Annotated in this window: 46 protein-coding genes and 1 tRNA gene (2 of these 47 running past the window's edge); 23 read left to right on the forward strand and 24 right to left on the reverse strand. The window is 39.0% G+C overall.

The genetic code is table 11. The annotated features are described in order from the left end of the window. A protein-coding gene (aceB, locus tag EQG61_RS04930) for a malate synthase A (RefSeq protein ID WP_129460799.1) crosses the window boundary here: on the reverse strand, positions 1-288 show its 5' portion. It extends 1,296 nt beyond the left edge of the window; 288 of the gene's 1,584 nt are visible here — the first part of the coding sequence; its start codon is at positions 286-288; its stop codon lies off the left edge, out of view. Between the two features lie 126 nt (positions 289-414). Here aceB and EQG61_RS04935 point away from each other — a divergent pair, with 126 nt between their 5' ends. After that, the gene (locus EQG61_RS04935) at positions 415-1,908 is read left to right on the forward strand and encodes a helix-turn-helix domain-containing protein (RefSeq protein WP_235829026.1); all 1,494 of its coding nucleotides are present in this window, start codon (positions 415-417) and stop codon (positions 1,906-1,908) included. Between the two features lie 47 nt (positions 1,909-1,955). Here EQG61_RS04935 and EQG61_RS04940 read toward each other — a convergent pair whose 3' ends face one another. From EQG61_RS04940 to EQG61_RS04955, 4 genes are all read right to left on the reverse strand, one after another. After that, complete coding sequence (locus EQG61_RS04940) at positions 1,956-2,375, reverse strand: nucleoside-diphosphate kinase (protein WP_129460800.1); 420 nt, start codon at positions 2,373-2,375, stop codon at positions 1,956-1,958. A 127-nt stretch (positions 2,376-2,502) separates the two neighbouring features. Beyond that, complete coding sequence (locus tag EQG61_RS04945) at positions 2,503-3,660, reverse strand: T9SS type A sorting domain-containing protein (protein WP_129460801.1); 1,158 nt, start codon at positions 3,658-3,660, stop codon at positions 2,503-2,505. Positions 3,661-3,755: 95 nt separating this feature from the next. Further along, the gene (bshC, locus tag EQG61_RS04950) at positions 3,756-5,351 is read right to left on the reverse strand and encodes a bacillithiol biosynthesis cysteine-adding enzyme BshC (protein WP_129460802.1); all 1,596 of its coding nucleotides are present in this window, start codon (positions 5,349-5,351) and stop codon (positions 3,756-3,758) included. 33 nt (positions 5,352-5,384) lie between these two features. Then, a complete protein-coding gene (locus EQG61_RS04955; protein ID WP_129460803.1) occupies positions 5,385-8,951 on the reverse strand; it encodes a T9SS type B sorting domain-containing protein in 3,567 nt (1,188 codons plus the stop codon). A gap of 71 nt (positions 8,952-9,022) precedes the next feature. Between EQG61_RS04955 and EQG61_RS04960 the strand changes: the two genes are divergently transcribed. From EQG61_RS04960 to EQG61_RS04985, 6 genes are all read left to right on the forward strand, one after another. Continuing rightward, on the forward strand, positions 9,023-11,200 hold the full coding sequence (locus tag EQG61_RS04960) for a B12-binding domain-containing radical SAM protein (protein ID WP_129461018.1): 2,178 nt from the start codon (positions 9,023-9,025) through the stop codon (positions 11,198-11,200). A gap of 83 nt (positions 11,201-11,283) precedes the next feature. Then, the gene (locus tag EQG61_RS04965; RefSeq protein WP_129460804.1) at positions 11,284-11,682 is read left to right on the forward strand and encodes an OB-fold protein; all 399 of its coding nucleotides are present in this window, start codon (positions 11,284-11,286) and stop codon (positions 11,680-11,682) included. A gap of 15 nt (positions 11,683-11,697) precedes the next feature. Continuing rightward, a complete protein-coding gene (locus tag EQG61_RS04970; RefSeq protein ID WP_129460805.1) occupies positions 11,698-12,561 on the forward strand; it encodes a DUF5777 family beta-barrel protein in 864 nt (287 codons plus the stop codon). Between the two features lie 13 nt (positions 12,562-12,574). After that, positions 12,575-12,919 (forward strand): hypothetical protein, encoded by a 345-nt coding sequence (locus EQG61_RS04975; protein WP_129460806.1) that lies wholly within the window; start codon positions 12,575-12,577, stop codon positions 12,917-12,919. 12 nt (positions 12,920-12,931) lie between these two features. Next, positions 12,932-13,465 (forward strand): YceI family protein, encoded by a 534-nt coding sequence (locus EQG61_RS04980; protein ID WP_129460807.1) that lies wholly within the window; start codon positions 12,932-12,934, stop codon positions 13,463-13,465. A gap of 11 nt (positions 13,466-13,476) precedes the next feature. Then, entirely contained in the window at positions 13,477-14,277 is an 801-nt protein-coding gene (locus tag EQG61_RS04985; protein WP_129460808.1) for a T9SS type A sorting domain-containing protein, read from the forward strand. 62 nt (positions 14,278-14,339) lie between these two features. On the opposite strand, the gene EQG61_RS04990 is transcribed toward EQG61_RS04985, so the two are convergent. Then, complete coding sequence (locus EQG61_RS04990) at positions 14,340-15,347, reverse strand: FAD:protein FMN transferase (RefSeq protein ID WP_129460809.1); 1,008 nt, start codon at positions 15,345-15,347, stop codon at positions 14,340-14,342. After that, on the reverse strand, positions 15,344-16,459 hold the full coding sequence (locus tag EQG61_RS04995; protein ID WP_129460810.1) for a tetratricopeptide repeat protein: 1,116 nt from the start codon (positions 16,457-16,459) through the stop codon (positions 15,344-15,346). The genes EQG61_RS04990 and EQG61_RS04995 overlap by 4 nt, the downstream gene beginning before the upstream one ends. A gap of 155 nt (positions 16,460-16,614) precedes the next feature. Between EQG61_RS04995 and EQG61_RS05000 the strand changes: the two genes are divergently transcribed. From EQG61_RS05000 to EQG61_RS05015, 4 genes are all read left to right on the forward strand, one after another. Then, complete coding sequence (locus tag EQG61_RS05000; protein ID WP_129460811.1) at positions 16,615-17,100, forward strand: acetyl-CoA carboxylase biotin carboxyl carrier protein subunit; 486 nt, start codon at positions 16,615-16,617, stop codon at positions 17,098-17,100. A gap of 8 nt (positions 17,101-17,108) precedes the next feature. Further along, positions 17,109-18,551 carry an acetyl-CoA carboxylase biotin carboxylase subunit gene (accC, locus tag EQG61_RS05005; protein ID WP_129461019.1) on the forward strand — a complete coding sequence of 481 codons (1,443 nt, stop codon included), beginning with the start codon at positions 17,109-17,111 and terminating at the stop codon, positions 18,549-18,551. Between the two features lie 10 nt (positions 18,552-18,561). Next, positions 18,562-20,103, forward strand: coding sequence for an acyl-CoA carboxylase subunit beta (locus EQG61_RS05010; protein ID WP_129460812.1), 1,542 nt, complete (start codon positions 18,562-18,564; stop codon positions 20,101-20,103). Between the two features lie 320 nt (positions 20,104-20,423). Then, complete coding sequence (locus EQG61_RS05015) at positions 20,424-22,964, forward strand: T9SS-dependent choice-of-anchor J family protein (RefSeq protein WP_164974890.1); 2,541 nt, start codon at positions 20,424-20,426, stop codon at positions 22,962-22,964. An 84-nt stretch (positions 22,965-23,048) separates the two neighbouring features. Here the strand turns inward: EQG61_RS05015 and EQG61_RS05020 are convergent, their stop codons facing one another. Further along, positions 23,049-23,735, reverse strand: a complete 687-nt coding sequence (locus EQG61_RS05020; RefSeq protein ID WP_129460814.1) for a response regulator transcription factor — start codon at positions 23,733-23,735, stop codon at positions 23,049-23,051. Next, positions 23,722-24,954 carry a sensor histidine kinase gene (locus EQG61_RS05025; RefSeq protein ID WP_317127770.1) on the reverse strand — a complete coding sequence of 411 codons (1,233 nt, stop codon included), beginning with the start codon at positions 24,952-24,954 and terminating at the stop codon, positions 23,722-23,724. The genes EQG61_RS05020 and EQG61_RS05025 overlap by 14 nt, the downstream gene beginning before the upstream one ends. Positions 24,955-25,169: 215 nt before the next feature. Here EQG61_RS05025 and EQG61_RS05030 point away from each other — a divergent pair, with 215 nt between their 5' ends. Then, the gene (locus EQG61_RS05030; RefSeq protein WP_129460816.1) at positions 25,170-25,583 is read left to right on the forward strand and encodes a DUF1573 domain-containing protein; all 414 of its coding nucleotides are present in this window, start codon (positions 25,170-25,172) and stop codon (positions 25,581-25,583) included. 65 nt (positions 25,584-25,648) lie between these two features. Here EQG61_RS05030 and EQG61_RS05035 read toward each other — a convergent pair whose 3' ends face one another. The 4 genes from EQG61_RS05035 to EQG61_RS05050 form a co-directional block, all read right to left on the reverse strand. Then, positions 25,649-26,131 (reverse strand): hypothetical protein, encoded by a 483-nt coding sequence (locus EQG61_RS05035; protein ID WP_129460817.1) that lies wholly within the window; start codon positions 26,129-26,131, stop codon positions 25,649-25,651. A gap of 36 nt (positions 26,132-26,167) precedes the next feature. After that, positions 26,168-27,469 (reverse strand): 30S ribosomal protein S12 methylthiotransferase RimO, encoded by a 1,302-nt coding sequence (gene rimO, locus EQG61_RS05040; RefSeq protein ID WP_129460818.1) that lies wholly within the window; start codon positions 27,467-27,469, stop codon positions 26,168-26,170. A 103-nt stretch (positions 27,470-27,572) separates the two neighbouring features. Then, on the reverse strand, positions 27,573-29,108 hold the full coding sequence (locus EQG61_RS05045) for an OmpP1/FadL family transporter (RefSeq protein WP_129460819.1): 1,536 nt from the start codon (positions 29,106-29,108) through the stop codon (positions 27,573-27,575). Positions 29,109-29,137: 29 nt separating this feature from the next. Then, positions 29,138-30,169 (reverse strand): hypothetical protein, encoded by a 1,032-nt coding sequence (locus EQG61_RS05050; RefSeq protein ID WP_129460820.1) that lies wholly within the window; start codon positions 30,167-30,169, stop codon positions 29,138-29,140. 101 nt (positions 30,170-30,270) lie between these two features. On the opposite strand from EQG61_RS05050, the gene proS reads away from it, so the two are divergent. From proS to rpsT, 3 genes are all read left to right on the forward strand, one after another. Further along, positions 30,271-31,749: a proline--tRNA ligase gene (gene proS / locus EQG61_RS05055; protein ID WP_129460821.1), complete on the forward strand. Its 1,479-nt coding sequence runs from the start codon at positions 30,271-30,273 to the stop codon at positions 31,747-31,749. Between the two features lie 77 nt (positions 31,750-31,826). After that, positions 31,827-31,898, forward strand: a tRNA-Glu gene (locus EQG61_RS05060). A gap of 158 nt (positions 31,899-32,056) precedes the next feature. After that, positions 32,057-32,308: a 30S ribosomal protein S20 gene (gene rpsT, locus EQG61_RS05065; RefSeq protein ID WP_129460822.1), complete on the forward strand. Its 252-nt coding sequence runs from the start codon at positions 32,057-32,059 to the stop codon at positions 32,306-32,308. A gap of 63 nt (positions 32,309-32,371) precedes the next feature. Here the strand turns inward: rpsT and EQG61_RS05070 are convergent, their stop codons facing one another. Beyond that, on the reverse strand, positions 32,372-32,776 hold the full coding sequence (locus EQG61_RS05070; RefSeq protein WP_129460823.1) for a response regulator: 405 nt from the start codon (positions 32,774-32,776) through the stop codon (positions 32,372-32,374). Between the two features lie 5 nt (positions 32,777-32,781). Continuing rightward, positions 32,782-34,482, reverse strand: a complete 1,701-nt coding sequence (locus EQG61_RS05075; protein ID WP_129460824.1) for a PAS domain-containing sensor histidine kinase — start codon at positions 34,480-34,482, stop codon at positions 32,782-32,784. Positions 34,483-34,621: 139 nt separating this feature from the next. Here EQG61_RS05075 and typA point away from each other — a divergent pair, with 139 nt between their 5' ends. Beyond that, positions 34,622-36,427 carry a translational GTPase TypA gene (typA, locus tag EQG61_RS05080; RefSeq protein WP_129460825.1) on the forward strand — a complete coding sequence of 602 codons (1,806 nt, stop codon included), beginning with the start codon at positions 34,622-34,624 and terminating at the stop codon, positions 36,425-36,427. 63 nt (positions 36,428-36,490) lie between these two features. On the opposite strand, the gene EQG61_RS05085 is transcribed toward typA, so the two are convergent. The 8 genes from EQG61_RS05085 to EQG61_RS05120 all read right to left on the reverse strand — a co-directional run bounded on the left by EQG61_RS05085 (position 36,491) and on the right by EQG61_RS05120 (position 49,045). Beyond that, positions 36,491-38,851, reverse strand: coding sequence for a T9SS type B sorting domain-containing protein (locus tag EQG61_RS05085; protein WP_129460826.1), 2,361 nt, complete (start codon positions 38,849-38,851; stop codon positions 36,491-36,493). A gap of 15 nt (positions 38,852-38,866) precedes the next feature. After that, positions 38,867-43,975, reverse strand: a complete 5,109-nt coding sequence (locus EQG61_RS05090) for a T9SS type B sorting domain-containing protein (protein WP_129460827.1) — start codon at positions 43,973-43,975, stop codon at positions 38,867-38,869. 76 nt (positions 43,976-44,051) lie between these two features. Then, positions 44,052-44,891, reverse strand: a complete 840-nt coding sequence (locus tag EQG61_RS05095; RefSeq protein WP_129460828.1) for an ABC transporter permease — start codon at positions 44,889-44,891, stop codon at positions 44,052-44,054. Positions 44,892-44,897: 6 nt separating this feature from the next. Next, the gene (locus EQG61_RS05100) at positions 44,898-45,794 is read right to left on the reverse strand and encodes an ABC transporter ATP-binding protein (RefSeq protein WP_129460829.1); all 897 of its coding nucleotides are present in this window, start codon (positions 45,792-45,794) and stop codon (positions 44,898-44,900) included. Between the two features lie 292 nt (positions 45,795-46,086). After that, on the reverse strand, positions 46,087-46,836 hold the full coding sequence (gene tpiA, locus EQG61_RS05105; protein WP_129460830.1) for a triose-phosphate isomerase: 750 nt from the start codon (positions 46,834-46,836) through the stop codon (positions 46,087-46,089). Then, positions 46,836-47,342, reverse strand: a complete 507-nt coding sequence (locus tag EQG61_RS05110; protein ID WP_129460831.1) for a TlpA family protein disulfide reductase — start codon at positions 47,340-47,342, stop codon at positions 46,836-46,838. Before EQG61_RS05110 ends, tpiA begins: the two co-directional genes overlap by 1 nt. Positions 47,343-47,346: 4 nt before the next feature. After that, a complete protein-coding gene (locus EQG61_RS05115; RefSeq protein WP_129460832.1) occupies positions 47,347-48,444 on the reverse strand; it encodes a MauE/DoxX family redox-associated membrane protein in 1,098 nt (365 codons plus the stop codon). A 58-nt stretch (positions 48,445-48,502) separates the two neighbouring features. Continuing rightward, positions 48,503-49,045, reverse strand: coding sequence for a DUF1599 domain-containing protein (locus EQG61_RS05120; RefSeq protein ID WP_129460833.1), 543 nt, complete (start codon positions 49,043-49,045; stop codon positions 48,503-48,505). Between the two features lie 106 nt (positions 49,046-49,151). Between EQG61_RS05120 and folP the strand changes: the two genes are divergently transcribed. The 4 genes from folP (at position 49,152) to EQG61_RS05140 (ending at position 54,364) form a co-directional block, all read left to right on the forward strand. Next, positions 49,152-49,979 (forward strand): dihydropteroate synthase, encoded by an 828-nt coding sequence (folP, locus tag EQG61_RS05125; protein WP_129460834.1) that lies wholly within the window; start codon positions 49,152-49,154, stop codon positions 49,977-49,979. Further along, on the forward strand, positions 49,972-50,601 hold the full coding sequence (locus EQG61_RS05130; protein ID WP_129460835.1) for a hypothetical protein: 630 nt from the start codon (positions 49,972-49,974) through the stop codon (positions 50,599-50,601). The genes folP and EQG61_RS05130 overlap by 8 nt, the downstream gene beginning before the upstream one ends. Positions 50,602-50,641: 40 nt before the next feature. Continuing rightward, complete coding sequence (locus EQG61_RS05135) at positions 50,642-53,368, forward strand: DEAD/DEAH box helicase family protein (RefSeq protein ID WP_129460836.1); 2,727 nt, start codon at positions 50,642-50,644, stop codon at positions 53,366-53,368. Between the two features lie 465 nt (positions 53,369-53,833). Beyond that, on the forward strand, positions 53,834-54,364 hold the full coding sequence (locus tag EQG61_RS05140; protein ID WP_129460837.1) for a DUF6705 family protein: 531 nt from the start codon (positions 53,834-53,836) through the stop codon (positions 54,362-54,364). A 3-nt stretch (positions 54,365-54,367) separates the two neighbouring features. Here the strand turns inward: EQG61_RS05140 and rlmH are convergent, their stop codons facing one another. After that, positions 54,368-54,841 carry a 23S rRNA (pseudouridine(1915)-N(3))-methyltransferase RlmH gene (gene rlmH / locus EQG61_RS05145; RefSeq protein ID WP_129460838.1) on the reverse strand — a complete coding sequence of 158 codons (474 nt, stop codon included), beginning with the start codon at positions 54,839-54,841 and terminating at the stop codon, positions 54,368-54,370. A 98-nt stretch (positions 54,842-54,939) separates the two neighbouring features. Between rlmH and EQG61_RS05150 the strand changes: the two genes are divergently transcribed. The 3 genes from EQG61_RS05150 to guaB form a co-directional block, all read left to right on the forward strand. Next, positions 54,940-55,962 carry a quinone-dependent dihydroorotate dehydrogenase gene (locus EQG61_RS05150; RefSeq protein WP_129461020.1) on the forward strand — a complete coding sequence of 341 codons (1,023 nt, stop codon included), beginning with the start codon at positions 54,940-54,942 and terminating at the stop codon, positions 55,960-55,962. Between the two features lie 41 nt (positions 55,963-56,003). Beyond that, a complete protein-coding gene (locus EQG61_RS05155) occupies positions 56,004-56,867 on the forward strand; it encodes a hydroxymethylglutaryl-CoA lyase (protein ID WP_129460839.1) in 864 nt (287 codons plus the stop codon). 148 nt (positions 56,868-57,015) lie between these two features. Then, positions 57,016-57,671: the beginning of an IMP dehydrogenase gene (guaB, locus tag EQG61_RS05160; protein WP_129460840.1), read on the forward strand. 817 nt of this gene lie beyond the right edge of the window; only the first 656 of its 1,473 coding nucleotides appear in the window; the start codon lies at positions 57,016-57,018; the stop codon falls past the right edge of the window.

Genomic DNA, 57,671 nt, shown 5'->3' on the forward strand with positions numbered 1-57,671 from the left:
TGCATCAACAGGTCCTGTAATTTCAACTCTTCGGTCTTGTAATTTTTCGGGAATCGGAGCTGCTGTCCACGTTCCTGTTCGAATAGCACTTGTTTCTATTGGGAATTTTGGTGTAGCACCTCGATCAAATTCCAATTGCTGTTGCTTTCTTTTTTCTAATAGCACTTTACGAGAAGTATTGAATTTTTGGTGGAGTTGTTCAAGAAAAGTAAGTGCCTCGGGGGTCAAAAGGGAAGCGTAGTGCTCGGCATCTTTTCGAATTGAAATAGTTGTAGTTACAGTTTCCATGGTAGCTGATTTTTAATTTACAGCAATATTATAAAATTAAAAAACACAAAACAAGCGAACGTTCGCAAAAATGTAAAAAAAATTATTTTTGTGATTTTCCGCAAAAAAATTAAATTTGAAAATTAAATGGAATCAGTAAGAATGATAGAAGAAGAATATATTCGTTTGATATTTGGGTTGAAGATGCGACAAATAAGGAATGAGAAAGATTTGTCATTATTTGGATTAGCTAAAAAAACAGGATTGTCAAAATCCTATCTCAATGAAATTGAAAAAGGGAAAAAGTATCCAAAACGGGATAAAATTCTCTTATTAGCCGAAGCATTGGATACCAATTATGATGATTTAGTATCATTAAAATTGGATAAAAACTTAGCTCCCATTGGTGAAATTTTACAATCCAAAATTTTAAAAGAGATTCCCTTGGATATTTTTGGTATCCGTGAAAGCGATTTGATTGATATTATAGCGGATGCTCCTTTGAAAGTCAATGCTTTCATAACCACTTTGTTTGAGATTGCCAAGAATTACAACCTCACACGTGAAAGTTTCTTTCTAGCCGCACTTCGTTCCTATCAGGAAGCTCATGATAATTACTTTGAAGTGTATGAACAGCAAGTGGAACAATTTGCAAAAGCCTATTCAATTGATCTAAATCAAAAATTAGAGGTGAATGATTTGGAAGAAATTTTGATTGAAGAGTATGGTTATACAATCAATAATGAAGAATTGACACAGCATCGGGAATTGGATAAATTGCGTTCTGTATTTGTACCAAGTTCAAAAACTTTATTGGTTTCTTCCGAGTCGGATACTTCACAGCGTATGTTCATTTATGCCAAAGAAATTGCATACAATTATTTACAAATCACGGATCGGCTATATACCTTTTCATGGATACAGTTTGAACGGTTTGATCAAGTGTTCAATAACTTTGTAGCCTCTTATTTTGCTGGGGCTTTATTGATTCCAAAGAAACGATTAGTACAATCCCTGAAGTCCTTTTTCAATCAACCCCATTTTCAAGCGGATGCATTTGAAGCCTTGGTGGCAAATTTTACGGATTCACCCGAGACTTTTTATCAACGCCTGACGAATATACTTCCACATGATTTTAATTTAAAAAACCTATTCTTTTTGCGTTTTCGGTATAAACCTGAACGAGGAGCGATACAGTTAACCAAAGAATTGCATATTACAAATTCCTTGGATCCCCATGGGAATGAACATAATGAACACTATTGCCGCAGATGGGTTTCTATACGCAATTTACAAGTATTGCCTGAGTCTGAACTTACCCAATTGTCTGATGCTCAAATTTCATCCTATACCCATACCGAAAATGAATATTTAGTATTGTCAACGGCTACAAAAGATCCATTTCGTAGTGGTTATTATCGAAGTATCGCTTTAGGGATAATGGTCTCTCCTTTGGCAGTACAAACCATCAAGTTTTTGAAATCCGAACACTTAGTAAGGCGTACAGTAGGAATCACATGTGAATCATGTTCTCTTCAAGCGTGTGAAGAACGGGTAGCACCCGCCTATAAAATTGAGCGTGATGAACGGTATGCTCGAACCGGTCAAGTAGTTCAATCTTTGTTTGAAAAGTATAAATAAAAAAAGCCGGTGCATATGTACCGGCTTTTTTTGATTGTTTTCTTAGTTTAGAATTGCTCTCTTCCTGCAAAGTGGAAAGCACCTTCAATCGCTGCATTTTCGTCAGAGTCAGAACCGTGAACGGCATTTTCTCCAATAGAAGTTGCATATTTTTTACGGATAGTACCTTCCGCTGCATCAGCTGGATTGGTAGCTCCGATTAATGTTCTGAAATCTTCCACTGCATTTTCTTTTTCTAAAATTGCAGCAACGATTGGACCGCGAGTCATGAATTCTACCAATTCTCCAAAGAAAGGTCTTTCTTTGTGAATCGCATAAAATTGTTGCGCGTCAGCAACGGTTAATTGTGTTAATTTCATGGATACGATTCTGAAACCACCTTCAGCAATCATATTTAAAATACCACCGATGTGTCCTTTTTCAACCGCATCCGGTTTAATCATTGTAAAAGTTCTATTCCCTGACATTGTGTAAAATATTATTTTTTCGGGTGCAAAAGTAGTGTTTTGATTCAGATTAGCGAAATCATTTTAGTATAAAATAAAAAATCCTCAACATTTTCATATTGAGGACTTCATAGGACTAACTCTTGAATTAATTTTTGATCAGCTTGATGGTTTGTATAACTGTTGCCGTGTGGATTCGAGCCAAGTAGATACCCGGACTCAAATCGTTATTTTGTAAAGTGTATGAAGTACTAATAGGTAAAACCGAATCCAAAATTTTCTCACTTACATCCAATAACTCAATTTTTTCCATAGTTGCATTTCCTTCAAATGTCCATGTGGTCGAAGATGGATTTGGGTATGCTGAAAATTTTACTTTTTCGAAAGAAGTTGCATTCAATAAATCCGTAAAGGTATAATTGCCTGTCAACGGTTCAAAGGTTACATAATAGGTGCTTGCAGTAGGGATATTAATATCGGGTCCGCCTTGCGTTCCTGTTCCACTTGGGAAACTTGTTCCTCCCCAATCAATACCCCAAGCGTTGTTCTTGCGGAATTTAACAGCTCCTGTAGTAAGATTTACTTGTACATTATAATTGAACCCATCATTAGTTAGTAAATCAGTGTCGGTTGTCCAACCATTTAAAGCCGAGCCTAAGATTCCAATTTGAGGGTAATCAAAATTGTATACTCCAGTTACACGATTGAAGGTTACATACCATTCACCGCCGTTGATTGGAATGGAAGGACCAGAAGCTACAGCTGTTCCCGATGGGAAAGCGGTACTTCCGTAAGTAAGATTGTTGTTTCCATTTTGACGGAAATAGGCATTCCCAGAAGTAAAAGTAAAATTAGCGAGACTGTAATTCACATCATCACTGGTAGTCATAGATACACCGGGTCCGCCGTAGCCCAATTGTGCATCGACTGCAGGTCCCCAAAGATCAATGGTTGCTCCCGTAGCCGCACCTGCAAAGGAATAAGCTCCTGACAAACGGTTAAACGTTACATTATAGGTCCCAGATATTGTCGGAATATCAGCTCCTCCTTGGGTTCCAGTACCGTTTGGAAAGGTAGTTGAACCCCAGTTGACTGCCCAGTCCAAATTTTGTCTAAATTTCACAAATCCAGTGGAAACGGCTAAATTTGAAATGGTATACACAATGTTATCAGTTGTAGCCAAGGTAATTTCTGGACCATTGGTTGGTGGCCAGCCATTAACACCCGTTCCTACAATAGAAATGGTTTGTGCATTTGAAAAATAAAATGTGATTAGGGCAATAATTGTGAGTAGTTTTTTTGTCATAGTTTGGTTGATTTCACACTAAAATAATGTAAATGACTGACTTACAAAACTAAAAAAACGATTTGCGACAACTAAAACGTTGTAGTGTTAATAAATTAATCGAAAATGAATACCGAAAAACAACTTTCCAACGGATTCAATTCTTGTAGTAATCGTTCCATCCACACGGGGCCAAATTCCATATAGAAAGTGCTAAAATTGGCACTTCTTTCTTGTAATCCTTGATTTGGAAATAATTCATTTTGTAAAGCAATGATGCGCTCTAATTGTTCGCTATGAACCCTTTTTTCAGCACGAATCATTCTTTTTTGTAAGTTTTCTAATCCTTTAATTTGTTTTTGTTCTTGTGCTTTGACTGCACCCACAAAGGATTTATCGGTTTGTAAAGCCAATTGGTATAACGATTCAAATTGGTCTTTTAAAAATTGTTTTTGGGATTCAAAATCGAAGTTCAGCGAACTTAAACGTTGGGTGCTACTGATTTGTAATTGTTCTTGAGTGTTGAATAATTCTTCATATGAAACGGCTAACTTTTGCCGTTTCTGCTCCTGTTTTTGAGTCACATTGACTACAGAATTGCGTAACATCAATAGCGGGAATGTTACTTTAAACTGTGAAAACATTGTTTTCAATTCCAACCAATAGGCAATTTCGCCTCCACCGCCAATGTAAGCTAAATTAGGTAGAATAATTTCTTGATACAATGGACGAAGAAGCACATTAGGGCTAATGCACTGCGGATTGTTTTGGATCATCGACTCAAATTCAGCGAGGCTAAATTGCAGTGCTGTATTTAGAATGGAAACGTTATTTTTTTCAACAACGATGCGTTCGCGAATTCCTTCTGCGAGATAAAACAAATTCGTTTCGCGCGGATTTACTTGAACCTTGTAGGGAGCAAATTCTTGAATTGTTTTTTGAACGGCAAGATTGGAAACTTGCTCCCTTATTTCTTGTAAAACAAAAGGAACAAAGGCTTTTTTTAAGGAGTGGGCATCTCCATCAATGATAACCAAACCGTGTTCATCAAACAAAGAATGAACCAAATGCCGTGTTGCTTCTGCTAATGTTCGACCTTTTTGATACGCTGCATTGAAAAGTTCGCGTAAAAAATCACCGCGTTCACCCGAAGGAATTTGCGCATAGAATGTTTCCCGAGTGGGTTCAAAAGTATCGTCAATTAGAAAACGACCAACGGCACCGGTTTGCGGAGTATTCCATGTGATTTTTGTGTTTTGAAAACGAAACGACTGAATCTCTTCAAAATCATGATCTTCCGTAGCCATCCAATATACTGGGACAAAATCATGTTCGGGATACGTTTTCTTTAATTCGTTACATAAATTGATTACAGAAACAATCTTGTAAATGAAATATACGGGACCTGTGAACAGGTTTAATTGATGTCCGGTTGTGACGGAGAAAGTCGTTGACGAATGTAAGGAATCAAGATTGACTTTTGTTTTCTCAGAAATTTCAAATCCACGGAACTGGTCTTTTAATTCAGCAACAAGAACAGATCGAAATTCTGAAGGGTAGTTAGCGGATTTCTCAACCAATTGAGCTTTGAAATTTTCCAAATTAGGATACCGATTATACCACGATTGCACCTTCGGATTTTGATCCAGGTAATCTTTAATTAAGGAAGAAAATTGGTGCAAACTGCGGTAATCGATACAGTCGGTGTCCATGCTAGAAATTTTAAGCAAAAATACAACTTAAAATTATCTTTTCAGGGTAAAATGTCCTTTGTGAATGATTCCGTCGGCCCGTTTCACTACAAACCAATAATCGTCAGAGGGACAGAGTGCACCATTATAAGTTCCGTCCCATGCATACCCATTTTTCATTTGGCGAATGAGCTTACCTTGACGGTCATAAATTTCTATAATCAATCCTTCTTCGTAAATGGAATAGTTGATGCTCCATCGGTCATTGTCGCCGTCGCCATTTGGGGTGAAAAATTTAGAATAATGCAACAATAGTGCATTGCCTTTTATGGTGCCACACCCTTTTTTATCCCGAATATGGATGGTGTAATACCCGGTTTCTAAATGATCGAATACATTACTATCTTGATAGTTACTACCATCTAAAGAATATTCATATTCGCCAATGCCATCGACAATAACTGTTATCACATTCTCTTCCAATGTCCAATCAACGGTGTCAATAGATGTAATGGTCGCTTTTTCAGATTCGGTTACCGTGAAATTCTTCGTTGAGGTACACACGAGTCCGTTATGATTTTCACCCACCGTTACCCAGTAATTTCCAGGTTGATTCACTAAAATGTAATTACCTGTTTGACCGGTTGACCACAAATAGGAATAATAGCCATAACCCGCATGAATAAAAGTCAAGGTGTTTTCACATACCGTATAATCATCTTGCATGGTAATGTAGGGGGAATCCAAGAAATTAAGGGTGATGGATACAATGGAATAACAAGTATATCCGTCAGTTACCCGAACAAAAACAATGTTGTTTGAATTCGACATCTGGTAGGAGGAAGGGTTAGGAATTGCAGGGCCATTGTTTTGGGCAGCAACGAGTGAAGCAAAATAGCTAAAACTATAGTTGGTGGCGTTGGTAATCAAGTTGGATTGGTATTGCGTCAAATCTATAATTTCACTCCCATCATTCAAATCATCACAATAATCGGTTGCATAATCATGGGCATCTGGATTGGGTATAAACATATTGTAAACATAAGCCGTACTTGTCAAACTATAACAAGAAGGTAAGCGCATTACCTTAATTGGATAAGACGTTCCACCATTGACAGGATAGAGTATATTAGATGTTCCCCAAGTCGCTCCTCCGTCAAAACTATACAAATCGCCTGTTGTTTTTATGGTTATAGTACCGTATTTATTACAACCCGGTTCATCGACGATATAATCGGGATAATTGGTTTCTAGATTATCGAGATACACATAAACATTTGGAGAGGTACACCCCAATGCATCTTTGATTTTGATAATATAACTATCCGCCACTAAATTGGTTAACGTATTTGAAGTTTGCCATGTTTGTCCACCATCGAAACTATAAGCTGTGGCTGGAGTTGTAATGGTGATACTTCCTAAATTCCCACAATAGGGATCGATTTTATCAAATGTAGGTGGGTCTAAAAATTCGCCATCCAATTCAACCGCATAGTAATTGGAAAAACACCCATTACTATCTTTTGTTCGGATATTGTATGTCCCAGAAGGTAAACCTGTCGCTGTTGGATTCGTAACCCAAGTTACCCCATCGTCAAAACTATAGAAATCGGCTACTGTGGTAATAGTAATGGTACCCGTATCGCCACAAAAATCAGGTTGATCCACAGTGAAATTGGGGAATGGGGCTTGAAATTGCGAAATTTGTACCCCTGAATTGTAAGAAGTACAACCCGCAACCGTTTGAATTTTTACTTCATAGTAACCCGGCAATAAACCACTAATTGTATTCGAAGTTCCCCATGTCACACCACCATCAAAACTATAAAGACTCGCAGGAGATGTAACTGTAATACTTCCTGTGGTAGCAGCACATCCCGGTTGAATAATCGTCAAATCGGGTAGTGGTGCCGTTGCAGAATTGGTGATGGTCACCATTGCATTGGATATACAACCGTTGGAATCCGTTACTTGAACTGAATACGTTCCAACAGCAGTCACCACAATGGATGAAGTAGTGGCACCTGTACTCCAAAGGTAGGATACGCCCGGACTAGCCGTCAAGGTTGTACTGCCGTAACAAACATTGAGAATACCTGATATGTAAGCAAATGGATTGCGAACGGTAAGTTTTAAGGTCGTTATTTTATAACAGTTGGCGTCTACTGTAACACGAACAAATACAGTGGCCGTATAACTTTCAAAAGCGTTCGGTGTCGCAATCGGATTCGTGTTGGCGGTAGCATCAGCGAGGGTGGTGAAAAAAGCAAACGTGACTCCGGGTGCAGAAGTTATTTGATTTTGTACCAATGTTAGATTAAAAAACTCTTTCCCGTCATCATTTCCATCACAAAGAGATAAATTTCCTGGAGAAACGGGCAATGGGCAGTTCGTACAATTTAAAAACCAAATGTCCCAACCCGCATTGGCATCATTGTCAGAAACTGAATTAAAACTGGTCCCCGAACAATTGGTTTGTGCCACTCCGAAGCTGATAGTGACCCCCACATTATAAGCCCCTGTGGTTATGTTGGGTAGATTGGCAGCCGCTAAACTAAAACAGAATTGTTGATTGGTTATATCTAATGTTGTTGGCGAAGAAGAAGAATACACCGTATTGTTATTTTCATCGCGAACTGTTAATTGTATGCTTGCAATTGTCGCTTGAATGCCCCCTGATGAAGGTAGCGAGAACGTTCCACAAACGTTTAACGGTAAGGTGGGACAAATCGCATTCAGCGGATTTAAAGTGACCAAACCTTGTAGAGATTCGTTGGAGTGTAAAAGACAAATGTCATCAATATAGGCATAGCCAAAGTGTGCCCCTAAACCACAGCGTGTAGCAATAAATTGTACGGTAAATGGTGTGTTATTCGGAATTGAAGAGATGTCTAAGAGTCCGGCCTGCCAATTGGGTGTATACAAAATCATACTGCCCGATTCCATGTAGGGGGCAATCGTAAAAATACAATTGTTTGGATCGCCAATTAAGCACATTTCACTGACCACTTGCCCTGAATTCAAAACAATTCTAACCTTGAAATAGGGCTGTTCATTGACATGGGCATCACCATCCACACTTTGCAATACCGCTTTATAATTGAATTTAAAAAAATCTTCGTTGTCGGTTTTAAAACGATGGGCTTCCATTAAGGTCGCCGTAGTGCTGCTCTCACGGTAATTTAATTTGACTGCAAATTGATCAAAAGCTTGAATATCGCCAATATAGGGGTCAATATAATTGGAAGGCACACTTGTAGCCATCACCGAAAAAGTGTTCGGATTGTAGTCGGCAATGCGCAAATTGGCCGGACTATCAACATTTAAACATTGAATGGGATTGATAAGGTCAGATTCTGTGTATTCAAAATTGCGTAAAACCGATGCTCCTCCAACTGTTTCAAACTCTTCAAAGTTTCCATTGGCACATAATTGTACAGCAGGTAAGGCATTCGGACTCACCACAGGAGTACTTTGAACCGATTTTTCTTGTTGGGATTTTCGCTTTAAAAAAGCTAGTTTTTCGGGATGAATGTTCTTGTTTTCGGTTTGATCAGAAGATTGCTGAGCAAATACAAAATGAGATACAATAAGGATTGTAAGCGTAATTATCTTTTTCATGGCTTAGATTTACGTGCAAATCTATGAAATAAGCCTTATTTTTGAAAAAAATAATCGTTAAAAAGCAAGCTTTGAAAGATATACTGCTTATCACGCCTCCATTTACTCAATTAAATACCCCTTATCCCGCCACGGCCTATTTAAAAGGGTTTTTGAATACGCGGAACATAACGAGTTTTCAAATGGATTTAGGACTCGAAGTGATCTTGGCTTTGTTTTCAAAAAAAGGGTTACAGCAAATGTTTGCAGTTGATGTTTCCCATTCCCTGTCTGAAAATGCTTTTCGCATACAACAGTTGCAAGAAGAATATATTCAAACAATCGACGTGGTCATTGCTTTTTTACAAGGCAAACAGCCCAATCTTGCCCGTCAAATTTGTGCAGGTCAGTTCCTGCCTGAAGCTTCTCGATTCAATCAACTCGATCATTTAGAGGAAGCCTTCGGTGCTATGGGATTGCAAGATAAAGCCAAGCATTTGGCTACATTATATTTAGAGGATATTTCCGATTATATCGTTGAATGTGTGGATGAAAATTTCGGATTTTCACGGTATGCAGAGCGATTGGGTCGGAGTGCCAACAGTTTTGACGAACTGCATGCGAGCTTGCAACAGTTCCCTACGTTTATTGATGATTTCACTTTAGCCCTCTTAGAAAAAAAGCTGCAGGAAATACAACCCAAGTTGGTCTGTTTTTCAGTTCCCTTTCCTGGAAATTTATACAGTGCTTTTCGTTGTGCACATTGGATTAAATCCAATTATCCCAACGTAAAAACAGCCATGGGAGGTGGGTTTCCCAATACCGAATTGCGGGAACTCAAAGACCCCAGAGTGTTTGATTATTTTGATTTTATTACGCTTGATGATGGGGAATTGCCAGTAGAATTGTTGCATACCAATTTAGAAGTACCCAAAGAGCAACAGGTTTGGAAACGAACCTACATGAAGGTGGACGGACAAGTGGTTTATAAAAACGATGCAATACAACCCGATTACAAACAAAATCAAGTTGGAACACCCGATTACTCTGATTTTTTACTGCAAGACTATATTTCGGTCATTGAAATGGCTAACCCCATGCATAGTTTATGGAGCGATGGACGATGGAACAAATTGACTATGGCCCACGGCTGTTACTGGGGAAAATGCACTTTTTGTGATATTTCACTCGACTACATCAAGGTGTATGAACCGGTCCACGCCAAAATAATTGTCGACCGAATGGAAACGTTAATTACCCAAACGGGTGAAAGCGGTTTTCATTTTGTAGACGAAGCGGCACCACCAGCCTTGATGCGGGAAGTGGCTTTGGAAATTATCCGAAGAAATTTAGTGGTGACTTGGTGGACGAATATTCGGTTTGAAAAGAGTTTCACATTAGACTTATGTCTCTTACTTAAAGCTTCGGGGTGTATTGCGGTTTCGGGAGGCTTGGAAGTTGCCTCAGATCGATTGTTGGACTTAATTCAAAAAGGAGTGACGGTGGCACAAGTCGCTCGTGTGACCCGAAATTTCACAGAAAGTGGCATTATGGTTCATGCGTATTTAATGTATGGGTATCCAACGCAAACGGTTCAAGAGACTGTAGATAGTCTGGAAATGGTGCGGCAGCTGTTCGAACTCGGTATTTTGCAATCCGGTTTTTGGCACCAATTTGCCATGACCGCCCACAGTCCGGTAGGGTTACATCCCGAAGATTATGGCGTAATTCCCGAAATACCAAAAATTGAATTTGCTCACAATGATATTCAATTTGTGGATCAAACAGGGATAGATCATGGCCAGTTTAGTTTTGGATTGCGCAAATCCTTATTGAATTATATGCACGGTATTGGGTTTGACTTTGATCTGCAGGAATGGTTTGATTTCAAGATACCTCGAACCAAAATACCCGCAAATTATATAGAAAAATGCTTGGAAAGTGAAATTGAACTGATCCCAAAACCCAATGCCAAAATAGTTTGGTTGGGCAATACACCCCATATTAACTATTATACCAAATCCAAAAAAGGGAATACATGGGCGATGGTTCAACTCGCATTTTTTCAAAAGATGGACACTGTCACAATTCATTTACCGGAAGAGGAAGGAAAATGGTTGATAAAAACTTTGGAAGAATTAAAACCAAATGCCCCACAAAAAACGTTTATTATTCTACAAAAGTCCTACGAATCTTCCTTTGAAAATTTTGAATTATTTTGGAATTCAAAATCAATTCAAATGCTTAAAAATCAATTGCTTGTGTTTTAAATTTCAAATTAAGCAAATTTTAAGAAAGAATTCGGTAGGGGAAACGTTTTATAAAATGTTTAACAGTTAAAATCACTTCGTCGATGAATACAACTAAAGTTTTAAAAATCCTCACAATCTTGGCCTTTCTGGTCGTAGCAGGGTATTTTGGAGGTCGTTATTACGCCTACAATATGGGCAAACGCGATGTTCAAAATGAAGAAGCAGCTTTTGTTTTGAAAGCCAAAGATATTGTTAAAGAATTCCAAACCAATGCCGATGCTGCCAATAAGAAGTACTTAGAGAAGGCTGTGGAATTTACAGGAAAAGTATCTTCCATTGATGGTCAAAATGTGATCATTGATGAAGTGGTAACCTGTAATTTTACAAAAGTTCCAGCAGAAGTAAAAGTAGGAACTGAATTAAAAATTAAAGGTCGCGTTATGGGATTTGACGATATGTTCGGCGAATTAAAAGTTGACCAAAGTAGTTTGAGTAAGTAATATCACAAGATCAATATGAAAATTAGTAAAGTAATTGTAAGCTTATCTGTTTTGTTTGCCTTCCAAATGGGACATGCACAAGACGATTTAATGAAAGAATTGGATGGAGACAATGCCAAAAAAGAAGTGGTTTCTGCCGCATTTAAAGGTGTTCAAATTGCCCAAATGCAATCCACTAAACTGCCTGCCAAGAAAGAATGGTATTTTGTAGTCTCACACCGTTTTGGCGATTTAAACAACGGGATTAACAACTTCTTTGGATTGGATGGTGCCCAAACAGAAATTGGTGGTATTTATGGTATTACCGATTGGTTGGCGATTCAAGCTTCTAGAAATTCAAACAATGAAAAAACCTATGAATTGGGTGTGAAATATCGTTTTGCTTCGCAACAAGTTGACGGATTTCCATTCACAATTGTAGGCTACAATACGGCAAATATTGATAGTTATAAAATTACGCAATTTTTTCCCAAAGCTAAATTCAATCACCGTATGGCCTTTGCGTCACAGTTGTTGATTTCCAGAAAATTTAACGAACGTTTTTCAGCCCAGTTGGCGCCCACATTTGTACACAGAAATTTGTATGATGGTTTAAGAGATCAAGAAAATGTGTATTTAATTGGGGCTGGTGCTCGTTTAAAATTATCAAAACGCATCAGTTTGACAGCCGATTATTCTGCCCGAGTTTCGTTACCGGATGAATTTAATTCGCCTTACCGAAACCCTTTTACTGTAGGTATGGATATTGATACGGGAGGCCATATTTTTCAATTGGTTTTCTCAAACACTCAAAATATGGATGATGTAAACTATTACACTCATGCTGGTGAAACTAAAAAAGGAATTTATTTCGGATTTAACCTATATCGCGTATTCTAATACCCCAATTACTATGAAAAATTTACACATCACATTTTTAATTTTAGCATCTGTCGTTGGTTTTTGGGCCTGTAGTTCAGATACCACACAAGATTTATCCGACTTAGTTACGGATCCAACTTATACTCGTGACATTCAACCTGTAATGAGTGCGGCTTGTACAAGTTGTCATTCTAATGGGGATCAGTTTCCCGATTTAGATAGCTACACAGCAGTAAAAGAAGCAGCTGAATTGGGCGAATTAGTTTGTCGCGTTCAAGGAGCTTGTAATGATATTATGCCACCCGATGGAGCTTTACCAACCAATACGGTGACAATGATTGGACTATGGAAAGACCATGGTTGCCCTGAAAATTAATACCCTATTAAAATGAAAAAGATTGGAATTGTAGTTTTGTTACTGACCTCAATGGTTGGTTTTTCACAGAAGATGATGACGCGTTCTGGTGAAATAAAGTTTGACGCTACAGTAGGTAGTTCGGTAGATGAAGTGAAAGCAACTAGCAATACCGTATCGTGTATTTTTGATAAAGCAACCGGTGATATTGCCGTTCAAGCGATGGTGAAGTCGTTCAAATTCAAGTCACCACTCATGGAAGAGCATTTCAATGAAAACTACATGGAAAGTGATAAATTACCCAAAACCACTTTTAAAGGAAAAGTTGTGGGATTTGAAGGCAAGTCAGGTAGTTTTGATGTAGAAGGGGACTTAACCATTCACGGTGTGACTCAAAAAGTGAAGACAAAAATGACGGTGACGGTAGCGGCAGGTAAAGTAAGTATCGCTGGTAATTTTACAGTGAAATTGAAAGATTATAACATCGATGTGCCTGCACTGGCAAAAAAGACATTAGCAGAAACTGCGAAACTTTCTGTGAACTTAGATTTAGCCCCCAAACCTTAATTTCTTAAACAATGAAAAAACTAATCATAACCTTATTGGTAGTTGTAGGTTTTGTAGCCAATGCGCAAACTGCAGGTAATTTAACTTTTACATTTACTTGCCCAAAACATACCACTGGAAACTACACCACCGACGGTCGTTATGTGATCGCTGTATGGATCGAAAGTTGTACGCCATGTGGAACAACAGCAGGAACGTCAACTTTCGTGAAAACTAAATTAAGACGTTGGGGCTCTGGTACGAATGACCATTTACCTACATGGGTCACAAAATCAGCTCAAAATCTAACCGATGCAACCACAGGTGCGACAACAACAACTTTTACCTCTCAAACTGTAACTTGGAACGGAACCAATACAGCGGGAACTGTTGTAGCCGATGGATCCTACCGTGTATGTGTTCAAGAAACATGGGGACATGGAACGGCCAATACACAAACGCGTTATTTTCCATTTACTAAAGGAACTACAGTAGATTCTCAAACGCCGGCTGCTGATACGAGTATGACGGGAATGACGCTAGTGTGGCAACCAACTTTAGCGAATGAAACTTTCGTGGCAGGTCCAGAAACGGTTGTATATCCAAATCCTTCAACAGGAATTTTTAATGTAGAAGTGGCCAATGACCAACCCATTAAGAAAGTACAAGTTTTGAATGTATTGGGAGAAGTTGTTTATACCAAAGAGATTTCAGGTGTATTGGAAAATAATGTTTTACCTATTAATCTTTCCGAAATGAGTGAAGGAATGTATATCGTAAATGTTTCTAACGATAATGGTACCGCTACTCATAAATTATATTTGAAAAAATAGTTCTCAGAGTTAGTTAGTTCTTTAGAACAAAAAAGCATCCTAAGTTGATTAGGATGCTTTTTTTATGGATGGACTTCAGTAAGAATTGCTTTTAATCCCGGTGTTTCATATACTCGAAACCGTCCTTGCTCATCGGAGTAAATTAAATAGGCCTCAATTTCACAGTGCTTTGCTAAATAGTCTTTTGCCTTATCCAATCCCATTACCAATAACCCTGTAGCAGTAGCATCAGAGGTAATGCATTCTTTGGAAAATACTGAAGCACTCAATAAATTGTTCTTCGTAGGATAACCCGTCTTCGGGTCAATATGATGGGCCAATTTTACCCCATTTTCAACCGTAAATTTTCGGTAGTTTCCTGAAGTGGCAATGGCTAAGTTCTCCAGTCGTACAATCGCTTTGTTGGGATTGGCTTCCGTTTTATTGTCGATCGGTTGTTCTATACCCACCGTCCAATATGAACCGTCCGGTTTTCGGCCGTGTGTGTAGACTTCGCCCCCAATTTCCACCAAATAGGAAGTAATCCCCATTTGTTCCAAATAGCGGGCAATAACATCTACGGAATAGCCTTGCGCAAAAGCATTAAAGTCCAATTTTACCCGCGGATCTTTTTTAATCACTTGATCCCCTTTCAATTTGATTTTTTCAAAACCCGTAAAAACCAAAATACTGTCAATCTTCTGTTGATCCAATTTTTGTTTCTTTCCCGGTCCAAAGCCCCAGCCGTTCACTAAGGAATAAACTGTAGGGTCAAACGCCCCCTTTGTTGCTTTCCAAATCGATTTTCCTTTGGCAAAACAAACTTTGAAATACCCATCCACAGCAGTCGCTTCATTGCGGTTTATTTTAGAAATAACCGACTTCGGATTATACGTGGAAACCGACAAATCAAAATCGCTTAAAATCGAATCAACCTGCCGCTGTAAAAAACGATCTTTAGCATCGAAATACGAAATGTGATAGGTTGTCCCTTGAGCAAAACCTTCAAAGTATACGGGTTCGTTTTGCTGACTCCATCCCCATTGGGAAAGGAATAAAAGTAGGGCTAAGGGAATATTTTTTCCTTTCATTTTTTCTTTTTTGGGGTCTGTAATTTTTTTAAAGCTTCTTGATAGATCGTGTTGTCGGGTTGAACAAGCAAAGCTTTTTGTAACCCTAACTTCGCTTTTTCAGGATAATCCTTTTTAAACAATTGGGCATAATTGTAATGAATATCAACCGCTTCAGGATGTTGTTTCATGTAGTTTTGATACATCGCTTCGGCTTCTTTTTTTAAATTCAAATGATATAATGCTAGTGCCAATGCATCGATTTGTGGCCAAGTTCCCGTTTCCTTTTGGAAATAGGATTCCAGGTGTTTTTTTGCGGCAGCATAGTCTTTGAGATAAACAGCGATTAGTCCCAAATTCGGATTCATAGGCTGTTGTTCCATTTTTTGGTGTAAGGCTTTCAATAGGGAAGGTGGGACCGTTTTTTTGAACGTACCCCAATAGCAAAATCCGTCTTGATAGGGATTGAGTGATAAGCATTTTTCAAAATACGCCAACGCTTTTTCGGGTTGACCGGTATGTGCATAATACCATCCCAAATACAATTGCGTTTTGGCATTGCCATCAAAATACGTTTCCGAAAGTGTTAAATAGTCCTCAGCTTTTTTATAGTTTTTGAGTTCCAATGCCAATAATCCTTTTTCAGCATAGGCTTCATCATGATTGGAACGTTCTTTTATCGCACGATTGAAATCAGCTTCGGCTTCTTTCAATTTTCCCATGCGTTTATAAATCACCCCACGAAAACAATACGCATCGGCATTGGAAGTTTCGCAACGAACGGTTTGGGTGTAATTGCGCAAAGCTTGTGGGTACCAGCCCAATTTGTCTTCTAAAAGCGCACTCAAGAAATACCCATCGGGTGCATCGGGTTCCAATTGAACCACTTTTTTGTAATCGTTGATGGCACCTCGGTAGTCATAATACATTTCTTCAGTAACCGCGCGATCCAACCAGGTCATCGCATCATCGGGATGTTTCACCAAAAAGCTGTCCAAAACTTTAATCGCATCCCGATAGCGGCCTTCGTGGTATACCTTCACATACCGTGCCTGCATTAACTCTTTTTCATATTGCGCGAAAGTTGTAAGTCCGATACAACAAACTACTACAACTAGGATTTTTGTTCTCATGGTATTCAATTCAGTTCTAAAACAAGTAAAAGGCGATTTTCCCTATCAACTATTAAATTTTTTTATAACTATAGTAATTTGCCAAATTAATTGATTTTTGTCATGGCTCAATCGATTTCGTTTCCCTAAATTTACATTCCTAAAAAACGAATTGTATGCAAAAAACGTATAAACTTTCGGTCAACTCCGGAGCTACCTTCGAAGTAAATGAAAGTGAGGTTCACCACCTCGATGCTGTGGCAACTGGAACAAATTCCTTCCATGTTTTGAAAGATAATCTTCCCTACAAAGCTGAAATTGTAGCCGCTGATTTTATCGCCAAAAAATACACGGTTAAAGTCAATAACAATACTTACGAAGTTGCTATTGCCGATGAATTGGACCAACTTATTACCAGTATGGGAATCCAGCGCGGACGACACAAAGTGGTCAATGCCATCAAAGCACCCATGCCCGGTTTGATTTTGGAAATCAACGTAGAAGTAGGGCAAGAAGTAGTTGAAAATGATCCCCTTTTGATTCTTGAAGCCATGAAAATGGAAAACAGTTTCGTATCCCCTCGCGACGGTAAAATCAAGTCGATTGCCGTGGTAAAAGGACAAGCGGTGGATAAGGGCCAACTTTTAATCGAATTTGAATAATGAAGAAAATCACCAAAATATTAGTCGCCAACCGCGGAGAAATTGCCATCCGTGTGATGAAAACGGCGAAAAAAATGGGAATTAAAACGGTAGCGGTTTTCTCAGAAGCTGACCGTAATGCCCTGCATGTAAAATTTGCCGACGAAGCGGTTTGTATCGGACCTGCACCTTCAGCCCAATCCTATTTAAAAGGAGACACTATATTGGAAGTCGCCAAATCACTCGGTGTCGATGCCATCCACCCTGGTTATGGTTTCTTGAGTGAAAATGCATCGTTCTCGGCACTTTGTGAGGAAAATGGAATTATTTTCATCGGACCCAAACCGAAAGCCATCGAAATGATGGGAAGTAAGTTGGCCGCCAAAGAAGCTGTGATGCATTATGATATTCCGATGGTGCCCGGTGTTGACCATGCCATCGTTGATGTTGAAGAAGCAAAAAAAACAGCCAAAGAAGTGGGCTTCCCGATATTAATCAAAGCCTCTGCCGGTGGTGGAGGAAAAGGGATGCGTGTGGTAGAACGCGAAGAAGATTTTGAAGCACAAATGGAACGTGCGATCAGTGAGGCGACTTCGGCTTTTGGTGATGGTTCGGTTTTCATTGAAAAATATGTTTCCAAACCTCGCCATATCGAAATCCAAGTGATGGCTGATAGCCATGGGAATGTGGTTTATGTATTCGAACGCGAATGTTCGGTGCAACGCCGCCACCAAAAAGTAGTGGAAGAAGCACCTTCTGCAATTCTAACTCCTGAAAAACGTAAAGAAATGGGGGAAGCGGCGGTGAAAGTGGCCAAAGCCTGTGATTACTTGGGGGCTGGAACCGTAGAGTTTTTGATGGACGAACATTTGAATTTCTATTTCCTAGAAATGAATACCCGTTTGCAAGTGGAACATCCGGTGACCGAATTGATTTCGGGATTGGATTTGGTCGAATTGCAAATTCGTGTCGCACGCGGAGAAGCGCTACCTATGAAACAAGACGATTTGCAAATTCACGGTCACGCCATGGAGTTGCGTGTCTATGCCGAAGATCCGATGAATGATTTCTTACCGAATGTGGGTAATCTGGAAGTCTATCGCTTACCGGAAGGTGAAGGAATTCGCGTGGATAACGGTATTGCTGAAGGAATGGATGTGCCAATTTATTACGATCCAATGTTGTCGAAGTTGGTGACGTATGGTAAAACACGTGAGGAATCCATTGAAAAAATGATTGAGGCTATCGATAATTATATAGTAAAAGGGGTAGCTACCACTTTACCGTTTGGAAAATTTGTGATGCAACACGAAGCATTCCGTTCGGGCGAATTTGATACCGGCTTTGTGAAAAAATATTACGATGCTGAAAAATTGAAAGCACAATTGGATACTGAAGCCGAAATTGCGGCCTATTTGGCCTTGCAAAATTATTTAAACGATAAAAAAATCTTACGCGTACCCAACGCTTAGTTACGAAATCATGGAAGATAAAATACAAGTATTGAATGAGAAAATCGCCTTGGCCAAATTGGGTGGAGGCGCTAATCGAATCGCGAAACAACACGAAAAGAAACGGTTAACGGCTCGTGAACGGGTAGAATATTTACTCGACGAAGGTTCGTTTGAAGAAATCGGAATGTTGGTGACCCACCGTACCACCGAGTTCGGTATGGACAAAGAAGTCTATTACGGTGATGGTGTGGTAACCGGTTATGGAACCATCAACGGCCGATTGGTATATGTGTTTGCCCAAGATTTTACCGTTTTCGGAGGATCACTTTCAGAAACCCATGCAGAGAAAATTTGTAAAGTCATGGATTTAGCGATGCGTAACGGTGCACCGATGATCGGTTTAAACGATTCGGGTGGGGCGCGTATCCAAGAAGGCGTTCGCTCTCTGGGTGGTTATGCTGATATTTTTCACCGTAATGTGCAAGCAAGTGGCGTGATTCCACAAATCTCTGCGATTATGGGACCTTGTGCCGGTGGAGCCGTATATTCTCCAGCGATTACCGATTTTACCATCATGGTGGAAAACAACAGTTATATGTTCGTTACAGGTCCGAATGTGGTAAAAACCGTAACCAATGAAGAAGTTTCTTCGGAAGAATTGGGGGGAGCAAGTACGCATTCTACCAAATCGGGTGTAGCGCATTTAACATCTCCCAACGGAATTGAATGTTTGGAAGATATCAAGCGCATGTTGAGTTATATGCCGCAAAACCACAAAGAAAAAACGCCAAAATTGCCGTATACCTTAGGTGAGGAGTTGCGCGAACAATTGGATACCATTGTGCCCGATAATGCCAACAAACCCTACGATATGCACGATGTGATCAACGGAATTATCGATGAGGATTCGTTTTTTGAGATTCATAAAGATTATGCCGAGAATATTGTGGTCGGATTTGCCCGATTGGCAGGTCGCAGTATTGGTATTGTGGCAAACAACCCCATGTACTTGGCCGGTTGTTTGGATGTGAAGAGTTCGATCAAAGCCGCACGTTTCACCCGTTTTTGCGACTGTTTCAATATTCCTTTGTTGGTGTTGGAAGACGTTCCCGGATTCTTGCCCGGTACCGATCAAGAGTGGAACGGAATTATCGTTCACGGTGCTAAATTATTGTATGCCTTGAGTGAAGCAACCGTTCCGAAAGTGACGGTGATTACGCGTAAAGCCTATGGTGGAGCCTATGACGTAATGAACTCAAAACACATTGGTGCCGATATGAATTTTGCGTGGCCGAGTGCAGAAATTGCAGTTATGGGTGCTAAAGGTGCTTCGGAAATTATCTTCAAAAAAGAAATTAGCGAAGCCGCAGATCCTGCTGCCAAACTTTTAGAAAAAGAGGCCGAATACGCGGAATTGTTTGCCAATCCGTATACGGCAGCACAGCGAGGTTTTGTGGATGAGGTAATCTTACCGCGTGACACGCGAAGAAAACTGATTAAAGCTTTTGCCATGTTGGAGAACAAAGAAGTTGCTGTACCCAACAGAAAACACGGAAATATCCCGTTATAAAAAAAAAGAAACCTGCTACTACAGCAGGTTTTTTTTTATGCAATGAAGCATGAAAAGGGTTTACGGTTGTAGTTCGCTAACATTTTACCCAACTTCTCCCACAATTTTGACAAACGTAATTATTTCCAACTACAATTAGCATTCTCTCAGAGTTGTAGCGAAATTTAACTACTAATTCATTTCATACAAATACTCATTTACAATATTTTACTTCTGATTAAATGTTTATTTTTAACAAAAATCAAACGACCATGAAAAAAAGCTACTTTATTATTTGCCTTATGTTCACGTTTATTGTGAGGGGACAATTTCCGAATCCCATGACTGAAACCTTTGAATCAGCAACGAATCCTTTGGTGACAACCAATCCTACATCATGGTCGTTGCCTACGGGAACCAATGGAAATCAGTGGGGGATATTGGATAACGGCGTTGGTACGACTTCGAGTTGGGGATTGATTACCCAAACAGGATTAGTAAATTCAGGTCTGAAAGCAGCTTACTGTACAACAGAGAACATAGGGGCAGGAAATACTTCGCAAGATTATTTGACGACGCCTATTTTTACAGTTCCCAATGGTGGTGCCATTAAATTTTTTGTGCGCACACAACAAGCAGGAGATCAAGGGTCAGAATTGACAATAAAAATTTGTACAGCTCCTACAACTGTTAACGTTGCATTGCCATCAAGTTATACAACAACATTGGGTTTTTTTTCAGAAGTAAATTTGCCCTCTGGTTTAATCTATGAAGAAAAAACAGTTGATTTGAGTGCTTTTGCAGGACAATCCATTAGTATTGCTTTTGAATGGAAAACAACCCAGCCAACAGCGGCAATTGCTGGCGATACTGTTTTTTTAGATGATGTTCGCATCACGAGTAATGCTTGTTTACCCCCTTCCAATCTATACATCACGAATGTGACATCGACCACACTTACGTTAAATTGGTCTGAGAATGGAAATTCACAAGCTTGGGAAGTTTATTTAGCCCCTTGCGGTTCACCTGCTCCTACAGCTACTACTGGAGGTATGATGGCTGTAGCAACCAATTTTTATGTTTCAAATTTAATTCCTTCAACCTGTTATGATTTTTATGTTCGCTCCTTATGTCCATTTGTTCCTGGAGGGACCGTATGGGTGCCTTTAAATACGGGAGTTATGACACAACCCAATGGAGCTTGTGGAACCAATATCTATGATAATGGTGGAAGTAACGGAAATTATCAAGACAATAGTAATTATGTAGTTACCATTTGTCCTTCTAATTTTGGGGATCAGATCGGGTTACTTTTTAGTCAGTTCAATACCGAAGCTGGAGTTGATGTGCTCACCATTTATGACGGCACCTCCACATCAGACCCAATTTTAGGTCAATATTCAGGGAGTACATTGCCTCCAACTACTTTTTCGACTTCTCAAAATGGTTGTATTACTTTACAGTTTCAGTCCAATGGATCAATCAACTATGAAGGATTTAAGGCCACAATTGTTTGTGCACAAGGGAAAAGTATACAGATGGAACCGTTTTTGGATGCCAATAATGATGGGATCAAAAATAATGGCGAATTGGATTTTCCCTTTTTGAACTATCAAATTAGTCAGAACGCAGGGACACCACAAACGATACAGTTTGGCGCCAATGCCAATGCTATCTATGATGCCAATAGTGCAAATACCTATACGATAAATGCTTCTGTAACCCCAAATTATAGTGCTTATTTTACCTATTCAGGATCAGGGTTTGCCAACGAACAGACTGCATCACCACCTACAGTATTACCCTTTCCGATTACCCAGACCCAACCGTATTCTGATGTGGCGGTCAATATTGTTCCGATTTCATTACCGCGTCCAGGATTTCAATTTATGGTCAATTTATCCGTTGTCAATAATGGATTTAATACCGCTTCGGGAACTGTGAACTTTGAAAAGGGAGCAGGTGTAGTGAGTCTTACTTCGAATTATCCAGGTGTTGTTATTACCCCTCAGGGACTAAGTTACACCTTTTCAGGATTAACTCCATTATCACAAATTGTTATACAAATAGTGATGACCATGGATGTATTACCCAATGTAAGTTTGGGTCAGCTGATTACCCATCAAGCATCGTTAACATTAAATCCGATAGATATTATTACGGCCAATAATACTACTTCTTTGAGTCAGACTATTGTTGGGGCGTATGACCCGAATTTTGTGGTAGAACGTCACGGGCCGCAAATTCTGTATAGTACTTTTGGACCTAATGATACCTTAGAATACACGATTCATTTTCAAAATGAGGGGAACTTTTATGCGGAGAATGTTCGCATAGATAATCTATTAGACAGTCAACTTAATGCAGGCAGTATTCAATTGTTGGAAGCGAGTCACCCGTGCCGTTTGGTGCGTGACGGTTCACAACTGAAATTTTATTTTGACGATATCTTTTTACAGCCAAAATCGGTGAGCGAGGTGGCGAGTCAGGGATATGTAACATTCAAAATCAAACCCAATCCGGGTTATCAAGTGGGTACTATCATTCCGAATAGTGCTGAAATCTATTTTGATTACAATCCACCGATTTACACCAATACTTTTCAAACGAAGTTTGTCAATAGCTTAGCCAATACTGCTTTTGATAGTACTGATTTTGTATTGTATCCCAATCCGACGCACGATAGCATTACTTTAAATTTCTCTTCCCAACTAGAAGGCGCTTCTGTTGAGGTTTATGATTATACTGGAAAACGAATGTATCGTAATCGTGTAGAGGGAACGCCAATTCAAATCACTTTGCAGGATTATGCCACAGGCATGTATTTTGTGCGGGTGTTCAATGCACAAGGCAGTACCGTGAAAAAAGTGGTGAAATGGTAGCGAGGTTCTAGTGTTAAGTAACTAGAATAAAAAAAGGAGATAGTCAAGGTTGTTCCGTGATTATCTCCTTTTTTACTTCAAAAATTATGAAGTACAGTTAAATTTAAATCCGATGCCGTGCAAGTTTTCAATGGTGATTCCGTCTTGATTGGCGAATATTTTGCGAAGTCGGGAAATGAATACATCCAAGCTTCGCCCCATAAAATAATCATCTTCACCCCAAAGCGCTTTCAAAATATCTTCCCGTTTAAGAACTTGATTTTTATGATCCAAGAAAAGTTTAAGTAAGTCGGATTCCCGTTGGGTTAACGAAATGGTTTCCGTCTCATTAAATACGCGATAATTGGCCGCATCGAATTGATAGTTGCCTATGGAGTAAAAGGGAGAGGGCGTTGCGATTTTCTTTTGCGAGCGTTTTAAGAAGATTTCAATTTTAAGCATCAATTCTTCAATACTAAAGGGCTTCACGAGATAATCATCTGCGCCAATTTTAAGTCCGCGAATACGATCTTCTTTCAAGGTTTTGGCTGAAAGAAAAAGGATGGGTACTTCTTGATCTTTCGCACGAATGGCTTCTGCCAATTCAAAACCATCCATTTTAGGCATCATAATATCCAAAATACACAAATCAAAATCACCTTTGGGAAAGGCATGAAGAGCACTTTCGCCATCGGGGAAATGATGCACATCATAATAGCTTTCTAAGTGATCTTTGGTGAGAAACGCGATGGTTTCATCGTCTTCGGCATACAAGATTTTATATTTGCTCATAGCTTTTTTTGGGTATTTGTATTGAAATAGTTAGACCTTGTTCTTTATTGTTTTGCGCGCTGATTTTCCATTGGTGTTGGGTACATATTTTTTTGACATAAAAAAGGCCTAATCCAAATCCGTTGACTTCATTACTCTTTTTATCGGCAACACGGTAGAATTTATCAAAGATCAAATTTAAATTTTTTGGAGCGACTCCGATACCGTTATCCGAAAAATCGAGGCGGAGGCCATTTCGGTCCTCGCTTACCGTGATTTGAATATTGGGTGTAACATCGCAATATTTGACCGAGTTATCGATCAGGTTATAAATAATGTTTGAAAAATGAAAACGGTCGGCTTCTATGGTATAGTCACGACTCGCATTAATGGATACTACGAGCTGATCATTTTTCAACCGGATGGAGTCAGCGGCTTCCTGAAGTAGGGGCAACAATTGTAATTTTTCGGGTTGAAGGGCTAATGGAGATTCGTCACTTTTGGCAATATTCAACACCTTTTCAATATGATGATTGAGTTTTTTACTTTGGTTGATGATGATTTCGGTGTAATCGTGTAGTTTTTTATTATCGCGAATAGCATCTTGTTTGTTGAGATAACTTGAAGCTAATAGGATAGAGGACAAGGGTGTTTTAAACTCATGGGTCATGTTGTTGATAAAGTCCCGTTGGAGTTCTGAATATTTTTTTTGTTGAATGATGGTATAAATTGAGTAGACGTAGACGAATAAAACAATCATCAAGGCAAACGAGAGTATAAACCAAAAACGTAGCGAACTTAATAAATATGTCGTTTCATTGGGGAAACGAACGGCAAAGTAATACACTAAGTTTTTATGTTTTGGAAAATAGACGGTATGGGAAGTAGGTTTTCTATCGGTAAATGATACGTAATTTCCATAGACCATTTCATCACTTTGACAATTGTACATGGCGTATTCAAAGTCGGTCGTGATATTCATTTTGGCAAATTCTGTTTTTAGGTAGAATTCCAATATATCGGGTTGAAAGTCATTTTCAACATTGACGATGTAATAATCGTTGGCTACTTTTTCGACGGGATTATTGGAGGGGAGTTCACTACCTTTTCCTTCGTATAATTTTTTGACGACTTCTAGTAATGCAATATGGGTTTTTTGGGTGAATTTTTTCTCTTCTAAGTTAAAAGCTTGATTGGTCCAAAGGAGTTGGGCCACAAGGATACCTAGGGTGGCAATCATCCCGAGAACTATAATACTATTTAGGTTTTTTGTTTTCAAATTTAATCTTCTTGGTACTCAAAATTAGCTAAAAAATGCCGGCTTTAGTGCTGTTAACAAGTCATTAACAAAGATTTGAAACCGCTTAACAACATTGGAAAGGGAAGCAAATTACATTTGTATCATCAAGTAAAGCATTCTACTTATTTAATTATAAATTCAAAACACAAAAGAATATGAAAACATTAAAATTATCTTTAGCGGCAGTAGCCTTCGGGTTGATGTCGTTTACATCGGTTTCTGTAGTTGAATCAGCAACAGTTAAAATGGCAAATGCTTCTTCGATTGTATGGAAATCTGAAACTATTGATGTAGGTGAAATTCCTCAAGGAACACCGAAACCGATTGAGTTTTCTTTTAAAAATACAGGAACGAAGTCGGTATTGATTACTAATGTAAAACCTTCATGTGGATGTACAACTTCTGATTTTACGAAAGAAGCTATTGCACCTGGTAAAATGGGATTTGTAAAAGCATCGTATAATGCAGCAGCAGCTGGTGCTTTCACCAAAACGATCACGGTGACTACAAACGCTGAAGAAACTCCAAAAGTGTTGACTTTTAAAGGGACTGTGGTTGCAAAATCATAAGTTTTCGATATAAAGGTGATTAAGAAGAACGAAAAACTCCTGATGTAATGTCAGGAGTTTTTTATTTAGGATTTTGATTTAATCATTTCCATTTTTTTTTGACGATCAGCAATAATTTCTTTGAATTTCTTTTTTTGCTCATCATTCAGAAAATTCAAAATACTTCGTTCGGCTGTTTCATTGATAGACTGTACCTCTTGCATTTTTTCGTCTTGCGATAATCCTTCTTTTTTGAGTATGGCATTTATTTTTTTTGAACTGGCGTCAAATTCTTTTTGAACAATTACAACTTGTAATTCATCCAGAGTAAGATCTTTTTTTAGTTTTTCTACAATTTTAGAAACGGTCTCTAACCGTTCTTTTTCAATTTCATCAGCAGATTTTTCACGAGGTTGGGCAGAAGGCATTCCCATGGAGGAGCGACCGGCTCCATAGGGATTACCATAACCGTATCCACTTCCGTATCCACTTCCAATACCATTTCCATACATTTGGGCAAAACTACAAGTGCCCATAAACAAAAATGCTGCTATTATTGAATTTTTCATTTGAAATAAATTTGGTATTGTAAATGTAGCTAAAAATTAAGCAGGTTCGCCATATAAATCAAATTCAGTAGCGTCCGTAATTTTAATATTTACAAATTCACCCGTTTTTAAATAGTATTGCGTTGCGTCAATGAGTACTTCATTATCGACATCCGGACTGTCAAATTCTGTTCGGCCCACAAAGTATTGACCTTCTTTACGATCGATTACGCATTTAAAGGTTTGGCCAATTTTTTCCTGATTCAAATCCCATGAAATTTGTGATTGAATGTCCATAATTTCTTGTTGACGGGCATATTTGACTTCTTCTGGAACATCATCTTCAAGAGCAAAAGCACCTGTGTTTTCTTCGTGGGAATACGTAAAACAACCCAATCGTTCAAAACGCATTTCTTGTACCCAATCTTTTAAGATTTGGAAGTCTTCTTCCGTTTCACTAGGATAACCTACAATCAATGTAGTGCGAATAGCCATTCCAGGAACACGTTCGCGGAAATCTTTTAATAATCGCGTGGTTTTTTCTTGTGTGGTTCCGCGTTTCATCGATTTCAATATCGAATCGGAGATATGTTGTAAGGGAATGTCGATGTAATTACAAATTTTGGGTTCTTTTTTCATAAGATCCAAAACGTCCATAGGGAATCCGGAAGGGAAGGCATAATGCAAGCGAATCCATTCAATACCGTCTACTTTTGCAAGCGCCTCTAGTAATTCGGCTAGATTTCTTTTTTTGTACAAATCCAAACCGTAATAGGTAAGGTCTTGCGCGATTAAAATCAATTCTTTTACACCATTTCGGGCTAAACCTTCGGCTTCTTTAACCAATTTTTCAATGGGTTGTGATACGTGTTTACCACGCATCAAAGGAATGGCACAAAAACTACAGGGACGGTCACAACCTTCGGCAATTTTTAAATAGGCATAATTTTTTGGGGTAGTTGTTAAACGTTCACCCAATAATTCATGTTTATAATCTGCTCCAAGTGCTTTTAACAGCAAAGGCAATTCAGTCGTGCCAAAATATTGATCCACATTCGGAATTTCTTTTTCTAAATCGGGGCGATAGCGTTCTGACAAACAACCTGTCACAAAAACTTTGTCTACTACGCCACGTTCTTTTTTGTCGGCATATTCAAGAATCGTGTTGACCGATTCTTCTTTTGCATTGTCAATGAATCCGCATGTATTAATAACAACTATATTGCCTTCTTGCTCATGAACGACATCTTTACCACTGGCTTTCAGTTGCCCCATTAACACTTCACTATCATAGGTGTTTTTGGAACAGCCTAAGGTGATTACGTTTATTTTATTTTTTTTTACCGATTTGGTTCTCATATTCTTACTAAAAAATGGACTGCAAAATTAGGCTATTTATTTGAGTCCCGAAATAAAAAAGCCGCTCAAAAATGAACGGCTTCCATCGATTTTATATTTTTTATTATAACTCAAACAGTACAGTTACACTTACGTTGTCATAAACGGCTTTGGTGCGTGCACTATCGGTTAAACCACGATTAAACATTTGCTGGTTGTAATTTCTAAAACCATGACTATACGATACATCCAATTTGGTATCGCCAAAACTGTAACCAATTCCGCCCGTATACGTAGTTAAGTGCCCAATAGTGTAGTGGTTTTTGTACGGACTTTGGTCCCAACGATATCCACCACGTAAACTCCATTGTTTGGCTTTGATTTCAGCACCTAGTCGAACTTCTGTAGCACTTTGAAGAACGTTATCTATGTTCGCATTTTCTTCAGTGAAATCGCGGCGCGGAGAAAACGTATTTCCGGCATAAAATTTTCGGGAAACGTCGGCACTAATCAAGCCTCTTTTACCAAAAATATACACACCACTTGCTGTTATTTTATCCGCTGTACGTAAGCGATACGGTTCGAATAACATGGTAATTTGTGGGTCAACAACCACCGTGTTGTATTGAGTGTTGTTTTGACTTGCATTAAGACCATAACCAGAAGTGATGATGTTTTGACGCAATTCGTCATTCAATTTCAACCAAGTTGGCGTTTCATAGGCTAAACCAAAACGAAGGTTTTTGTTGGCTTTAATAATGGCGCCCAACTGCATGGAGAATCCGTTACCATACGTGTATAATTCGTTATTAAAACGAATTTGGTCTACAGTAGATCCTGTTGGATAGATAGGATTATTATTGGTTTCATAAAAACTAGTGGTTTGTCTGAAATCCACAAAATGGAAATTCATATTAAGTCCCAATAATAACCAATCTTGGTATTGCATGGCCAAGTTGAATTCTAATTTACTACTGTACCCTTTGGAATCTAAAGTATATCTTTGATAATAATTTCCACCCGGTGCTACATTGGTGTAGTAATTGGTGTTATTTGGGTCACTAGGATTGAAAGGGTCAATTAAATAAGAGTTATAACCAAAATAGGCCTGTTGTTCATTGAAAAACAATTGATCAAAGGAATATCCTGTAATATTTCCAAAAGGTACCGCTTCACTAGGTGTTCTACCATTGGCATAGCTCAAAAAGTATTGATCAACCGAATTGTAGGGATTAGTTCCAGAAAAATAAACGGAATTGTTCAAATTTTTGGTGTTTTCATAATTTAATGAAATAGCAAATTTTTTCCAATCTCCTTTTTTGCTATTGTTATTGAAAACGAAAACCGCACCCGCCTGATTGAAATCTAGATGGTTGTCGTTTTCATTTTGTTGCGTTCCAAAATAATTCGATTTATTGGTTATGTTATAATCACTTAAAGTAATTCCGGCTTGATTGTTATTGAATATTAATGATCCAGCAGGATTTACACTAATGGCACTCAAATCACCGCCTACAGCTCCAAAAGCTCCACCCATCGCTCTGAAACGGGCGGTTCCATTTAAATCTTGAATGGAATATCGTAATGCATCCGTAATGTCTTGACTTGAAGCGGTGTAAAAACTCAGTCCCGTCAAACAAATGGCAAATATCTTTTTCATAGTAAATAAGTTGAATAGGTAAATAAATGTTATCGTCTTCCGCCACCGCCAGATCGACCGCCGCCTCCACTGAAGCCACCGCCTCCTCCGCCATAGCTTCCACCACCATAGCTACTGCTACTTGGGGAATAGGAACGGGTAGGAGTATAACTTCTTGGTGTGCTTTCAGTTCGTGTAGGAGTAACATTTTGAACCGAATTATTGCGAACGTTTCCAACAGAGTTTGGATTCGTTACCGTTCTTGGACTACCATTATTCACAACAGTTGTACTTCGAACACTTCCATTATTTGGGCGTACTCCTAAGTTGGTGGGACGAACATCAGAGTTTCGGGGATTTACAGTGTTTGAACGAGTATATCCATTGGCCACTCGACTTCCATTTATTCCGCCTAAATTATTTCTGTAAATCGTATTTCTTCTTCCACCGTTGTAGCCATAGTTGGAAGCCCAACCGTAATTTCCGTAGTAAGGATATCCATAGCCGTAGCCGTAATAGGGACTGTACCAGCCTCCCCAGCCCCAGCCAGCGCCGTACCAAGAATTCCATCCCCAGCCGTTGTTCCATCCCCAGCCAGCGCCGTACCATGAGTTCCAACCCCAGCCAGTATTCCAACCCCAGCCTGGTCCGTACCATGAATTCCAACCCCAGCCGTTGTTCCAACCCCAGCCATTTCCATACCAACCATTCCAGCCGGCACCGTATCCACCATAATAATTAACGGTTACATTGGAGGAGTTTTGTCCCCATCCATTGTAACCGTCAGTGTTTACTTGTTTTGCAGTTGAAGTTGTGTCAACTGGCGTGGTATAATTATCTACATTGGTAAAAATTTCTTCATTCTCTTGGTTGATGTTGCTGAAATAATTTTTGTAGTATTCACTATTCGCGTTGTCATTTTGTACGACACGATTTTGTGTGTTGTCTGAACTTCCATATACACCATCATTATCATAATACGATGAATTTTGATAGGTTCCACATGAAGTGACCAAGATTCCTAAGCCTATTGTAAATAGCCATCGGAAATTCTCGAATTGTTTTAGAGAAATTGTTTTCATATCTATAGCATTTTTATTGTTGGTCATTACAAAAATAGTTAGTTTTGCCGAACTATTAAGTTAAAATTTGATTAAACAATATTTGTGCCAAACTGTTCACTATGAGTAAGAATTTGACAAAAAGAGCGGAAGATTATTCCAAATGGTATAATGAATTAGTAGTGAAGGCTGACTTGGCTGAAAACTCGGGAGTGCGAGGCTGTATGGTCATAAAACCTTACGGTTATGCCATCTGGGAAAAGATGCAAGCGGAGCTGGATCGTATGTTCAAAGAAACGGGACATAGCAACGCCTATTTCCCTCTTTTTGTGCCGAAAAGCATGTTTGAAGCGGAAGAGAAAAATGCAGAAGGTTTTGCTAAAGAATGTGCTGTAGTGACGCACTACCGTCTTAAAAACGATGAAGAAAATAAAGGAAAACTCATCGTAGATCCCAATGCAAAATTGGATGAAGAATTGGTGGTTCGCCCTACAAGTGAAGCTATTATTTGGTCAACCTATAAAAACTGGATTCAGTCTTACCGAGATTTACCCTTGTTAATAAATCAGTGGGCCAATGTAGTGCGCTGGGAAATGCGCACGCGTTTGTTTCTTCGTACGGCCGAGTTTTTATGGCAAGAAGGGCATACTGCTCATGCAACAAAATCGGAAGCGATTCAAGAAACCGAGCAAATGATGAATGTGTATGCTGACTTTGTGGAAAATTTTATGGCTATCCCAGTTATAAAAGGGGTGAAGACGGCTAACGAGCGATTTGCTGGAGCTGAAGAAACCTATTGTATTGAAGCCTTAATGCAAGATGGTAAAGCTTTGCAAGCGGGTACTTCCCACTTTTTAGGGCAAAATTTTGCCAAAGCCTTTGATGTGAAGTTTGCCAATAACGAAGGAAAGCAAGAATACGTTTGGGGGACTTCTTGGGGAGTTTCAACCCGATTGATGGGGGCATTAGTAATGACGCATTCGGATGATAACGGACTTGTATTGCCTCCTAATTTGGCACCAATTCAAGTGGTTATCGTTCCTATATATAAAAGTGAAGAGGAATTAGCCGCTATATCTGAAGCAGCCAATACATTAACTGCTGCCTTACGAAAATTACGCATTTCTGTAAAATTTGATAACCGTACTACGCAAAAACCCGGATTTAAATTTGCAGAATGGGAGTTGAAAGGCGTGCCAGTTCGTGTAGCCATCGGACCTAAAGATCTTGAAAACGGAACCTTCGAAATTGCCCGTCGCGATACGTTAACCAAAGAAGTGGTGTCAAAAGAAGGTATTGAATTATACATTGATTCCTTATTGACTCAGATTCAAGAAAGCATGTACAGTCGCGCTTTTGAATACCGCGATACCCACATTACTAAAGTTGAAAACTTTGAAGAATTCAAAGAAGTTTTGGCGACGAAAGGTGGATTTGTGGCAGCGCATTGGGATGGGACTTCAGAAACCGAGGAAAAAATCAAAGAATTGACCAAAGCGACCATTCGTTGTATCCCTTTAGACCAAGTGAAAGAAGACGGAAAATGTGTGCTTACCGGTGCAAAATCCTCAGGTAGAGTGCTGTTTGCCAAGGCCTATTAAAAAAATAGAAAAAAGTTTAAATGCAGGCTTGCGTGAATAAAAAATAGTTGTATTTTTGCATCCGCATTTGAGCAGTAGGCCCGTTCGTCTATCGGTTAGGACTCAAGATTTTCATTCTTGCAAGAGGGGTTCGATTCCCCTACGGGCTACAAATTAGTTGTAAATTAGTTTTATAAAACAAGTGTTTAGTGTCTCAAATAGTTGTTTTATTAGTTAAAACCAAAGTGATAATTTATTATTGTGGGAGGTTTTTCTTTTTTAACTAATAGTTTAAAAAAATTATTACAACAATTAAATTAAAAAGACAATGGCAAATCACAAGTCAGCTTTAAAAAGAATTAGAAGTAACGAGAAAAAAAGAGTGCTTAACAGATACCAGCACAAAACTACGCGTAATGCTATCAAAGCTTTACGTTTGTCAACTGTTAAGTCAGAAGCTGCTGCTAAATTGGCTAGTGTAATTTCAATGATTGATAAGTTAGCAAAGAAAAATATCATCCATGATAATAAAGCTTCTAACTTGAAATCGAAATTAACGAAACACGTTAACAAGCTATAATTTCACGTTATACGAAATCAAAAAGCCCCGATGTAAATCGGGGCTTTTTTTATGGAGTAATTATTATTTTTTTAAGGATTCTAGCATTTCTCGGGTAATCGGTTTTGATAAAAAGTCTAAAACCATTGGGTAGGATTTTGACTTTTCAATGTCCTTTGGGTCAATAGTCGAGGACAAAACAATTACTTTTAAATTGGGAAAATGTTCTATATAGTTGTGCTCTGTCATTTCGTCCAAAAATTCCCAACCGCCCATTACCGGCATGTTTAAGTCAAGAAACATCAATTCGGGTAAGATAAAATCGGGATCACTAATATGCCCGCCTTTGATAGCATCTAAATATTTTAGTGCATCTTCACCATTATTAGCAATATCAATTACTTCGGAAAATTCACTTTTCTGAATTACTTTTTTGCAAAGCATTAATGTAATCGGGTCATCATCGACACAAAGTATTTTTTTATACATATATACTAGTCGTTTTTAAAGGTAATGGTAAACGTGGTACCAACGCCCACTTCACTTTCGATACTTATAGTTCCGCCCATCGATTCAACTTGCGATTTTACAAGATATAATCCCAATCCTTTGCTATCTGGGTTATCATGAAAGCGTTGATAAAGTCCAAATACTTTTTCTTTATGTCGTTTTAAATCAATGCCTAAGCCATTGTCTTTAAATGATAATTGGATGTCTTTATCTTTATTTTTGGCTGTCACCTCAATTTTTAATTGACGGGAAGGTTCATGATAGCGGAGTGCATTGGTAGTCAAATTTAATAAAATACTTTCAAAATACGATTTATTTACGTGTAATGAAGTTACTTTATCGACATCCAATTTGATAATCGGATTTAAATTCTGAATCAGAAAATTAAGTTGATTAAAGATGTTTTCAAAGACATCGCGGATCACTATAGGTTCCTTTTCAATAGAAGGTTTGTCTTTAATAATAATGACATTCACTAAGTCATTAACGGTTTCATTTAACTGTTGGGTGGAGCGCTCAAAACCTGAAATGATTTCTTTCAATTCTTCATCTTCAATTTCAAGGTCTTCCAAAAGTGTCAAAAGCCCGGTAAGATTTGATAGGGGTGCGCGTAAATTATGTGACGTGATGTAAGAGAACTGTTTTAAATCCGAGTTGTTTAACGTCAACTCTTTAATTAATTGTTCGCGTTCTTTTTCCTTGAGTTTTTCTTCTGTAATATCGCGTTGAATTGAAATCCAATGCGTGTGTTGGTTGTCTTTATTCGTGATTGGAATAATGGTTAAATTAACCCAATACTCTTCGTTGTTTTTACGCTTATTCAGGGTTTCAAATTTGAAAGCCTCCTTTTTCTTTAAAGCGTCTGAAATTAATTTAATATCTCGCTTATTTTTGAACCGATTTACAAGAATGTTGGCTGATTTTCCGATTACTTCTTCTTGTGTAAACCCGGTCATGCTTTCAAAAGCTGGATTCACATAAACAATCCGATCTTCTGGATGATCAGCATTTGCTAATTCTGCAATGATTACGGTTTCTCTATTTTGAGTAATTACAGTTCCTAGTAATTGTAATCGTTGCTCTTCTTCTTTAGATTTGGTTATGTCTTGCATCGCACCAATCATCCGAATAACTTGATCATTCTCATCTTTTACCAAAAAGCCCCGATCAAAAACATAACGATAGGAACCATCTGCCGCCATGAAACGATATTCGTCCTGCCATTTTTCAGATTTTTGGGCGATGTAGGAATACAGTTTGACCGACATTTTTAAACTGTCTTCAGGATGAATTTTGTCAAACCACCACTGTAAATTATCACCTACCTCTTCTTTTTTGTAGCCAAAAACACCTTGAATCCCTTTGTTCCAAATAAATCGGTTGGTTTTTATATCCCAGTCCCAAATGGTATCACTGGTTGCTTTGGATACAATTTCAAAACGTTCATTGGAAACAGACAATTCGGCAAATTCTTTTTCGAATTGATGGATGTATGTTTCGTTGGTTGTTTCTTTTTTTGAAATCCAAAAAGTAAGCAGCCCCGATACAATCAGTCCTAAGATAATTCCAATTAAAATAACATACTGTGAAGATGAAAAAAAAGTAACCAATAGTATTCCTCCAAATACCAACGTAAAAACGATGAGGAAGAAGGGTAAATGTGAGGAAGCGGTTAATTTTTTCATTAGTTCAAAAATAGCAAAAAAATCGAAATTGGGAAGTTTAATCGAATTAAATGCATATTAAATCATGTATCAAAACTATTGATAACGAGGTTCTTTTTTCGAAAAATAAAGTGTACCTTTGCACCTTCAAAATTTTCACATGGAATCGATTAGAAACATCGCAATTATTGCACACGTTGACCACGGTAAAACCACTTTGGTTGACAAAATTATGTACCATTGTCAACTATTTCGTGAAAACGAAAACACAGGTGATTTGATTTTAGATAACAACGATTTAGAGCGTGAACGCGGAATTACCATTACTTCCAAAAACGTTTCAGTTGTATACAAAGGGACTAAAATCAACATTATTGATACTCCGGGCCACGCCGATTTTGGTGGAGAAGTAGAACGTGTATTGAATATGGCAGATGGAGTTTGTCTTTTGGTTGATGCCTTTGAAGGTCCGATGCCTCAAACCCGTTTCGTGTTGCAAAAAGCGATTGACTTGGGATTAAAACCATGTGTGGTTATTAATAAAGTCGATAAAGAGAACTGTACTCCTGAAGAAGTTCATGAGAAAGTTTTCGATTTAATGTTTGAATTAGGTGCAGAAGAATGGCAGTTGGATTTCCCAACCGTTTATGGTTCTGCTAAAAATAACTGGATGTCGGAAGATTGGAAAAATGTGACTACGAATATCGAACCTTTGTTGGATATGGTGGTTAACAACGTTCCCGCTCCCAAAGTTTCTGAAGGTACACCACAAATGTTGGTGACTTCTTTAGACTTCTCATCGTTTACAGGTCGTATTGCAATCGGTCGTTTAGAGCGTGGTTCTTTACGTGAAAATATGCCTGTTTCATTGGTAAAACGCGACGGTTCGATAACCAAATCAAAAATCAAAGAATTGCATACTTTTGAAGGATTAGGTCGTAAGAAAGTAGCTGAAGTGCACGCCGGTGATATTTGTGCTTTAGTAGGAATCGAAGGTTTCGAAATTGGAGATACTATTGCTGATTTTGAAAACCCAGAGGCATTGAAAAGTATCGCGATTGATGAACCAACGATGAGTATGTTGTTTACCATTAACGATTCGCCTTTCTTTGGTAAAGAAGGAAAATTTGTGACTTCCCGTCACATTAAAGATCGTTTGACCAAGGAGTTGGAGAAAAACTTAGCCTTACGCGTAAGTGAAACCGATTCAGCAGATAAATTCATGGTATTCGGTCGTGGTGTATTGCACTTGTCGGTATTAATTGAAACGATGCGTCGTGAAGGTTACGAACTACAAATCGGACAGCCTCAAGTTATCATCAAAGAAATTGACGGTCAAAAATGCGAACCTATTGAAGAGTTAACGATTGACTTACCTGAAAATGTTTCGGGGAAAGCGGTTGAATTCGTAACCGTTCGAAAAGGAGAGATGTTGAGCATGGAGCCTAGAGGAGAGCGTATGATTATCAAATTTAATATTCCTTCTCGTGGAATTATCGGTTTGCGTAATCAATTGTTGACGGCTACTGCTGGTGAGGCGATCATGGCTCACCGTTTTATCGGTTATGAACCCTTAAAAGGAGATATTTCAGGTCGTATCAATGGATCGTTAATCTCTATGGAGAACGGTAAAGCAATTCCTTATTCAATTAACAAGTTACAAGATCGCGGTAAATTCTTCGTAGATCCGAATGAAGATATCTATGAAGGTCAAGTAGTGGGTGAAAATTCACGTGCAGACGATTTAGTAATCAATATTACCAAAACGAAGCAGTTGACCAACTTCCGTTCGGCGGGTGCAGATGACAAGACACGTATTGTGCCAGCTATCAAATTCACGCTAGAGGAAGCGTTAGAATACATCCAAAAAGATGAATACGTAGAGGTAACGCCTAAATCGATTCGTTTGCGTAAAATTTTATTGAATGAAAACGATCGTAAACGTTTTAAAAATTCGATTGCTTAATTTTAAGTAAGCTATAAAATTGTAAAGCCATCTCATTGAGGTGGCTTTTTTTTATGAATTGTATTAGCGTTTTAAACTAAAATGGCCTTTGAAAACTCTACCATCGTTCATTTGTAATACATACCAGTAATCATCAGCCGGAGCAGGTCGATTATTTATTGTTCCATCCCAACCGGATTTTAAGGGATCAACCGCGAAAATGACTTTGCCATAGCGGTCAAAAATGAGGAACTCTTTTACTTTTGAAGCAGAGGATTGAATCCCTTTGATCTGCCAATGGTCATGCACTCCGTCCAAATTGGGGGTGAAATAGTTGGGAATTCCCAATAGGGAAACGGGTGTGAAAATCATACCACAGCCATTTTTGTCCCAAACCTTTATTGTATGCTCTCCAGCAATGACCGGTTCGAAATGAGGCGAATTTTGTAGGGGTGAGTCATCCAAACTATACCAGTAGTCGCCAATGCCATCCACAATTACCGTTATCGAATTAGCATCAATAAGATCCACAATTTGAATTTCAGTGAGTTGGGGAATTTCCGATTGAAATACTTCAATAGTTGCTGAATTTTGACAACCAGTAGTGGTATCCGTAAGGGTAACTGTATAATTGCCCGGAGCAAATACCGCTAGTGTAGATGTTGTACTCGTTCCAGGATTCCATTGGAAGGTATAATTCCCTGCAGTTTGAACTTGACAGGTGAGGTAGACGGGCTGTGAGGGTAAATTTTTACATAAAATTCCAGAGGACAGTAGTGTAGCTTGCGGAATTTCATAATTGCTCAATTGTATTAGATGTAGACCAATACACGTTTCCAACACGTTTTCAACACGAACATAAATTAGTTGGTTTGAAATGGTACTCGTATACGGTTGGTTGATAATTGGATTGGATTCTAATAAGGCGTCTTGTAATGAGGTGAAATAGGTTACAACACTTCCCGGAGTTTCATAACCCGCATCTGAAAATAGAAACGAACTACTCCCAGTTGTAGGATCTACACAATTCATCAAGGAAACCGATTGAGTAGGATTGACCGAAGTGATCAAATTCACATGAGAAAGGGAAGAACAGCCTGTTGTCGTATTGGTTATTTTAGCTGTAATGAGTTGTGGGTTTTGAATAGATTGATACGAAAAATTCAAAGGATTTACCCCTAAATTCGCATCACTATCATTTAAATAATAACTTACCGAATAATCAACATTTCCATTACTTAGCGTAGTTGTTGCATGATTTAAATTGTATAGGGTTAAACCATCCGGATTTAACTCAAAATCACATTGACTTAAGCTTATAGATTGAACGGGAGGTAAGGGATGAATCTTTATTTTAAACGATTTAAAAACGGAACAATTGGTAGCCGTATTGGTCACTTTTACCCAAATCGTTTCCTCTTGATAAGGATTGGCATTGGTATACAATACAGGAAGTGGAATAGAGGAGTTGATGTCATCAAGGAAGGTAACACTATTGGCACCATTCGAACTCATTAAACTCGCATAGTTAGTGAAATTGAATTGTTGCAATCCTGTTCCATTCGTGTCACAAAGTTCCAAATCAGGTAAATCGGGTAAATTTAAATTGGTTACAGTAAGTATAAATGGCGCAAAAGTTGAACATTCTGAAAGTGAATTTTCTAATCGAATATACAGTTGCTGTGGATTGCTTGTATAAATGAAATGCGTGGGATCAAGTATGGGATTGGTATTTGAAAGCGCATCACCATCTGTTAGAAAATATTGCGTGGTAATGTTGGTCTGACTTCCAATAGCTAAATTGCTATTTTGAGTGATATCAACACCTTGACTACTGTCGGGTTGACATAAATTTAAATCCAAATAGTTAGGATTGGTAGTATTAGTAATATTTGGAGGGTCGTTGAAAGTAGCTGTACCCTCCCAATCCAAGGAAAAGTTACCATTTCCAATAGCCCGATTGACAACAATATAATATACTTCATCGGGGTAGGTCATAATGGATTGAACATAACCATTCCCGTCTGACCCTGGACCTTCAAAATATTCAGTTTCTGTATCATTTAAACCCGTTGTATTGTAATTCAAACCCGCTAAGTTTGGATTAGTCGTCGAACAACGAATTGCATTTCCTAAAGCACTACACCCATTGGAACCATCAAAAACAAAAAAATCATAATCAACTACCAAACTCGAGTTTGCTGGGGTGATGGTAAAAGCTAACGTCCCCGCAGTTTTAATGGTAACTTTAATCCATATCGAATTATATTCTCCAGAACCACATGTGTTTTGAGGATTCAATTCTTGAACATTCCCCGAACCATTAACAGGTAAATTGGAAAAACTAGTATTGCCACAGGTGATTACCGATTGATCACAATCCGATTGCCCCCAGATGGAAAGAGGAAAAATTAAAAGTAGGGCAAATAGAATTTTTTTGGACATACACTGAATTCTTATTTAGCGTTTGAGCGCAAAATGTCCTTTAGCGATTCGTCCATCATCAATTTTTATGAAGTACCAATAATCATCCGCATTGACAGGATATCCATTGTAAGTTCCATCCCAGCCTGAACCCAATGGAGAAATTTGTTTGATTAATTTACCAAAGCGATCAAAAATCAATATTTCTGTATTGGGATGGAAGGTTGCATTCACTCCCTTTATGTTCCAAGTATCATTAAATCCATCTCCGTTAGGTGTAAAATAGGCCGGAACACCCAATACAGAAACGGTATATTCAGCAATACCACATCCGTTCAAATCTTTTACATAAACCGTGTGGATTCCCATAGGTACACCCGAGAAAGTTTCCGAACTCTGATACGGACCATAGGATTCATCAAGGCTGTAAACATAATCCCCATTTCCAGTTACATTCACTGTAATCGTATTGATTTCACTTAAATCTACGACTGTAACAGAATCAATGGTTGCAATTACAGAAGAGTTTACTTTGATGTTTCGTGTCACTGGACAATTGGCACTATTCGTAACTTCTACACTGTAATCGCCTTCTTGATTAACAGTTAAAGTATATTGATTAGCGCCAGCAATGGCTGTCCCATTGAAATACCATTGGTAGGTGTAGGTCGGGATTAAAGAGGCAGGACTCACACCTGCATCTAATGTTACTGTAAAATTGGGCAAGTTGGTACAAACCAAGGTGTCATCCCATCCTTGTGCATTAATATTCACATAAGGAAGCGGTTTAACTTCAAAAGCTAAGGTCGTAGTCACAGGACAACTCGTGTTAATTGGATTCACTGCGGTAACCACAACGATTTGTGTTCCCGATGGAAACGGATTGGGTAAGTTGTTGTTATAAACAGTACCATTAGCCAAAGTAAATGTCAAATCAACACCTGTCTGACCCTGAAGCAACTGACTCGAAATAGTTGAAGTGTCAAAATTAATCAATCCATCTTGTTGCATCGGATCTATTTCATCATCACATCGAATTAAATCGGCTGCGTTTACTGCAAATAATTCAGGTAAATCATCCACAATAAAAGTAATGGTGCCCGTGCGGTAACAGGGGCCGTCAGCGGCTAGTGTCCCTGTATTTTCTATACGAACCGTAATAGTTTCCGTGCCATTCACTGTAAAAGTAGGAGGGAATGGAGATGGAATAGGTGAGCCAGCACTCGTGGTGTAAAAGATGTTCACATTGGTTTGTCCTTGTAAAATAGTACTCTCCAAACTAGAAGTATTGAAAGTATAACTGCCATCTTGATTATCATCACAATGGCGAATCACATTGTTGGTGCCAACGGGATGAATTGTAGGCAAAGCCTGAACTGTAAGTGTAATGTAAGGTCCTAAACCAAAACAAGCATTGTCCACATTACTATCCACACGAACCCAAATTTGTTGCACATTGGGATAGCCTATATTCATGTAGTTGGAGGTATTGGTTATAGCTAAAGAGTTTCCGTTAGAATCTACTTCAGCTAAGGCATCGGCTTCGTTTTTATAATAGGTAATGGTGTAAGCAGCAGTAGTAGGAAGTAAACCTTGGATTTGCGTAGTCACCGAACTGAAATCAAAATTGGCAATTCCATCTGTATCGGTATTGCTCGGACTCACATAATAGTCACATTGGATGAAATCCCAATGCGTTCCTGCGGGTATTTGAGTCGCCGAAACAATCAAATTCAAACGTGCAATTCGGTAACATTGATTCGCATTTTCAACGCGAACCCAAACCGTTGTATTGGAAGTAGTATATGCTGTTATATTAGTTATTTGAACACTCGTATCATTCGTGTCTGCTCCGGTTTGTGTAGTAAAATAGGTGAATGTTTCAAAAGCAGCATTAGCAGAAATTATACTGTTTTTTTGCGTCAAATTGAAACTGGAGATTCCATCCGTATCATCATCACATTGGACTAAGGTTATTGGTGTATTAACAACTGGAAGCGCATAAGTTGTTAAAGTTGCCGGATCTGAATTCAATCCACAACTATTGCCGTTGCGATTCAAAACAACTCGATACAAGTAACCCACCATGGTTGGTGTTACACTAGTTACCGTTAGTGTTGCCGTTGTTGTACCACTATAAGGTGCCGTATTGGTAAGCGAACTCCATGTAACTCCATTATCTGTCGATAATTCCCATTGGTAAGCATCTATGGGAACCGTAGGTGTGATGGTAAATACCGCATTTTGTAATTCACAAACCGTTACATCTTGTGGCTGTGTGGTTATACTAATCGGTGCTGCAATAGTGTAATTGGTATTGGGGTTTATGTAGCCTCCAGCGCCTGTAACGAGTCCGCTACTGTTAACTGTTGGCGTGCTAGAAGTGCCCAAAATACCATCTCCATTAGCATCTGAATAACCGGCTTCAATGACATCGTTACAAGTATCATTGTCCGAATCTAAAGCAACATAATTGAATACACCATTGCCATCAGTATCAGCCAAAGTATAGCTAATCAAACCGCTATCAGTACTCGTTTCTAAACTATTTTGCAAACCATTTCCACCCACTGCAGGTGCATCAATAATTCCGTTGGCATTGGTGTCTGGTGCATTGCTACCCGATTCATTCAGGTCATAAATTCCGTCATTATCAGAGTCCAAATCCAAATAATTGGGTATGCCGTCACCATCAAAATCATTCACAACAAAAGTACTTCCAAACAAATCGTCCATACCATCGCTGTTGGTGTCAGTACCCGTTAAAGCCGAAAATGTATTTCCTTGTGATTCATAAAAATCGGGAATTCCATCATTATCACTATCAAAATCCAATTGATCAGCAACACCATCATTATCTGAATCTTTCGGAACGCAAGTCGCATAAAAACGGAAAGTCGCACGGTTCGCACTATCATCCACTAAATTTTTATGGAGAAAAGTTAGACTTGTTGTTAAGTTGGATTGAAATTTAAAAGTTCCTGTTCCCGCAGCTAATGGTGTACTGCTGTTTACACGAAAACGAATTTCAAAAGAGGAAAATCGCGTCACACCACTTTCATAAAATCCATCATAATTGGTGTCAATCAACAATTGATCGTTCGGATTGTCCACTGTAATTGTTTGATTGATTGGGCAACTGATGTAATATTCGCCTTTGTCGTTAATCAAGTCGGCGGCATTTGCCGTAGCCGCATATTCCATGCCCACTGAAATAGGTTGCGCAAAATTCAATTGGTATTTCACCCAATTTATTTTCCCCGCCGGAATGTCGGTTACTACAGTACCATCATTGGTCGAAGTCAATGGATTCGTACTCGCTGTACTTGAAGTAGTCACGGTTCCTGTAAACGTGTTGGAATAGGTACCCACTGAAATAGTTCCCGCAGCAGCATTGGTCAAATTTAAATATTGCGTGCCGTATGATTCCGCACAATTGGTAATTCCATCGTTATCCATGTCAATATCCACGTTATCCGGTACGTAATCGTTGTCCAAGTCAGTAGGGCAAGTACTCACGGGAAATTCATCGGAATAGAGTTCGATTCCACAACTCGCCAAACCCGCTTTTACTTTATAATAGCCAGGTTGTGTAGGCGTATAACTATTGCTGATGGCTCCTGGAATAGGAACATTATTAAAATACCATTGGTAGGTATCGAAGCCACTTTGCGCATTCACATTTAACTCAACATTTGGGATACAGTTCGTTAAATTAGTATTCACCTCTTGAAATACTACTTCCGGTTTAAAAATAAATCCCGAATAATAACCCCCAAAGGTTGCAGCACCACTATTGCCATAAGCTGCCAAGTACAATTCAGAGGTAGAATATACCGAAACATTTCCTTGCAAACCTGAAATTACATAACATTCATAGTTTGGATTACCTATAACTGCAGTTGGTCCTACTACAGTATATTGTGCACTTAAACTTGCTAAGGTGAAGGGTACAGTATCTACAATAAAATTCAAAGTAGAACCCACTTTTGTTGTTATGGTTGCTCTACCATCAAAACTAACATTGCCCACAAGATCAATAAACGGAATATTGTCTAAGGATTTCGGCGTTTGACAACTCAAAGGCGGTACAAAAAACAATTCTTGATTGGCTTGATTGGCCATTGAATTATCACCCACTGATTGATACGCAAAAATATTTTTACTAGAATGGACATATAAATTGCCATTTGCCGTATAATCAGCACCAGTTAAAGAAACATATTCTCCTGCATTTAAAGTATAGCTCGGCGTAGTAGCACCACTTAAGAAAATTTCTGTATTGTTTTCATGGGCAATTAATAGTACACGCTCCACATTATTCATACCATTACTCTTGATGAATATATAGTCAGTACCTGTTCGTTCTGCGGATACTATTTGATCAAAACCTGTATCAATATTGCTCATTTCGCCATTGGTTCCACCTATAGAACCACAATTCACCGCAATGGGTTTGTCTGCGGTAACTAGCGAACCAATCAAGGCATCTCTGTTGGCATTGGTCGGACCCTGAACCGCAATAATAAACGATTGACCGCTATTGAGTAATACAGGGGCTGGAGTATTTCCAGCTGATGTATTATTCACCAAAACGGCTCCCGTTTTAATACCACTAAATGTTACCGTCGTATTGTTTTCTGTTGCCAATACCGAAATAAAAGTATAATGACGTGCAGCATAACTACCCACTAGCATGTTGGTCATCCCTCCAATTCGAAATTGTGTCCCCAAGGCTGCCATACCCTTAGAAACCACACAACCCGCTTGGTTCCCTGTTTGATCAATAATCCGACCTGAAACGGAAATCAAGTCCTCAGCCTCAATGATATAGCCTGCGTCTTGAAGAATCACATTGGCATCTATTTGATCTACAACAAACTGACTCGGATTGCCACTTGTTGTAGTGTCAAATACATAAGGGTTATCTCTCGAAACAGTCCCTGTGATATTGACACTTCCTAATTGTTTAATCGTAAATTGAATAGGAGTAACACTTGGTGTTGAAATGTAAATGTATTTTTCGTTTATAGGCATGTCCATCGAACTGGACAATGGAGGTAGGTAATGGGTCTTACTGAATTGCGCCAAACAAAGCGCTGGTAATAAGAAAAGTAACAGTAAGGAGGCAACACAATTTTTCATGATCCAAAAATAAGAAATACGCACCGTTTGACTGATGCGTATTCTACTATTTTGGACTATTTTAACACAATTAAGGTTATAAATCTCTCTTGCGGATTAAGGCATACGAACCCCAAATGAAAATGGCTGTCCAACAAAGAACCGTAAATACCATAGTGTAATCCACACTGTAAATCTTGGGTTCGCTAACACCGACCTGATTTCCAATAGCTTGAATTAGTTCAAGTCGGGTAAACGGTTCAATAATTAAATTGGACATCGATTCCAAAGGAAGATATTTGAAAAAATAATCATAGGTGGTATCAAAATCACCCACCACAAATTTTCCAATAATTCCATAGCCTATTTTCTCCGTCATAAACCAAACAAATAAAAATCCAATCGCAAAGGCCGAACGCTTGATCAACACCCCCAAAAATAAACAGAAACTGAAAAAGCCCACCAATTTGACAAAGAATGCCAACAAATAATCCATTTGCGAAAAAATAATGCCCACTTCATCATAAGTCGAGTAGAGGAGCCCCAATAATAAGGAAATCACAAAGATGAAAACTGTGGAAACTAGGGCAAATACAACAACGGTCAAAAACTTTGAAAGCACAAACTCTTTCTTACTCATCCCGTCAATTAAATTCTGTTTCAAGGTGCCATACGTATATTCATTGGCCATCATCGATACAATCACCAAGGCCAAAAAGATTTTCGGCAGTGCCCCAATAAAACTGTTTAAATGCCAGATGTACGGGAAGTTGAAAATGCCTTGCTGCGATGCATCAAAGTGAAACGGACCAAAGTCAAATTCAATCGAAGCAATTAACGCAATCAAACTCAACACAATGAAATAGGTAAAGGTCAGCACCCGACTCGCGCGATTCAACCAAATTTTCTGTAATTCTATAGCTAATAATCGTTTCATGTGGACTTATTTTGATGCGGTGATTTTTAAGAATTCTTGTTCCAAACTGTTTTTGCGTTCACTCAAATGATCCAAATAAATCGAGCGCTCCGCCAAATACCGATTCAACGCCGCACCATCGATGGGCGAACTCCCTTGAATCCATAAACGACCGTTTTCAATTTTCATCGAAGAAAGGTCGGGGTAATCCTTCAAACTCGTTTGCAAAGCATCCAAATCGGAAGCTCCCAATTCCCAAGCCGTCGTTTGTTGCGCCATACCAGCCACCGTTCCCGAATACAACATTTTGCCGTATTGCAACACCAACACATGCGAACATACTTTTTCTACTTCATCCAACAAGTGCGAAGCCAACAAAATCGTTGTGCCCTGCGCAGCAATCAATTTGATGATGTCCCGAATTTGGTGAATTCCCTGCGGATCCAATCCATTTGTGGGTTCGTCCAAAATCAAAATTTCCGGATCATTCAACAAGGCCGAAGCAATCGCCAAACGCTGTTTCATCCCCAACGAATAGGTGCGAAATTTATGGTCTTTTCGATCCCATAAACCCACTAATTCCAGTTTTTCCTGCACTTTGTGGTACCCAATGCCTTTGATTTTGCACACCAGTTCCAGATTCTGTTGCGCCGACATGTACGGGTAAAAATTCGGACGCTCAATGATAGCCCCCACTTTTTTCAACGCTTCATGCGTCGGTAAGTTGCCACCAAACCAGCTGTACTCGCCCGATGTGCGGTTCACTACATTCAAAACAATGCCCAAGGTGGTTGATTTTCCGGAGCCGTTCGGACCCAAAATTCCATAAACATTACCTTTATGGATTTCCAGCGATAAGTCGTTTACAGCATGCACACGCCCATAACGCTTGTGTAAATTGCGGATAGATAAAATAGTTTCCAAGTTCTTATAGTTAGGTTATAGTTTTTAGACGAACCAATTCCCACTTTGTTACTGACGAAAATAATTTTTTGGGCGCTCCCCCCGAATCCCGCCAATTACTTCGATACGCGTTTTTCGTCGGGGGTCCGGCTTTCGGCCGTCGCTGCCCTCATGCTAACGCATCGGGCGAGCTCCGCAAGGCCTCAATCCGTAGCGCAAAAAAAAACTCCCGATAAAACATCGGGAGTTTTTTTTAGAAGCCCTAAAGCTCAGCATCTCAGCGGCTCAGTATCTCAGGAGCTTTTTCAGGGGACTAAATCGCACTCGCAATCGCCACAAAATCGGCCGCCTTTAACGCCGCACCGCCAATCAATCCACCGTCAACATCCGGTTTCGAGAAGATTTCTTTGGCATTTTCGGGTTTTACACTTCCGCCGTATAAAATTGATACATCCTCGGCCACCTTAGGGTAACGGGAACGAATCGTATTGCGAATAAATTCATGCATTTCTTGGGCTTGCTCCGGACTAGCGGTTTCGCCTGTACCAATCGCCCAAACGGGTTCATAAGCCAACACGATTTGCGCCCAATCTTTATCTTCGATATGAAACAAACCATCGCGTAATTGGTTTTCTACCACATTGAAATGTTGCCCGTTTTGACGGTCTTTCAATTCTTCACCAAAACAGAAAATTACCGTCATGTCGTGTTTTAAAGCCGTGTCCACTTTATTGGCTAATGCTGCATCGGTTTCATTGAAATACGCTCTGCGCTCAGAATGTCCTAAAATAACCGTCGACACTCCAATGCTTTTCAACATGTCGGCCGAAATTTCACCCGTATAGGCACCACTTTCCGCTTGGTGCATGTTTTGAGCGGCTACCGTAATCGGTGTAAACTCCACATGATCTGCTGCCGAAGCCAAATTCACAAAGGTAGGCGCCACCACAATTTCAGCCTCCAAATCCTCAGGAAGTTGGGCAATCAATTCATTCAATAAGTCTTCCGTTTCTTCGGCATTTTTGTGCATTTTCCAGTTGCCGGCAACAATTTTTCGTCTCATTATTCTAAAGATTTTAAAGTAGCATTCAATTTGTCAAAGTCGGTTTCAATCGCACGATAAATCGTGATTTTACCTTCTTTATCGATTATCATATAACGGGGAATCCAGTCCAAATCAACTGATTTTCCAAAACTCCCTTTCATTCCTTTTTCATCATTCACCCAATATTGGTCACCCACTAATTGGTGTTTTTCAATGCCCGCTTTCCATTTGTCAAAAGCTTTGTCCATGGAAATGAAAACATAATCCACTTTCGGATGCGCGGCTTGCATTTCTTTGACTTTAGGCATGGCTTTCACACAATCACTGCACCATGATGCCCAAATTTCAATTACTGTCACTTTACCTTCGTGTTTTTTCAAAACGTCAGCAAACTTCAATTCGTTACCGTCAACATCCGTCACTTTTTCTTTCAAACTCGCTTTAGAAAAGGCGGTTGGAACTTCGGTCTGTGCACACGAAAATAGTGAGAACAGTACCAAGGATAGGGAAACAATCTTTTTCATAGCCTTATAATTTTGGATTTGTTTTTTTTAATTCGTCATAACTCTTTTTCAAAACCGACTTTAATTCGCCCGCATTGAACTTTTCATTGTTGATACCCCACCAGTATTTGATTTCGTTACCGTTCCAGTAGTATTTTACACCTGGCGTATCTTTGCCTTTACCAATCGTGTTCCAAAAGGGTATAATCTCAATTATCTGATACGGGTAAGTAGCCCCCGCTTCTTTAAAAAACTCCGGAATCAAGTCGGCTTCCTCATTCATAAAAATAACCGACAACGGTGGCATCGCCGGATTCGCTTTGCGCATTTCGGTCAATTCCTTTGCCGCATCCCGACAATGGTCGCAACCCGGAACAAAGTAGCACAGTATTTTTTTACCGTTATCGATGGTTGGGAATAAATTCGCATAACCCGAAACGGCTTTTTTGGGTTCTTTGGGTGCTTCAGCAACTTTAGCAGTCGCTACAGTATCCACCTTTGCTTTCGCAACGGGTGCAGCAATAGAATCGGGCGTATCGATGGCAACTGAGGTTGTATCTTGCGGTACAATTGTGGGCTGACTCACCGTAAACTGCGCAGCGGGTGGTTGAATGGGTGCCAACATGAAAATGCCCAATATGGACGCAAATAAAACGGTCGTGAGTACCCAGAAATTGGGTGCATCCGAACCTTTGGGTAGTAATTTTTGGAGGTAAATTAGGAGTCCAACCGCAATCACATTTTTGATAATTGCTTCTACGGGTGTCATCGGTAATAATTCCCCAAAACAACCGCAATTGCCGCTGTTTCCGCTTACAAAGGTTTCATAACTCAAATGCCCGATAAATACCACCAAAAGTGCAACCGTGGCCGGAATGATAAAGCGTTTTAACCAATGGTTTTGCAATAACAACAATCCCAACGCCATTTCAATTCCGATTAACGTTCGAGAGAAGAATACCGCAACATCAGGAGAAAATCCCATCGGGTACAATTGCTTCACTTCAAAAGTCGAAATCGCAAAATAGGGGGAAGGATATAATTTGGCTATTGCCGAAATGATAAATAAGAAGGAAACGAGGATACGCAATCCCCAAGCAATGGTCGATTTATTTTTTTCCATGCATCATTGTTTTTGACAAAGATAACCACCCCAAACATGAGCTGGTGTTAACGATTTGTTATTGCCCGAATTCCATTAAAATTAAAGCAAATACCGAGTAATTGATCATGTCTTGGTAGTTGGCGTCAATACCTTCTGAAACTAAGGTTTTGCCTTTGTTGTCTTCAATTTGTTTCACGCGCAAAAGTTTTTGTAAAATCAAATCGGTCAAACTACTCACCCGCATTTCGCGCCAAGCTTCACCATAATCGTGGTTTTTGGCTTCCATCAAGGCTTTGGTAAGGGCTACTTTTTCGTCATACAATTTCGAAGCGGCTGCCGTGTCCAAGTCGGGTTGATCCACTACGCCGAGTTCCAACTGAATCAAAGCCATAATGCAATAATTGATGATGCCAATGAATTCACCCGTTTCGTCTTCGTCTACTTTTCGCACCTCATTTTCTTGCAAACTGCGAATGCGTTGCGCTTTGATAAAGATTTGATCAGTGAGGGAAGGTAATCGTAAAATGCGCCAAGCGCTACCGTAATCGGTCATTTTTTTAACAAATAAATCACGGCAAATTCCGATGACCTTGTCGTATTCTTGAGCAGTATTTCGCATTAACTCGTATCTTTGTTTGAAATTTTTTCAAATGTAACGAATTCGGCTAAAACAACCCAAGTGAAAAGTGGTTTTTCACCGAAAACGTTTTCCTATTTTTTGACATATGACCCTCAACTGCCGCGGTACTTTAATCGACTTAACTATCCCAAAAATCATGGGGATTGTCAACCTCACACCCGACTCGTTCTACGACGGCGGAAAGTTGCAAGATCCAACACAAGTCATTGCTCAAGTCCAACAAATGTTGAACGAAGGCGCCGCTTTTATTGATGTAGGCGGGTATTCGAGTCGGCCCAACGCAGCCCCGGTTTCTGAGGAAGAAGAACGCCAACGGGTCGTGCCCATTATCGAATTATTGGTCAATCATTTTCCCGAAATATTGATTTCTATCGATACCTTCCGCAGCAGTGTGGCTGAAGCCGCTGTTCAAGCGGGAGCCTGTTTGATCAACGATATTTCAGCAGGATTATTAGATAAAGAAATGCTACCCACCGTGGCCCGTTTGCAAGTGCCTTACATCATGATGCACTTGCGCGGAACGCCGCAAACCATGACTACTTTGACCAACTATGAAGATATTGTCAAGGAGATGCAATATTATTTTTCCGAACGCATTGCGGCAGCGCACACCTTGGGTATCAATGATGTGATTATCGATCCCGGTTTCGGATTTGCTAAAACCCTCGAACAAAATTATGAAGTGTTGCAAAAAATGGAATTATTTGCGTTTCAAAAAGTGCCTGTTTTGGTTGGTGTGTCGAGAAAATCAATGATTTATAAAGTGTTAGAAACGACTCCGCAAGAAGCACTCAACGGGACAACAGTACTCCATACGTTAGCCTTGCAAAAAGGCGCTTCGATTCTTCGGGTACACGATGTAAAAGCCGCTCACGAATGTGTTCAAATCCTTCAACAAGTATCCCATGCGTAAAATTATTTTCCTAAGTCTATTCGCTGTTTTTACGGCGTGTTCCAACAAAGAAGTATTGCTACCTGAAGCCGAAATTACGGTGGTAAAAAACGTAGATAACCTTTCTCCAGTTTATATTTTTTTCGAGAAAAACGGAAACGATACACTGGCCGATTTGAATCGGAAGAATACCATTACTTCGACCAATTACATTTTTAATATTGACAAACGGTTACCGATGCGTTTGGTGGTACCCGAAGTGAATTTCGTACTGAAAAAGAAAGAAGCGAGTCCGCACAAAAGCGAAACTGCCCAGAATTATTTTTCCTATTCCGATACCAAAACGCGCAACTTGGCTTTTCTCAATATGCAGCTTGTGCACCTCAAACAAGGGAAATATGAAGAGAACTTCCCGGTACAAGTTTCAAAAACAGGAGCAATTCAAATCCAAGGTAAGCCGATCACCATGGATAAAGTCATGGCTTATTTGGCGCAACTGCCCTCGGATAAGCCGATTAAACCCCAATTTCAATTTGATCACAATATAACTTATGGTGATTACCTCAGGTTTCGTATTGCCGTTAGTCAATGGAAATTTCCTGCTTTAGGAGCAACCTGGTTTACGGAAGATTGGTTTTTGTAGTTTATTTGTGTTGTATTAAAAATAATAAATCTACACCACGTTGACAGAGTTTCCAAAAGATATAAAATTTAAATACGCTTGGCGAAAGTACCAACAGCGGGTACTTGATGATCTTCAATATCATATTAATGATCAACATTTGCATGTCATTGCTCCACCTGGTTCGGGTAAGACCGTACTTGGATTAGAAGTCGCTCTTCGCTTAAATAATCCAACATTAATATTAGCGCCGACGATTGCAATTCGAAATCAATGGATTCAACGGTTTAAAGAGCTTTTTCTTCAAACGCATTTCATGCCCGATTGGATTTCAAAAGATGTACGTAATCCAAAATTCTTAACAGTAGTCACCTATCAAGGTCTTCATGCCGCTTGTAATAATTGGAATATAGAAGAAGAGTCAATTGAATCTGAAGAAGAAAACGATGATTTAAATGGTAATGAGAAATCCGAGAATTCCAATCTCGAAGCTATTGTGAAAGGTCTATTAGCCCAAAATATCAAAACGATTGTTGTGGATGAGGCACACCATCTAAAAAATAGTTGGTGGCAAACTTTAATTCAGATAAAAGATAAATTAAAACCTGTTGTTGTTGGTTTAACCGCAACACCCCCCTATGATGGTTCTTTCACGGAATGGCAACGATATATTGAATTAAACGGACCCGTTGATACTGAAATTACTGTTCCAGAATTAGTGATAGAAGGCGACTTATGTCCGCATCAGGATTATGTTTTTTTTACTCAACCAACGGATACAGAGAATCTAAAGATAGTTGAATTTAGAGAGCAGATTCAACAAATTTATCAAGAAATAAAAAGCGATATTACCCTTATTCAGGCGATTGAACAGCATCCTATTTGGCAAAATCCATTAAATCAATTAGATTGGATTTATTCGAATCTTCCCTATTATTCGGCTTGTATTATTTTTTTAAAGGCGAATAATAAAGAAATACCAGAAGTACATCTCGAAGTAATCGGGGATAAAAAATTTGAAATCCCTCATCTTAATTACGAGTGGATTGAAACAATTTTAGATTTTTATCTCTACAATGAAAAAGAACATTTCAAAGCTTTTGAAACCCATCAAAAAACATTAGAAAATAAGTTGAAAAGATGCGGAGTGATAGAGAGACGTCAAATTAATTTATCTCAAAATAAGCGTATTACTAGTTTTTTAACATCAAGTTTGAGTAAATTAAATGGGATCAAAGAAATCGTCGATTTTGAATACAAGAATTTAGGCTCCCAATTGCGATTGGTTATTCTCTCTGATTTTATTAGAAAAGAATTTTTTGTAAATGAAACAACCAATAACCTTGAATTGAATAAAATTGGGGTTATTCCTATTTTTGAGCGCTTACGACGTGAGAATTCTGAGAATTTGAAAATAGGAGTATTAACGGGCTCTTTGATAATTATTCCTGTTAGTGCTTATTCGAGTTTTAAGAATCAAGCTACTCATAATGGAATTACAGAATTCAAATCAACTCCAGTTTCTTATGATGCAAATTATATCATCATTAATCTTTCAGAACAAATAAAGCACGAATTAGTTCATATTGTAACTCAAATCTTCCAACAGGGAGAAATTGAGGTTTTGATTGGAACAAAATCGTTACTCGGTGAAGGTTGGGATGCTCCAGCAATCAACGCACTTATCCTAGCTAGTTTTGTTGGTTCTTTTGTATTATCCAATCAAATGCGGGGAAGAGCGATACGAACACAAAAAGGGAATGAAAGTAAGACCGGAAATATTTGGCATTTAGTCTGTGTAGATCCAACTTCAGATGCTGGAGGTGATGATTTGGAGTTATTGAAAAGACGTTTTAAAAGTTTTGTAGGAGTATCTTTTGGTCATAATGCGACTATTGAAAATGGGATTGATCGTTTGCATCTTATGGATCGTTTTTATGATTCGGCACACATAAAACAGAAAAATTCCGAAATGTTTATCCAAGCAAGTGAACGAGAAAAATTGCGACAAAAATGGGAACAAGCTCTTCAAGATGGAAATTCGCTTATTGAAGAAATAAAAATACCCTTTGCAGAAGAAATGGAATTCCATGAAGTAAAATCATTGTATTTAAATAAAACAATTCGCAATCTACTAGCTACATTAAGTTCGGGGTTGATAGCCTTCGGATTGGAAAGTGTTCAAGCGTTGGGTAAAGCATTGAAAAATATTAAATCCGTTCACGATTTATTTGTATTTATTGGGATAATCGGTTTGTTAGGAATCGCATTTTTCGGGAGATTAACTTTAAAATCATTAAAATTATATTTTAGTTATAAGGATATTACAAAAGATATACAGCATATCGGTAATGCACTTTTGAATACTTTAGTAGAAATGGGATGTATACACACGGATATTTCAAATTTGAAGGTAAAATCATCCGTTGATGCGGAAGGCTGTATTTATTGTCATTTGGAAGGAGGATCAACTTATGAGAAGTCAACTTTTATTAACGCATTAATTGAAATTATTTCTCCTGTTACAAATCCTCGATACATTATAATCCGAAAAAATAAATTTATGCTTTTTGTTAAACAGCAAGATTTCCATGCAGTTCCAGAGATATTAGGAAAAAATAAAGAGGGAGCTGCGTATTTTCAACAGCAATGGAAAAGTTGGGTTGGGTCATGTGAATTAATTTTTACTAGAACATTAGAAGGGCGAAAATTACTTTTGAAAGCAAGGATGAAATCGTTAGCGGCACAGTTTGATGATAGAGTAGGTCAGGTTAATAAATGGCGATGATGATGTTCTGATTTTTAGATTTTATTCATCTGTTTGATGTTTCTTGAAATAAAAAAAAGAATCATTACTGATGATTATTCGGCTCAACTCTTAAAATCGTAAAGTCGCAGTTGAATTGTTCAATAAAGAAAACGAACTATTTGATGGGAGAACATCAATGCGGATAAAAAAACTTTACCCGATTGCTTAGATAAAGTCATGGCTTATTTGACGCAACTGCCCTCGGATAAGCCGATTAAACCCCAATTTCAATTCGATCACAATATAACTTATGGTGATTACCTCAGGTTTCGCATTGCCGTTAGTCAATGGAAATTTCCTGCTCTAGGAGCAACCTGGTTTACTGAAGATTGGTTTGCTAATAACTAAATGTTATGGAAACAATACCGAGGGAGTGACAAAAATGGAGGTGGAGTTTGATCGACAATAAATTGATAATTTAGGAGTTACATTAAAAAAAAAGTGATGACTCGAATTTTATTTTTCTTTCTAATAGCTACAATAGGGTTGACGGCCCAGAAGAAAGTTGTTCCATTGGAAGAAAAAGTAAATTACACATTAAATAACCCTGATTTTGAAGATACCCTTTTTTTGGATGTCAATCAGCGGCTCACTCCATTTCTAGGGAAATGGAAGTCTAGTCAAGAAGGATATGAGGTGGAATTTATTATTACCCAATATTTTGATACGAATAATCATCAAGATGGGTTATTTGGTGGCATTAAAGTAGTAAAAGAAGGGATTGTAATTTTGGATACAACAAAGTATACTGGACCTAATTACATTACTGGAGGTATTTTTTCAAATCCTAAAGATACCCAAACCGTCCTATTGTTTTTTTCAGAAATCTCCGAAAAATGGGTTTGTGGACATGTGTCAGAAATCACACTGACACTTGCCCATACAGGCACATTGAAATGGAATCTAGATGAAAAATATAATTTGAGTACCATTCAGTTACCAAAGAATCTCGAATTTAAAAAGGAAATAGAGTAGTGTTTACTGATGATGATACGGCTCACCTCTTAAAATCGTAAAGCCACGGTACAATTGCTCAATAAAAAACAAGCGCACCATTTGATGGGAAAACGTCATAGCCGATAAGGCAACTTTACCCTGGGCTTTTTGATACACCGTTTCACTAAAACCATAGGGTCCGCCAATTACAAAAACGAGCGTTTTGAGTCCGGCATTCATCTTTTTTTGTAAAAATTCAGAAAACCCCACACTCGTAAAGGATTTTCCGTTTTCATCCAACAAGATTAATTCATCGCCGGGTCCAACTTTCGATAAAATCAATTCGCCTTCTTTTTCTTTTTGTTGGGCTTCGGATAAGTTTTTGGCATTTTTAATGTCGGGCAAAATTTCCATTTCAAATTTGATGTAAAACGACAACCGCTTTTGATAATCATCCATCAATTGCTGCAATTGCTTGTTGTCCGTTTTTCCTACCGCCAAAAGTTTGATGTTCATGTCCGACTTCTTTTAAACCACAAAAATAGGGGATTTTAAAACGAAGGGTCCAAATGTTCATTTCGAATTGTATCTTTGCGCCACACAACAACACAACTATGTACCGCATTCTTATTCGTCCGATACTCTTTCGTTTCGACCCGGAAAAAATCCACCATTTTACATTTAAACTGATTAAATTTCTAGCTAAAATCCCCGGATTTTCTAGTTTGTGTCGGTCGTTGTATGAAGTCAACGATCCGCGTCTCGAACGAGAAGTGTTTGGGTTGAAGTTTAAAAATCCGGTCGGACTAGCCGCTGGTTTTGATAAAGATGCGAAGTTGTTTAATGAGTTGTCCGACTTTGGGTTTGGTTTTATCGAAATTGGAACGCTTACTCCTGTGGGACAAGAAGGCAATCCGAAGCAACGCTTGTTCCGCTTGCGTGAAGATGAGGCAATTATCAACCGTATGGGGTTCAATAATGGCGGAGTGCAAGAAGCCGTTGAGCGTTTGAAGAAAAACAAAGGCGTTCTCATTGGTGGTAATATTGGGAAAAATAAAGTAACCCCAAATGAAGAGGCGGTCTCCGATTACAAAATTTGCTTCGAGGCCTTATTCCCTTACGTAGATTATTTTGTGGTGAATGTGAGTTCGCCCAATACGCCTAACTTGCGCGAACTTCAGGATAAAAAGCCATTGACCGAACTTTTAGCCACCTTGCAAACGGAGAATCAAAAGCGTCCGTTACCCAAGCCCATTCTATTAAAAATTGCACCCGATTTAACGGAAGAACAATTGTTGGATATTATCGAAATTGTGCAAGATACCCATATCGCAGGGGTGATTGCTACTAACACTACTTTATCTCGTGAAGGACTGTATTCACCCAATAAATCAGAGATGGGCGGACTTTCAGGAAAGCCCTTAACCCAGCGTTCGACGGAGGTCATTCGTTTTTTACACGAAAAAAGCAACGGCTCCTTTCCCATTATTGGGGTGGGAGGCATACATTCTGCGCAAGACGCTTTGGATAAATTGGACGCGGGTGCGTCTTTGGTCCAACTCTATACGGGCTTCATTTATGAAGGGCCGCAATTGGTCAAAGCGATTAATCAAGAATTACTCAAGCGAATGGGTTAAATTTCCTTGCGAAATCGTTTTCTTTAGTATATTTGAAGCCAATGGAAGCAGTTAAAATTATCGAATGTCCACGTGATGCCATGCAAGGCATTAAAACGTTTATTCCTACCGAAGTTAAGGTCAATTATTTACAGGCATTACTTCGGGTGGGGTTTGATACGTTGGACTTCGGAAGCTTCGTGTCGCCCAAAGCGATTCCCCAAATGCAAGATACCGCTGAGGTCTTAGCCCAACTGGATTTGAGTCAGACCCGTAGTAAATTGCTCGCCATTATCGCCAACACCCAAGGCGCAGTAAGTGCGGCTTCCCACAAAGAAATACAGTACCTCGGTTTTCCATTTTCGATTTCGGAAAACTTTCAAATGCGAAATACCCACAAAACGATTGCCGAGAGTTTAGTGACGTTACAAGAGATTTTGGACATTGCATACGGTGCCAATAAAGAAGTGGTGGCCTATTTGTCCATGGGTTTTGGAAATCCTTATGGTGATCCTTGGAATGTAGAGATTGTAGGCGAGTGGACAGAGCGGTTGGCACAAATGGGCGTGACGATTTTGTCTTTATCGGATACCATTGGGAGTTCGACACCCGAAGTCATTGATTATCTTTTTAGCAATTTAATACCCAAATACCCCACAATTGAATTCGGGGCGCATTTGCATACCACACCCGATAAATGGTTTGAAAAAGTGGATGCTGCCTACAAAGCAGGTTGCCGCCGTTTTGATGGTGCCATTCAAGGATTTGGCGGTTGCCCCATGGCTAAAGACGACCTCACTGGCAATATGCCCACAGAGAAAATGCTTTCCTATTTCACTACCGTCAAAGCCCAAACGCATTTGAGTCCGATGAGTTTTGAAAGCGCCTATAATGTCGCTTCACGCGTGTTTGGGGAGTTTCATTAATGTTTCAAGTTTCAGGTTTCAAGTTTCAAGTTCGACCAACCTGAAACATTAAACTTTAAACCTGAAACAAATAACAAATTTTAAACATTTTCCTCAAATAAAAGCCCTACATTTGCATGCAATTTAACTACAACAACTAAATTGCAACATGAAGGCACACAACACCAAAATCGTCGGTGAAGGTTTAACCTACGACGATGTTCTCCTTATTCCTGGATACTCAGAAGTACTCCCCCGCGAAGTTAGCATTCAATCCAAATTCACCCGCAACATTACACTCAATGTACCGATTGTCTCGGCCGCTATGGATACCGTGACTGAAAGTGCTATGGCTATTGCGATGGCGCAAGAAGGTGGGATTGGTGTTTTGCATAAAAACATGACCATCGAACAGCAAGCCGCCAAAGTGCGTAAAGTGAAACGTGCAGAAAGTGGGATGATTATCGATCCGGTAACCCTGCCGCTGTCGGCTACTGTTGGTGATGCTAAATTAGCCATGAAAGAATACGGCATTGGTGGTATTCCTGTTGTGGATGAAGACGGGTTGTTGAAAGGAATTGTGACCAACCGTGATTTGCGCTTTGAAAAAGTGAACAGTCGTTCTATTTTAGAAGTAATGACATCTGAAAATTTGGTGACGGCAGCTCAAGGAACGACACTAGTTGAAGCGGAAAGCATTTTGCAAGAAAATAAAATTGAAAAACTGCCGGTTGTTGACGGTCAGAACAAGTTGATTGGTTTAATCACCTTCCGCGATATCACCAAATTAATTCAGAAACCTAATGCCAATAAAGATGCACTTGG

The organism is Flavobacterium stagni (genome assembly GCF_004122105.1).
GTDB classification, from domain to species: Bacteria; Bacteroidota; Bacteroidia; order Flavobacteriales; family Flavobacteriaceae; genus Flavobacterium; species Flavobacterium stagni.

Bases quoted from the DNA above. Each gene is read 5' to 3' on its own strand.
- EQG61_RS05000 (WP_129460811.1), top strand. From the start codon at position 16,615: ATGCAAAAAACGTATAAACTTTCGGTCAACTCCGGAGCTACCTTCGAA.
- proS (WP_129460821.1), top strand. From the start codon at position 30,271: ATGAGTAAGAATTTGACAAAAAGAGCGGAAGATTATTCCAAATGGTAT.
- EQG61_RS04985 (WP_129460808.1), top strand. From the start codon at position 13,477: ATGAAAAAACTAATCATAACCTTATTGGTAGTTGTAGGTTTTGTAGCC.
- typA (WP_129460825.1), top strand. From the start codon at position 34,622: ATGGAATCGATTAGAAACATCGCAATTATTGCACACGTTGACCACGGT.
- EQG61_RS05015 (WP_164974890.1), top strand. From the start codon at position 20,424: ATGACTGAAACCTTTGAATCAGCAACGAATCCTTTGGTGACAACCAAT.
- EQG61_RS05130 (WP_129460835.1), top strand. From the start codon at position 49,972: ATGCGTAAAATTATTTTCCTAAGTCTATTCGCTGTTTTTACGGCGTGT.
- rimO (WP_129460818.1), bottom strand. From the start codon at position 27,469: ATGAGAACCAAATCGGTAAAAAAAAATAAAATAAACGTAATCACCTTA.
- tpiA (WP_129460830.1), bottom strand. From the start codon at position 46,836: ATGAGACGAAAAATTGTTGCCGGCAACTGGAAAATGCACAAAAATGCC.
- EQG61_RS05085 (WP_129460826.1), bottom strand. From the start codon at position 38,851: ATGTCCAAAAAAATTCTATTTGCCCTACTTTTAATTTTTCCTCTTTCC.
- EQG61_RS04935 (WP_235829026.1), top strand. From the start codon at position 415: ATGGAATCAGTAAGAATGATAGAAGAAGAATATATTCGTTTGATATTT.
- EQG61_RS05050 (WP_129460820.1), bottom strand. From the start codon at position 30,169: ATGAAAACAATTTCTCTAAAACAATTCGAGAATTTCCGATGGCTATTT.
- rlmH (WP_129460838.1), bottom strand. From the start codon at position 54,841: ATGAACATCAAACTTTTGGCGGTAGGAAAAACGGACAACAAGCAATTG.
- EQG61_RS05095 (WP_129460828.1), bottom strand. From the start codon at position 44,891: ATGAAACGATTATTAGCTATAGAATTACAGAAAATTTGGTTGAATCGC.
- EQG61_RS05090 (WP_129460827.1), bottom strand. From the start codon at position 43,975: ATGAAAAATTGTGTTGCCTCCTTACTGTTACTTTTCTTATTACCAGCG.
- EQG61_RS04965 (WP_129460804.1), top strand. From the start codon at position 11,284: ATGAATACAACTAAAGTTTTAAAAATCCTCACAATCTTGGCCTTTCTG.
- EQG61_RS04975 (WP_129460806.1), top strand. From the start codon at position 12,575: ATGAAAAATTTACACATCACATTTTTAATTTTAGCATCTGTCGTTGGT.
- EQG61_RS05020 (WP_129460814.1), bottom strand. From the start codon at position 23,735: ATGAGCAAATATAAAATCTTGTATGCCGAAGACGATGAAACCATCGCG.
- bshC (WP_129460802.1), bottom strand. From the start codon at position 5,351: ATGGACACCGACTGTATCGATTACCGCAGTTTGCACCAATTTTCTTCC.
- EQG61_RS05150 (WP_129461020.1), top strand. From the start codon at position 54,940: ATGTACCGCATTCTTATTCGTCCGATACTCTTTCGTTTCGACCCGGAA.
- EQG61_RS05115 (WP_129460832.1), bottom strand. From the start codon at position 48,444: ATGGAAAAAAATAAATCGACCATTGCTTGGGGATTGCGTATCCTCGTT.
- EQG61_RS04995 (WP_129460810.1), bottom strand. From the start codon at position 16,459: ATGAGAACAAAAATCCTAGTTGTAGTAGTTTGTTGTATCGGACTTACA.
- EQG61_RS04970 (WP_129460805.1), top strand. From the start codon at position 11,698: ATGAAAATTAGTAAAGTAATTGTAAGCTTATCTGTTTTGTTTGCCTTC.
- EQG61_RS04990 (WP_129460809.1), bottom strand. From the start codon at position 15,347: ATGAAAGGAAAAAATATTCCCTTAGCCCTACTTTTATTCCTTTCCCAA.
- EQG61_RS04955 (WP_129460803.1), bottom strand. From the start codon at position 8,951: ATGAAAAAGATAATTACGCTTACAATCCTTATTGTATCTCATTTTGTA.
- EQG61_RS04940 (WP_129460800.1), bottom strand. From the start codon at position 2,375: ATGTCAGGGAATAGAACTTTTACAATGATTAAACCGGATGCGGTTGAA.
- EQG61_RS05155 (WP_129460839.1), top strand. From the start codon at position 56,004: ATGGAAGCAGTTAAAATTATCGAATGTCCACGTGATGCCATGCAAGGC.
- EQG61_RS05010 (WP_129460812.1), top strand. From the start codon at position 18,562: ATGGAAGATAAAATACAAGTATTGAATGAGAAAATCGCCTTGGCCAAA.
- EQG61_RS04945 (WP_129460801.1), bottom strand. From the start codon at position 3,660: ATGACAAAAAAACTACTCACAATTATTGCCCTAATCACATTTTATTTT.
- EQG61_RS05075 (WP_129460824.1), bottom strand. From the start codon at position 34,482: ATGAAAAAATTAACCGCTTCCTCACATTTACCCTTCTTCCTCATCGTT.
- EQG61_RS05035 (WP_129460817.1), bottom strand. From the start codon at position 26,131: ATGAAAAATTCAATAATAGCAGCATTTTTGTTTATGGGCACTTGTAGT.
- folP (WP_129460834.1), top strand. From the start codon at position 49,152: ATGACCCTCAACTGCCGCGGTACTTTAATCGACTTAACTATCCCAAAA.
- EQG61_RS05025 (WP_317127770.1), bottom strand. From the start codon at position 24,954: ATGATTGCCACCCTAGGTATCCTTGTGGCCCAACTCCTTTGGACCAAT.
- EQG61_RS05070 (WP_129460823.1), bottom strand. From the start codon at position 32,776: ATGTATAAAAAAATACTTTGTGTCGATGATGACCCGATTACATTAATG.
- rpsT (WP_129460822.1), top strand. From the start codon at position 32,057: ATGGCAAATCACAAGTCAGCTTTAAAAAGAATTAGAAGTAACGAGAAA.
- EQG61_RS05045 (WP_129460819.1), bottom strand. From the start codon at position 29,108: ATGAAAAAGATATTTGCCATTTGTTTGACGGGACTGAGTTTTTACACC.
- EQG61_RS05030 (WP_129460816.1), top strand. From the start codon at position 25,170: ATGAAAACATTAAAATTATCTTTAGCGGCAGTAGCCTTCGGGTTGATG.
- EQG61_RS04980 (WP_129460807.1), top strand. From the start codon at position 12,932: ATGAAAAAGATTGGAATTGTAGTTTTGTTACTGACCTCAATGGTTGGT.
- EQG61_RS05120 (WP_129460833.1), bottom strand. From the start codon at position 49,045: ATGCGAAATACTGCTCAAGAATACGACAAGGTCATCGGAATTTGCCGT.
- EQG61_RS05110 (WP_129460831.1), bottom strand. From the start codon at position 47,342: ATGAAAAAGATTGTTTCCCTATCCTTGGTACTGTTCTCACTATTTTCG.
- EQG61_RS05140 (WP_129460837.1), top strand. From the start codon at position 53,834: ATGACTCGAATTTTATTTTTCTTTCTAATAGCTACAATAGGGTTGACG.